The following is a 56,058-nucleotide window of genomic DNA, read 5'->3' as shown; positions in this document are numbered from 1 at the left end:
GCGCATTGATCCTCCGCCATGTCGAATATGAAGGCGCGGCGGGGTATCGCGCGCCGATCGAGGCGGCGGGCTATGCGCTGGAATGGCAGGCGGCGGACAGCGCCGATTTTGCCGGGGGCGTACTCGATTCGGCCGACCTGCTGATCGTGATGGGCGGCCCGATGGGCGTCTACGAGACCGGCAGTCATCCCTGGATCGTGCCGGAAGTGGCGGCGATCGGACGACGGATGGCGGCCGGGCTGCCGACGTTGGGCATCTGCCTGGGCAGCCAGATGATCGCGGCGGCGCTGGGCGCGCGGGTCTATCCGGGGCCGGCGCGGGAAGTCGGCTTTGCGCCCTTGCACCTCACACCGGCCGGGGCGGCGTCGCCGCTCGCCGCGCTGGCGGGGACCGAGGTGCTGCACTGGCATGGCGACACCTTCACCCTGCCCGAAGGCGCCGTGCGGCTCGCCTCGACCGAGGGCTATTGCAACCAGGCCTTCGCCGTCGGCCCACGCGTGCTTGCCCTGCAGTTCCATGCCGAAATGGGCGAGGACCCACGTTTCGACATTTGGCTAGAAGAAGGGCGGGACTATGTCGCCAGCGCCGGGCAGACCGCCGACCGGCTGGTGGAGGATCACCGGCGATTGGGCCCGCCGGCCGTGGCGGCAGGCCGGCGGATGATCGCCGACTGGCTGGGCGGGTTGTAGGATCGGCGTTGGACTTAGCCGTTCCCCGGCCGTCGCCGGGGAACCCGTTCCGTGATCCGGCGAGTCTCAGTCCGCGACCGTGCCGACCACCGCACCCGCCGTGCCGCCAACCGCGGCGCCCTTCTCGACGCTGCCGCCCGTCGCCGCTGCGACGCCCGCGCCGCCGGCGCCGCCGATCGCGGCTCCGCGCAGCGTCGAACAGGCCGACATCGACAGGGCCGCGGCCAACAGGGCGCTACCGACAAACAAGTTCTTCATGAGGCACTCCTTTTCTTCCGGGGGTGCCCGCGTTAATCCCGATCAAACGGCATCGTTCCCGGCGTTCCGCCTGCGAAACTACCGCCAACCCTCCAGCACTTGGTCGGGCGGGCGGTGGCCATCGGCCCAGGCGCGAATGTTCTGGATCACCTTCTCGCCGCTCGCCACCCGGCCCTCATAGGTCGCCGAGCCCATATGCGGCGTCATCACCACGTTGGGGAGGGCGAGCAGGCGTGGGTCGATGCGCGGTTCATGCTCCCAGACGTCCAGGCCCGCGCCGGCGAGCCGGCCCTGCTCCAGCGAGTCGACCAACGCCTCCTCGTCGACGATGCCGCCCCGGCTCGCGTTGATCAGGAAGACGTGGGGGCGCATCAGCTCGATCCGCCGCCGGTCGAGCAGCATATGGCTGTCGGCGTTGAGCGGCGTATGGACGGTCACGATGTCTGCCGTCGCGAGCAGCGCATCCAGATCGGCGTGCCAGGTCGCGCCGAGCTGCGCCTCCAGCACGGCGGGCAGACGATGGCGGTTGTGATAATGGATGGCCAGGCCGAACGCGCGGGCGCGCGCCGCGACCGCCTGGCCGATACGGCCCATGCCGATGATTCCCAGCGCCTTGCCGCCGATCCGGTGGCCGAGCATCCCGCTCGGACTCCACCCGGCCCATTCGCCCGAGCGGACCAGCTTCTCGCCCTCCGCGAGCCGGCGCGGGACGGAGACGATCAGCGCCATGGTCAGGTCGGCGGTATCCTCGGTCAGCACGCCGGGGGTGTTGGTGACCAGGATGCCGCGCGCACGGGCGGCGGCGAGATCGATATGGTTCACCCCCGCGCCGAAATTGGCGATCAGTTTCAGGCGTGGCCCGGCGGCGGCGATCAGGGCGGCGTCGATCGCATCGGTTACGGTGGGCACCAGCACGTCGCACGCGGCGACCGCGTCACGGAGCCGTTCGGCCGACCATTTGCTGTCGTCGTCGCTCGGCACCGTGTCGAACAGTGCCTTCATGCGCGCCTCGACCTGGTCCGGCAGTTCGCGGGTGACGATCACCCGGGGGCGGAGGCATCGTCGCGTGTCGGGGTGCGGATCGGCCATGGCATGGGATTGGCGGAGGCGGCGGGCGGCGTCAACGTCCGCATGGCGCGCGTCGCGCGGTCGAGACGGTTGATCCGGAACGCGCCCCGTGAAAGGAGGGGCCTCGCCTTGAGGAACTTCTGTCATGCGTTTCGCGATCGCCGCGCTGCTCGCCGTCCTGCCTTCCGCGCTCGTCGCCAGCGATCCGGCAGCCGCCGCGCCGGAGAAGCGACGGGTGCCCTATTGGGCGTCGATCGGGCCGGGCCAGGCACGGATGCGGACCGGCCCGGCGCGGACCTATCCGGCGAACTGGCTCTACCAGCGCGCCGGCCTGCCGATCCAGGTCGTGGGCGTGTTCAAGGAATGGCGGCGGGTCCGCGACCAGGATGGCGCCGAGGGCTGGATGCAGGGCAATCTGCTGCGGCTGACCCGAACGGCCGTCGTCACCGGGTCGGACCCGGTGCCGATGCGGCTGCAACCGGCCGAGCGCGCGGCGATCGCCTGGCGGGCCGCGCCCGGCGTGGTCGGGCGGATCGGCGACTGCGGCCATGGCTGGTGCCGCTTCGACGTGAAGGGGCGCGCCGGCTATGTCGAGGTGGGAAGCCTGTGGGGCGTAGAGGCCACCGAAATCCTGCCGTAAGGCCGGACGCGGCGTCCGTACGCTGTGATCAGGACAGGACGGGCGCGGGCGTTGCGCCCAGATAGATCATGCACGCCCAGCCGACGCAGAGCAGGGCGAAGGTGACGGAGGTGCCATAGGCGAGCTGCCCGGCGGTCTGCACCGCGCGCCCCAGCGGCCGCGCCTCGCGACGGCGGCGGCTGGCGGTCGACAGGACGAAGCTGACAATGACGGCATAGGCCATCAGCAACACGTTGAACACCATATACACCCTCGTTAGCCGCGCCGCCGTTCGCCCGCGTCGGGCGGATCGTCAAGCGGCGCTCGGCCCATATGCTCCTTCTATGCGGCGAATGGTTAATGCGGGGCAAAAGGCGGGGATATTTTCAGGGTCAAAGACGTTCCACGGCCACCGCCGTGGCTTCGCCGCCGCCGATGCACAGACTGGCCATGCCGCGCCGACCGCCGGTCGTCTCAAGGGCCGACAACAGGGTGGCCAGCACCCTTGCGCCAGACGCGCCGATCGGATGGCCCAGCGCACAGGCTCCGCCATGGATGTTCAACCGGTCGTGCGACAGGCCCAAGTCGCGCATCGCGATCATCGCGACGACGGCGAAGGCCTCGTTGACCTCGAACAGGTCGACCGACCCGGTCGACCAGCCGGCCTTGTCCAGCGTCTTGCGGATCGCGTCGACCGGGGCGGTGCTGAACCGCGCCGGCGCATGGGCATGGGCGCCCATCGCAACGACGCGAGCGACCGGCGACAGGCCTAACCGGTCGGCGACCGACTGTCGCGTCATCACCAGGGCCGCCGCGCCGTCCGAAATGGAGGAGGAGTTGGCGGCGGTGATTGCGCCGTCCTGGGCGAAGGCGGCCTTCAGCGTCGGGATCTTGGCGACGTCGCCGCGCGCGGGCTGTTCGTCCAGCGCGACGGTCGTGCTGCCCTTGCGGCCGGCGACCTCGACGGGCACGATCTCGCGGTCGAACGCGCCGCTCGCCTGGGCCTGTTGCGCGCGGGTCAGCGAGGCGATGGCGTAATCGTCCATGGCCTGCCGGGTGAACTGGTATTCGCGGGCGATCTCCTCGGCGAAATTGCCCATGGCGCGGCCGGGGTCATAGGCATCCTCCAGCCCGTCGAGCATCATATGGTCGAGGATGCGGTCGTGGCCGATGCGCGCGCCGCCGCGATGCTTGGTCATCAGATAGGGGGCGTTGGTCATGCTCTCCATGCCGCCCGCGACCAGCAGGTCGACCGATCCGGCCGCCAGCGCTTCCGCTCCCATGATCGCGGCCTGCATTCCCGATCCGCACATCTTGTTGACCGTGGTCGCCTCGACATGCGTGCCGAGCCCCGCGCCGATTGCCGCCTGGCGCGCCGGAGCCTGGCCAAGGCCCGCGGGCAGCACACAACCCATATAGATGCGCTCCACCGCCGATGCCGCGACGCCGGCCCGCTCGACCGCGCCGCGTACGGCTGCCGCGCCGAGCTGGGTCGCGCTGGCGCCGGACAGGCTGCCCTGGAACGAGCCCATCGGCGTCCGGGCATAGGACAGGATGACGATCGGGTCGGCGGCCGACAGGGGGGCGGGCGCACTGGCCATGCTACTCTCCATAAAATTCTGTATCGACGCGTTTCGTTGGCAGATCGGGCGACGCGGGCCGGCCATGGCGGCTGGCCTCGCCGACGATGCGGCTTCCCCGCCATAGTCGCTCGCCGTCCCGCCCGCCAGCCCGCTCGCCACCGCCCCGCCACCGCCCCGCCACCGACGGGGGCTAGGGCCGCGACCTTGTCGAAGGTTCATGCGCTGGGTAGGCGGGGACATCACGCCGGTCGGCGTCGCTCTGTTCGGGGTCTATCGCTATCTGGTCCGCAAGGCCGATCACTGATCCACTGCTCTGGTCGCCCGGCCTGGGGGCGACGCTGCTCGGCGGCCTGGGGCTGATCCTGGGCAGCTTCATCGGGGCTCTGGTCGTCCGTTGGCCCCAGGGGCGGTCGGTCGCGAGCGGACGATCGGCTTGCGACGGCTGCGGGCGCACGCTTCGCGCGGTCGAGCTGGTGCCGCTGTTGAGCGCTCTGTGGCAACGTGGCCGCTGCCGGAGCTGCGGCGCGGCGATCGATCCGATTCACTGGCAGATGGAGGCGGCGGCGCTGGCGATCGGCGTTTCGGCCGGCTTGGTCGCGCCGGGCGCGGCGGGGATGGCGGGGGCGGCGTTCGGCTGGCTGCTGCTGGCGCTGGCGGCGCTCGACTGGCGCGCCTTCTGGCTGCCCGACCGGTTGACCGGGCTGCTGGCGGCGATCGGGATACTCGGCGCGATGGCGGACGTCCCGCCGCCGATGGCCGACCGGCTGGTCGGCGGCGCGCTCGGCTTCGGCCTGTTGTGGGCGATCGCGGCGGGCTATCGCCGGTGGCGCGGGCGCGAGGGGATGGGGGGTGGCGACCCCAAGCTGTTCGGCGCGATCGGATTGTGGCTCGGCTGGCGGATGCTGCCGGCGGTGCTGCTGGTCGCGGCGCTGATCGGCCTGGGCGTGGTGGTGGCGCGGCGGCTGGCGGGGCGGCCGATGGCGGCCGACGACGCGCTGCCCTTCGGCACGCTGCTGGCGATGGCGGCTTATCCCGCCTGGCTGATGATGATAGGGGCGCTGGCATGATCGCCGTCCCCCTGCTGGCCGTGCTGATGCAGGCCGCCACCGCCACCGCGCCGATGCCCGGCAAGCTGCCGCCACAGGCGCTGCCTGCCCGGGGTTGCGCCGCCTATCTCTGGAGTCTCCAGGATCGATCGCTGGCGACCATGGTCACCGCCGATCCGGCGAGCGTGCGGCTGGTCATCGACGGCAAGGTGATGGACCTGCCCCAGGAGAGCCGGACCGGCCCCGGCGGCTTCGGCTTGCCGACGCGTGGCGTCTATCGCCAGGGCGGGGTGATGGCCGCGCTCGACCTGAGCTTCGCCACCCGCGCCGACCTGACCGATGGCGGCGGCGTGCCGGAGGCGACGCTGACCGTCCAGCGCGACGGGGCGGATGCCGTGGTGCTGCCGGTCGCCGGCATGATCGGCTGCGCGCCGCAACGGCCGTGAACCATGTCAGCATCCTTTCCGCATCGCGGGATGATTTCGCGACCGTGACGAAACCCTGACCGATCCGGTGCGTTGGGACGAATGTTGGGGGCAGGTCACAACCGATCGTCCCGCAAAGGGGAATGATGATCGCGTGACTGCTTCGACCCGCCGGCACTATTGGCTCGCCGTCGCGCTGACCGCCACGTCTCCCGCCTTTGGTCAATGGTCGCAGCCGGGCACCGCGCCCGCGCGCGGGCCCGACGCGCCCAAGCCGGCCGCGACGCCGTCGGTCGCCGGACAAAGCGTCGCGCCGGACCAGGGCGACCCGCAGGGCAACGCCCCCATCGTGCCCGAGGCCGAGTTCGACGCGGCGCTGCCGCCCCTGTCGGGCGACATCAACGCCCCGCTGGGGCCGATGGATGGCATGGCGGAGCCGGTGACGCCGCCAACGCGGCCCCTTCCCCAGCCGACGACCACGACGCCGCTCGCCACCGGCGACACGTTGCCGCCGGTCGGTCCCGAAGATCCGGCGTTGACCCAGCCGCTGACGCCCTTGGCCAGTTTCGATTCCACGCCGCTCCAGACCGAGGCGGCGGCGACCGGCGCGAAGACGCCGGACATCCGCTACGAGACCGTGGTCCGCGGCCTGGACGCGCTGAACCTGACGGACGAATTCAAGGCGCTCTCGGCCCTGCGCGAGGGCAAGGGCAAGGCAGCGAACGGTGCGCAGGTGTCGGCCCGCGCCCGCGAGGACGAGGGGCTGGCGGTGCGGCTGATGAAGTCGCTCGGCTATTATGATGCCACCGCGATCGCCACCATCGAGCAGCCGACCACCCCCGGCGGTCCGCTCACCGCGATCCTCACCGCCTCGCCCGGCCGGCTCTATACGCTGTCGTCGATCACGATCGATGCGGGGCCGGTGGTGCCACCCGACCTGATCCGCCGCAACCTGCCGCTGAAGATCGGCGACCCGATCGAGGCGGCGCGCATCCAGGGCGCGGAGGCCAATGTCAGTCTGCAACTGCCGCGCAACGGCTATCCGTTCGTCAAGGTCGGCGACCGCGACATCCTGCTCGACGACCAGGGGCCGAAGGCCACCGGCGCCTATACGCTGCCCGTCGATACCGGCCCCCGGTCGAGCTTCGGGCAATTGGTGACGACGGGCGATCCGGTCTTCGGGCTGGATCACCTGAACCTGTTCCCGCGCTTCAAGCCGGGTCAGCTCTACGACGCGCAGAAGACCGACGATCTGCGCGATGCGCTGGTCGCGACCGGGCTCTTCTCCTCGGTGTCGGTTGCGCCGCAAAAGACCGGGCGGCCCGGTCCCGACGGCACCGAGCAGGTCGACCTGCTGATCCGCCAATCCAAGGGCAAATACCGGTCGCTGGCGGCGACCGCGGGCTATTCGACCGGGCAGGGGACCCGGTTGGAAGCCAGCTGGATCAACCGCAACTTCTCGCCCGACGAGGGGGCGCTGATCACGTCCGCGGTCATCGGTACGCAGGAACAGGGGCTGAACGCCACCTTCCGCCGGTCCAATGCCGGGCGGCGGGACCGGACATTTCAGATCCTGGCCAATGCCAGCCACCAGAATTACGACGCCTATCGCGCCTATACCGGGACGCTGGCGATCCGGTGGAGCTACGATTCAACGCCGCTGTGGCAGAAGAAATTTACCTATGCCTACGGCGCGGAGCTGATCGGCACCAACGAGGATGTCTATGACTTCGATCTCGGCCGGCGGCGGCGCGGCACGTTCGGCATCGCCGCGCTGCCCGGGCAGGTGGTCTTCGACCGCTCGGATAGCCTGCTCAACCCCACCAAGGGCTATCGCCTGAAGCTCAACGTCTCGCCAGAGACCTCGGTGCGTGGCGCCGTGCGGCCCTATGTACGGACGCTGGCGGAGGCGACCGGCTATTATCCGGTCAGCGACAGCCTCGTGATCGCCGGCCGCGCGCGCGCCGGATCGATCCAGGGCATCGACCGCGACGACCTCGCCCCTTCGCGGCGCTATTATGGCGGCGGGGGCGGATCGGTGCGCGGCTATGGCTATCAGCGGCTGGGGCCGCTGGATCCCGACGGCAATCCGATCGGCGGCCGGTCGCTCAACGAATTCTCGCTGGAGGCGCGCTACCGGTTCGGCGATTTCGGCATCGTGCCATTCGTCGATGCCGGCAACAGCTATGCCAGCGCGTTGCCGACCTTCACCGACCTGCGCTTCGGCGCCGGCATCGGCGGGCGGTTCTACACCAATTTCGGGCCGCTGCGCGTCGACGTTGCGACGCCGCTCAACCCGCGGCCGGGCGACGGCAAGGTCGCGCTTTACATCTCGATCGGGCAGGCATTCTGATGGCCGACACGCTGGCGCAGGACTCCGCGCCCCCTCCGTCCGCGCCGCCGAAGCGCTCCCTGGCCTTTCGCATCCTGAAGGGGATCGGGCTGGCGCTGCTCGGCCTGGTCGCGTTGGTGCTGGTGGTGCTGTTCGGGATCAACACCGATCCGGGCCGCCGCTTCGTCGCCGACCAGATCGGCGGCTACAGCACCGCGTCCGGCCTCAACATCAAGGTGGGGCGGATCGACGGTTCGCTTTATGGCCGCATGGCGCTGTCCGATCTGCGCGTCAGCGACCAAAAGGGCGTTTTCCTGACCAGTCCGCGGCTGGAGGTCGACTGGCGGCCCTTCGCCTACGCCAAGAACCATATCGACGTGAAGCTCTTGAGCGCCGACCAGATCACGCTGGCGCGCCGCCCCGTTCTGAAGCCGACGCCGCCGACGCCGGACAACCAGCCGCTGCTGCCCGATCTCGATATCGATGTGAACCGGCTGCACATCGGCCGCTTCACGATGCAGAAGGCGGTCAGCGGGCAGACCCATGTCCTGTCGCTCGACGGCACCGTCCATATCGCCGACCGCCGGGCGCAGCTCAGGGCGAACGCCGCCGCGCTGCGCGGACCGGGCGTGGCCGGCGGCGACCGGCTGGCGCTGACGTTGGACGCGGTGCCGTACCGGAATAGGCTCGATCTGGCCGTGAAGCTCCAGGCCCCGACCGGCGGCGTTGTCGCGACGATGGCTGGCCTCAAGGCGCCGCTGACGCTCGACGTCGACGGGCGCGGAAGCTGGGCCAATTGGCGCGGGCGCGCGCTCGCGACGCTGGGCGGCGGGCAGCTCGCGAACCTGAACCTGACCACGCGGAACGGCCATATCGAGGTGCGCGGCACGACCCGGCCCGGCCTGTACCTGGAAGGCCCGGTCGAACGGCTGACCGCGCCGCAGCTCGACGTGGCGATCGACACGACGTTGAACCAGCGGCGCGCGGACACGCGACTGACGCTCAAATCGGACGCGCTGGCGGTGGATGCCGGTGGCCTGATCGACCTGGCGAACAGCCAGTTCGGCAATTTCGCGGTGAACGCCCGATTGCTGACGCCCGGTGCGATCGCCCCTAATCTGCGCGGTCGGGACGTGACCGCGCGCGTGGTGCTGAACGGCGCGTTCGCGACGCCGACGGTCGACTACAAGCTGCGCGCCGCCACGATCGGCTTCGGCACGACCACGGTCGAGGCCATCTATGCCGAGGGTCTGGCGCGGGTGAACAGCGACCGCATCCTGGTGCCGGTCCATGCGCGGGCCCGCCGGGTGACCGGGCTGAACGCGGCGGTCGGCGGGCTGACCAACAACGTCCGGATCGATGGCGACCTCGCCATCTCCATGCCCAACATCCTGTCGGACAATCTGCGCATCCGCTCCGATTCGATCGACGCGACCGCCGTGGTCGTCGCCAACACCGCGACCGGCCGCTACACCGGCGCGCTGAAGGGGCGGGTCAACAACTACCGGCTCGAATCGATCGGCATTCTCAACCTGTCGACGGACGCGAAGCTGGTGCCGGGCGCGAATGGCGGCTTCGGCATCACCGGCCGCGTCGTCGCGCAGACCAAGCAGTTGTTCAATGACGGGGTCCGCAACTTCCTGGGCGGCAATGCCGTGGTCCGTTCGGACATCGGCTACAGCCCCGAGGGCATCGTGACCTTCGCCAATCTGCGCCTGAACGCGCCGCAGTTCCGCATTACGCGCGGGCAGGGACGGTTTGATCCCGCGTCCGGCGCGGTGGCGGTGACGGCCGACGCCTATTCAACCGCCTATGGTCCGCTGTCGGCGCGGGTGACCGGATCGGCGGAGGCGCCGGTGGTGGTGCTGCGCGCGCCGCGACCGGGCGTCGGCGTCGGACTGGTCGACCTGAACGCGCGGGTGGTCGGCCGGGGCGGGGCCTATGCGGTGACCGCCAGCGGCGGCACCAACTATGGTCCGTTCACCGCCGACGTGCTGGTGCGGCCGGGCAACCAGCTGGCGATCGACATTCGCCGCGTCGTCTTCGCCGGCATCGCCGCCAATGGCCGGGTCGTGCAGACGCCGCGCGGCCCATTCGCGGGTGCGCTCGCCTTCAACGGGCAGGGGGTGACCGGCGATGTCCGTCTCTCCGACCAGGGCGGCAACCAGCGCGCCGATGTCGCGGCGCGCGCCTATAACGCCCGCATTCCGGGCCAGGTGGACTTCACCATCGGCCGGGCCATCGCCAATGCCAGCATCGTCCTGATGCCCAAGGCACCTGAACTGGTGGCCGATGTGCAGCTTGCCGACACGCGCTACGGCCCGACCGTGATCCAGGCGGCCCGCGCCAAGGTCCGTTACGTCGGCGGGCGCGGCACCGCCCAGGCGCTGCTGACCGGGTCGAACGGCGTGCCGTTCCGCGTCGCGCTGAACGCCCGGCTGGCTCCCGACGATTATCTGGTCGCGCTGAAGGGCGCGGCGAGCGGCATCGATTTCCGCACGGTCAATCCGGCGCGGATTCGCACCAGCGGCGGCGCCTACCGGCTCGACCCGACCCGGATCGACTTCGCGCCGGCCAATGGGCAGGCGGGCGGCTCGCTGCGGCTGGCCGGATCGTTCGGCGGCGCGACGCAGGTGCAGGCACGGCTCGACCGGCTCAACCTGTCGATCCTGAACGCCTTCGTCGCCAATCTGGGGCTGAGCGGTCAGGCGACCGGCAGCCTCGATTTCCGCCAGGCTTCCAGCACCGCCTTCCCGGATGCGACCGCGCGGATGACGATCAGCCAGTTCCGCCGCACCGGCGTGGCCACCGTCTCCGATCCGGTCGACATCGTGCTCGCCGGCACGCTGGACGCGCAGGGCGGCGATGCGCGCGCGCTGATCCGCAACGGGCAGAGCGTGGTCGGGCGGATGCTCGCGACGCTGCGGCCGCTGCCGCCGGGGGCGGGAAGCTGGACGACGCGGCTGCTGAGCGCGCCGCTGGGTGGCGGCATCCGCTACAACGGGCCGTCCTCGCTGCTCTTCTCCTTCGCGGCGCTGCCCGACCAGCAGCTGACCGGACCGATCGCGGTTGCCGCCGACTTCGGCGGGCGGGTGTCGTCGCCGCGCCTCAATGGCCTGATCCGCGCCGACAACCTGACCTATGACAATGAGCGCTACGGCACCCGGCTGACCGCGATGCAGATCGCCGGCCGCTTCAACAGCGACCGGCTGGAGATCAGCCGCCTCAGTGCCCGGGCCGGTGACGGGACCGTGCAGGCCCAGGGGTCGATCGGCCTGGCCGCCGATGCGGGCTTCCCGATCGACCTGCGCGCGACGCTGAACAATGCACGGCTGGCGAACAGCGATGCGCTGGCCGCGACCACCAGCGGCACGATCCGGCTGACCAACGGCAAGCAGGGCGGGCTGATCCAGGGCGAGCTGACCATCCCCAACGCCCGTTACCAGATCATTCGCCAAGGCGCGGCCGAGGTGCCGGAACTGACCGGCGTGCGCCGCAAGAGCGAGATTCGCGTGGCGCGGTCGACCGACCGGCCGGTTCCGGCCCCGGTGGGGCTGTTCAAGCTCGACCTGCGGGTGCGGGCCGACAACCAGCTGTTCGTGTCAGGCATGGGGCTGGAGTCGGAATGGGAGATGGACCTGCGCATCGGCGGCACCTCCGCCGCGCCGGTCATCACCGGCGGGCTGGACCTGATCCGCGGCACCTACAGCTTTGCGGGCAAGCGGTTCGAAGTGAACCGGGGCCAGATCCGCTTCCAGGGCGGCGCGCTGATCGATCCGGACATCAACATCCAGGCGACGACCTCCACCAACGGCATCACCGCGGTGCTGAACGTCACCGGCACCGGCCAGCGGCCTCAGATCAGCTTCACCTCGACGCCTGCCCTCCCGCAGGACGAGGTGCTGAGCCGGCTGCTGTTCGGCACCAACCCGGAGAATCTGTCGGCGATCGAGGCGATCCAGCTCGCCTCGGCGCTCAACAGCCTGCGCGGATCGGGCGGCGGTGGGCTGAACCCGCTCGGCAAGCTGCGCTCGGCCACAGGCTTCGATCGACTGCGCGTCCTCGGCGCCGACGAAGCGAGCGGGCGGGGCACCAGCCTGGCAGCGGGCAAATACCTGACCAACAATATCTATGTGGAGATCATCACCGACGCGCGTGGCTTCACCGCGACGCAGCTCGACATTTCGCTGACCCGGTCGCTCAGCATCCTGACCGCGGCCGGCTCGTTCGGCGGATCGTCGGCGAGCGTCCGCTACTCCAGGGATTATTGACCCTTGCGCGCGCCCTCGCTTGGTCGGTCGGTACACACGACCGGGCGGGCGGGTGGTCCGTCGAGGGGGTGTCTGCGCCGCAACGAAAAAACGGACCCGACGCCGGTGGGCGTGGGGTCCGTTTTCGTCGTTCGTCGCCTGGACGCGCCGCTGGCGGCTGCGCCCGTCGGGCAACGGGTATGGATTCAGATCGGGCGGATGTGATCGCCGTAGATCAGCGCCAGGATGAACTTCAGCATGGTTTTTCTCCCTCGTGGCCCCTCGTTGGAGGCAGGGATTTATTAACACCGGGTTTACCATTTCGCAACGGAGAAACCCCATTGGCTCGGTAGCTTAACAGTATATTTATCGATTTTCGTTTATCCGGCGGGACGATGGATCAGCATCCGATGACGAACGGCCACCATGCCGGGCGGCCGCGCCCTGACCGAGCGGCATCGTTCCCCCTCCCCAATCGGGGGGCATGGCGATTCGTGGTCCTGGCGTCCGTGGCGAATTTTGGTCTGTTGCGCCGCCATCTGGGCCTGTCGCTGGCCGATTCGCTCGCCGACCGGTTGGTCGGGCACATGGCCAAGCTGGTGCCGGAGGCGCTGGTCACCGCTACCGGGCGCGACCTGATCGAACTGATCTTCTTCGGCGACGAGCGGGCGGCGCTGGACGATCGGATCGCCGCAATCGAAGCGTTCTTCGCCCGCCCCTTGCCCCTCGATCATGGCGTGATCGCCATTGACCTCCATATCGGCGCGTCGGCGGCCAGTGTCGGCGAGGCCGACGATGTCCGGCTGATCGAGGAAGCGGAAACCGCGCTGATCGAGGCGCGGTCCGAACGGCGTGCCGTGATCTGCGACGTCGCATGCGGCGGCGTCGCGCATGACCGCATGGCGCTGGCGCATGAACTGCCGGTCGCGATCCGGCGCGGCGAGATGGCGCTGCATTATCAGCCCAAGCTGCACGTCCGCCAGCAGCGCATCTCCAGCGTCGAGGCGCTGGTCCGCTGGAATCATCCGACCCGTGGCCAGGTCTCGCCCGGCGACTTCATCCCCCTGGCCGAACAGTCGCGCGACATCGTCGACCTGACCTTGTGGACGATCCGCCAGGTGATCGAGGATCAGAGGCTGATGGCGTCGTGCGGCGTCGACTGCCCGATCTTCATCAACATCGCCGGCGTGCTGCTGACCGACACCGCCTTCGTGCGCGAGGCTTGCGACCTGATCGCGGACAGCGGAGCGCGGCTGGGGTTCGAGGTGACCGAGACTTCGGTGATCCGCGACCCGCAATGCGCGATCGCGCACCTCCAGATCTTCGCCGGCATCGGCATTACCATCGCGATCGACGATTATGGCGCGGGCCTGTCCTCGCTGGCCTATCTGAAGCAGCTCCCGGCGCGCGAGCTGAAGATCGACAAGCTGTTCGTGACGCAGCTCACCAGTTCGAACCGCGACCCGCTGATCGTCCGCTCAACGATCGATCTCGCCCATGCGCTGGAGATGGAAGTGGTGGCGGAGGGCGTCGAGACCCATGCCGCGCTGGCGCTGCTGTCGGTGATGGGCTGCGACATGGTGCAGGGCTTCCTGATCAGCCGGCCGGTGCCGCTCGACGCGCTGCTCGCCTATCTCGAGCAGCAGCGGGGCGGCTTCGACCTGCCGGTGCCGGCGAGCGTGCAGAGCCTGCGGAACGCCTGGTCGCGCCGATGATCCGTAGGGCGGCGATGGCCGCCGCGCTGGTCCTGTCCGTCGGCGGCTGGTCCGATCCCGGTCGGGCGGCACCGCAGGCCGACCCCGAGTTCGAACGGTCGGTGGCGGAGGCCCGCGGCGCGATGGTCGACGATCCGCCGGTCGCGCTCGCGGCGGCCCGCCGGGCCGAGGATCATGCCGAGGCGCGCGAGGATGCGCGGCAGCGCGATCTCGAACTGGCCCAGGCATGGCGGCTGCAAGGCGACGCCTGTCTGCGGCTGAACCGGCTGGGCGATGCGGCGGCGCTGCTGTCGCGCGCAGAAACGGCGGCACGGCGCTACGATCCCCGCTCGCAAGTGATGGGCGAGGTGCTGCTGACCAACGCCGCCTATCAGGGCGTGCAGGGCAGGGCGGCGGCGGCGCTGCGGGCGTTCCAGCAGGCCTTTCGCATCTTCCAGGGAACCGGCGACGCGCGCAGCCAGGCCATAGCCCTGATGGGCATCGCATCGCTCTACAACGACGCGCGCGACAACGAGTCGGCCCTGCGGTATTTCAGCCAGGCGGAGGAGCTGTATCGCGGCGATCCCCGGCTGTCGCTCGCGGTCTTCAACAACCGAGGCACGGTCTATCAGGATCTCGGGCGGTTCGCGGCGGCCGAGGCCGATTTCCAACACGCCTATGGCCTCGCCCGCCGCCGCAACAGTCCGCTGCTTCAGGCGCAGGTGCTGGGCAATCTGGCGCGCAACCGCCTTAAGGCCGGGCGGGTCTTCGAAGCGGGACAGGCGCTGTCCCGCGCCCTGGCCCTGACCCGGACGGGAGAAGCGCAACATTGGCGGCCGCAGGTCCAGGCGATCGCCGCCCAAGCCGCGCTGCAGCGGCGCCAGCCCGGCGAGGCCGGGCGGCTGATCGAGGCGAGTTTCGCCGGCGTCGATCCGGACGCCACGACCTTGCCCTATCGCGAGGCGCATCAGACCGCCTATCGCACCTTCGCGATGCTGGGCGCGCCGGACAAGGCGCTGCCGCACCTGATCGCCTTGAAGCGGCTGGACGACGAGGCGACCAAATTGGCCACCCAGACCAACACGGCGCTGATGGCGGCGCGATTCGACTTCGCCAACCAGGAACTGCGCATCGCCAAGCTGAAGGCGGAGGAGCTGCGCCGCAGCGTCGCCTTCGAACAGGCACGGGCGCGGACCGAACGGCTGGTGTTCCTGGGCGCGGCGGCCGCGACGGCGATCGTCATCCTCGTGCTGGCAGTCAGCCTATTCACCGTCCGCCGCAGCCGCAACCAGGTCCGCGCCGCCAACGAAGACCTGGCGGTCACCAACGAGGCGCTGGGCAAGGCGCTGGCGGCCAAGACTGAGTTCCTGGCGACCACCAGCCACGAGATCCGCACGCCGCTCAACGGCATATTGGGCATGACCCAGGTGATGCTCGCCGATGCTTCGCTCGACGCCGGCATCCGCGACCGGCTGTCCGTGGTGCACGGCGCGGGCGTGACGATGAAGGCGCTGGTGGACGATATCCTGGACGTGGCGAAGATCGAGACGGGGCATCTGACCATCGAAGAGGCGCCGTTTGACCTGGCCGCGACGATCCGCGACGCCGCGATCATGTGGCGGACCCAGGCGGAGGCGCGGGGCCTGCGCTTTGAAACCGCGCTTGGCGAATGCCCCGACCGCGTCGTCGGCGACGCCGCGCGAGTCCGCCAGATCGTGTTCAACCTGGTCGCCAACGCCTTGAAGTTCACCAGCGCCGGGCAGGTGTCGCTGTCGGTCACGCGCGCCGGCGACGGCCGGAGCTACGCAATCGCGGTGCGCGACACCGGCATCGGCATCGCGCCCGACCAGCGCGAGGCGATCTTCGAGGCGTTCCGCCAGGCGGATGCCAGCACGACGCGCCGCTTCGGCGGCACCGGGCTCGGCCTGTCGATCTGCCGCAACCTGGCACGGGCGATGGGCGGCGACGTCACGGTCGACAGCGTCGCGGGGCAGGGCTCGACCTTCACCGTCACCCTGCCGCTGGTGGTGCCGGCTGAGACGAAGGGCGGGGCGGCGCGCGATGCCGAGGTGCTGGGCGCGGGCCTGCTGGTGATCGATCGCAACCCGATCGCCCGCAGCATGTGGCGGACGCTGTTCGCGCCGCATGAGGAACGGCTAGTCTTCGTGGGGAGTTTCGAGGAAGCGACCCAGTCGCTGGGAGAGGGGCCATGTCGACGCGTGCTGGTGGACGAAGCGCCACTGCGGAGCGAAGCCGATCCGGAGGCGGCGCTGGCGCGGCTGATCGCGGCGGCCGACCGGTGCGGGGCGGCGGTGACGCTGCTATGGCCGGCTGCGGATGCGGCGGGCGCGGCGCGACTGGCCGGGAGCGGCGTGGGACGGGTCGTGACCAAGCCGGTGACGGGCGCGGCGCTCGTCCATTCTCTGTTCATCGCATTGCCGGACGATGTGCTTGTGCCGCAGACGGTATGACGCGTAGACGCGGGCGCATGATCATGCGCTGCCAGGGGCACAGGATGGGATCGGCTTAGCGATGGACGTGCTCTTCATCGAGGACGATCGCATGAACCGCCGCGTCGTGCGCGACATGCTGGACGTGGCCGGCGCCACCATGAGCGAGGCCGAGGATGCCGAGCAGGGGCTGATCGAAATCGACCGCCACGATTTCACCATCGTGCTGATCGACCTGCGCATGCCGGGCATGGATGGCATCACCGCGATCCGCCACATCCGCGCGCGCGGCGACGCCAAGGCGGCCGTGCCGATCATCGTGGTGACCGCCGACGCTGCCGTCGACCTGCGCGAGCGCTGCCTGGCGGCGGGGGCCGACGACGTCATCTTCAAGCCGGTGGCGATGGATGCCCTGTTCGAATCGATGGGCCGCGTGCTGGCCCAGCGCGACGGGGGCGGCGTGATCGCCTGACTTGAACCGGGTTCGCCCGGACCCTTTCGCGCCGCCAATGCATTCCCATGGGTGGACGCAAAGGGAGGCGGCATGGCGGAAGAGGTGATCGTACCCCAGGGGGCCAAGCGGGCCCTGCTGCATCGGCTGACCTTGCCGTGGTGGACCTTGGTCTTCCCGCTGCTGGGCGTGGCGGCGATCGTGACGTCGCTCGCGACGCTCGGCACGGCGGGCACGCTGATCGCGATCGTCATCCTGATCGGCAGCGTGCTGGCTGCGGTCCATCATGCCGAGGTGGTCGCACACCGGGTCGGCGAGCCGTTCGGCACCCTGGTGCTGGCGATCGCGGTGACGGTGATCGAGGTGTCGCTGATCGTCAGCCTGATGCTGTCGGACGCGGGCGACGCGTCGTCGCTGGCGCGCGACACGGTGTTCGCGGCGATCATGATCATCCTCAACTTCATCGTCGGCCTTTGCCTGCTGGCCGGCGGCATCCGCCACGGCGAGCAGCGCTTCACCCTGCGCGGGGTGAGCGCGGCGCTCTGCGTGCTGGCGGCGATGGCAGTGCTGTCGCTGATCCTGCCCAACTACACCGCCTCCACCGCCGGCCCGACCTATGCGCCATCGCAACTGCTGTTCGTGGCGGTGGTGTCGCTGATCCTCTATGCCGTGTTCGTGATGGTGCAGACGGTGCGGCACCGCGATTATTTCCTGCCGTCGGGCGAAAGCCTGCCTCATGACGCCCATGCCGCGCCGCCGACCGACGCCGGCGCCTGGAGCGCGTTCGGCGTGCTGCTGGTCGCGCTGGTCGTGGTCGTGCTGCTGGCCAAGGCGCTGTCTCCGACCGTCGAGGCGGCGATCCTGGGCGCGGGGCTGCCGCTGGCGCTGGTCGGCGTCATCATCGCCGCGCTGGTGCTCGCGCCCGAAAGCCTCGCCGCCTACCGCGCCGCGAAGCGCAACCGCCTGCAGACCAGCCTGAACCTGGCGCTGGGATCGGCCCTGGCGACGATCGGGCTGACCATGCCGGCGGTGGCGATCGTGTCGCTGGTCCTGGGACTACCCCTGGCGCTGGGGATCAGCGCGAAGAGCATGACGCTGCTGGCGCTATCGCTGTTCGTCGCCACCCTGTCGCTGGGCAACGGCAAGACCACGGTGTTGCAGGGCGTCGTCCACCTGGTGATCTTCGCGGCCTATTTGTTCGTTACCATCGTGCCATGATTCAAAAAAAAGCCGTGAGAGCAGGGGCGTACATGGGAACCAACTGCTGATTGCAATTTGCGCAATCACGATCATCCAACAAGCAATTGCTTAACCACGTGTTGCGATGCACAAGAGTCGTGCCTTTCAGGCATCCTCTCCTAAAAACTTTCCAGCCGGGCTTGTCCCGGCTTTTTTTTGCCTGCGGCTCGTGTACAAGCGCGTCACCAGCCACCGCGTCGTCAATTACAAGACGAGATATGGAGTGGAGCCGCCGGTCAAACCGGCAACGGCCGGTGTTGGTCGGGAGATGAGCGCTGTAATGGCAGCTCTCTCCCGTCAGTTCTCGCTCAAATGCTTATCGCGAACTCGGTTTTTTCTCGACGGGATCGGACCGATGTACTTGCGGCACCGTCCATCGACGGTGCCGAAGTGGTTTCAACCGCAACCAGGCTCATCCTTGCGAGTGCAGACGGTCGGGACGCTTCAGCCGACTCGCGAGCGCTATTCCCGCCCCCAGTTGCATCACGCCATAGAGACGCCGGGCACCGACTCGTCCGGCAAAGGGCCGGACTAGCGAATCGAGTGCGGCCATATCCGATCGCCATAGCGCAACATGGCGGCGGGGCTGCAGGAGGCCGAGAAGCCCGTCGCCGATCATGAAGATCGCCGCCATTTCCGCGACGCGGGCGGCGGCGAGTGCCGTTCCGCTCATTTCGTCTTGCCGTTTCGCCATGCCTGCAATTCCTCGACCGCCGTCGAACGCCTCAACACGCGAGCGAAGGGATCGATCACCACATGCGCGTCGTCGGGCACCGCCAGCATGCCCCGGCCGCCGGTCATTGGCACGGTCACGATCCGGTCGCCCACCTGCACCTCGACGGGGAGCGGGAAGGGACCGTCGCCCGGCACCTTCCAACGCAGCGTCATGTGGCCGCCGGCCCGCTCGGTCACCAGGTCGGGCAATGCGGCCTGGCGCAGATACACGTCGAAGAACCAGCCATAGTCGCGGCCGGTCACCTGACGGACGAAACGCTCATATTCCGCGGTCGAGCCGAAGCGCGGCTGGAAGTTGCCGGGCCTGGGATCGGTTCGGCCATAGACCGCCAGGCGGGTCACGTCCCAGAACGCCGCGTCGCCGATCAGGCCGCGCAGCGTGTGGAGCATCCACGAGCCCTTGTTGTAGATGTCGAGGCCGGGGCCGCCGTCCTTGGCCTCGTACACCTCCTCCTCGGTGATGACGCGGCCGCGCACGATCGGCACCTGGTTGGCGATGGCGCCGCGCTGCCCCTGCATCATCGCGGCATAGCGCGCCTCGCCCTCGCGCCACCGACCATAGGCGGGCTGCATATAGCTGCCATAGCCCTCGTGCAGCCAGTAATCGTCCCAATTGGCGGCGGTCAGCTGGTTGCCGAACCATTCGTGGCTGAACTCGTGCTGGAAGAGCCAGTCGAACCCCTCGATCGCCTTGGCATAGTCGTTGCCGTAAGCGTTGATCGTCTGGTGCTCCATGCCCTTGTACGGGGTCTCCACCACGCCGACCTTCTCGTCGCCAAACGGATAGGGACCGATCAGCGTCTCGAAAAAGTCGAGCGTCGGCGCGAATTCGGCGAAGAGCCGCTCGGCCTGCGCCTTCTCGCCCGGCAGGTACCAGTAGGCCATCGGGATGCTGTTGCCGAACCGGCTCTTGTACGTGCCGCTGATCTGCTCGTACGGCCCGACATTGAGGGCGATGCCATAGGTGTTGGGATGCGCGATCCGCCAGTTCCAGCGGCTGCGGCCGTCGGGCAGCGTATCGACGCCCAGCAGTACGCCGTTGGACGGGGCCTTCAACCCCTTCGGAACGATGATGTGCAGCGTCACCTGCGCCGGCTCGCCCTTCGGGAAATCGAGGCAGGGCCAGAACAGGTCGCACCCATAGCCCTCCGCCGTGGTGGCGAACCAGGTGCGGCCGTCCCGGGTCTTCGACCAGACGACGCCGTCGTCCCAGGGAGCGCGCACCGCGACATGCGGCGTCCCGCCATAGGTGATGCGTGCGCTGACCGACTGTCCGTTGGCGAGTGGCCGGGGCAGGCGGACGACCAGTTGTCCCTCCGGGTTCGACCAGGCGGCGGGCGGCAGGTCAACGCCGTCGATCGCGATCGCGCGAACCGGCAGGTTGCGGTCGAGGTCGATCACCAGCCGCTCGAGCGGTGCGGTGGCGGTGAAGCCCAGGGTCGCCACGCCCTCCAGTCGGTAACGGTCGGGCAATAGCTCGAATGCTAGATCGGCGGTGTCGAAGCGCATCGCCAGCTGTTCGGGCGGGCGTACGCCGCCCGATCGCTGCGTCTGCGCGGTGACGGGCGGCGTGCCCTTGGCCGGCGGCGCGGTGTCGGATGGAGCGGCGGTGGCCAGGACGGCGAGGGGGGCGAGCAGGGATGCGAACATGGACGGGACCGGACAAGAGGGACGGGCGACCGCCCGAGCCCCTGCACGGCTATAGGATGAAGAGGGCTTTGCCTATGCCGGGAGGCTTGCGCGATCCCGACGTCGCACCGGTCGCCGTGCAGGTGATTGATGGATGGGGCATCACCGCCCATATAGGACAAAAGCGCCGATCGAACGGCGCGCGGAGTAGCTTGTGAATCATACCCTGCCGGTACTTCCCCTGCGCGACATCGTCGTCTTCCCGGCCATGATCGTGCCGTTGTTCGTGGGTCGCGAGAAATCGGTCGCGGCGCTGGAGACGGCGATGGCCGGCGACAAGGAGATCTTCCTCGTCGCCCAGCTCGACCCCGCCGAGGACGATCCCTCGCGCGAGGATCTGTACGAGATCGGCGTCACCGCCACCGTGTTGCAACTGTTGAAGCTGCCCGACGGCACCGTGCGCGTGCTGGTCGAGGGCAAGCAGCGCGCCCGGCTGGGCGAGCTGGCCCCGGCCGCCGATCATCTCGCCGCCAGCGTCGATCTGGTCGAGGACGAAGCAGGCGAGGGCGTCGAGATCGAGGCGCTGATGCGCTCGGTCGTGTCGCAGTTCGAGAACTATTCCAAGCTCAACAAGAAGCTGCCGGCGGAAACCGCGGTGCAGCTCGGCGAGCTGGAGGATGCCGCGCGGCTGGCCGACGCGGTGGCCGCCAACATCCAGGTCAAGGTCGCCGACAAGCAGGCGCTGCTGGTCGAGACCGATCCGGCCAAGCGGCTGGAAATGGCCTTCGCGCTGATGGAGGGCGAGCTCGGCGTCCTCCAGGTCGAGAAGAAGATCAAGACCCGCGTCAAGCGCCAGATGGAAAAGTCGCAGCGCGAATATTACCTCAACGAGCAGCTCAAGGCGATCCAGCGCGAGCTGGGCAATGGCGACGAGGAAGGCGAGGGCGACGAACTTGCCGAGCTGACCCAGAAGATCGCGACGCTCAAGCTGTCGAAGGAGGCCCGCACCAAGGCGACGGCCGAGCTGAAGAAGCTGAAGACCATGGCGCCGATGAGCGCCGAGGCGACGGTGGTGCGCAACTATCTCGACGTGCTGCTCGGCCTGCCTTGGGGCAAGAGGTCGAAGATCAAGAAGGACATCCCCGCAGCCGAGGCGATCCTGAACGAGGATCATTACGCGCTGGAGAAGGTCAAGGACCGGATCGTCGAATATCTGGGCGTCCAGGCGCGCACCAACAAGCTGAAAGGTCCGATCCTGTGTCTGGTCGGCCCGCCGGGCGTCGGCAAGACGTCGCTGGGCAAGTCGATCGCGAAGGCGACCGGCCGCGAGTTCATCCGCCAGTCGCTGGGCGGCGTGCGCGACGAGGCCGAGATCCGTGGCCATCGCCGGACCTATATCGGCTCGATGCCGGGCAAGATCGTGACCAACCTGAAAAAGGCCGGCACGTCCAACCCGCTGTTCCTGCTCGACGAGATCGACAAGCTGGGCCAGGATTTCCGCGGCGACCCGGCCTCGGCGCTGCTCGAGGTGCTGGACCCAGAGCAGAATGGCAAGTTCAACGACCATTATCTGGAGATCGACATCGATCTGTCGGACGTGATGTTCGTCTGCACGGCCAACACGCTCAACCTGCCCCAGCCGCTGCTTGACCGGATGGAGATCATCCGGCTGGAGGGCTATACCGAGGACGAGAAGGTCGAGATCGCCGAACGCCATCTGGTCGCCAAGCAGGTCGAGGCGCACGGCCTGAAGGACGGCGAGTTCACGCTGACCCAGGCGGGCCTGCGCGCGCTGATCCAGCGCTACACGCGCGAGGCGGGCGTGCGTACGCTGGAGCGCGAGATCGCCAAGCTGTGCCGCAAGGCGCTGCGCCAGATTTTGGAAGGCAAGGCGGAAAGCGTGACGATCACGCCCGACAATTTGTCCGATTTCGCCGGCGTGCAGAAGTATCGCCATGGCCTGGGCGAGACCGAGCATCAGATCGGCGCGGTGACCGGGCTGGCCTGGACCGAGGTGGGCGGCGAGTTGCTGACCATCGAATCGGTGACGGTGCCGGGCAAGGGCCAGGTGAAGACCACCGGCAAGCTGGGCGACGTGATGAAGGAGTCGGTGCAGGCCGCCTTCAGCTTCGTCCAGGCGCGTTCGCCATCCTATGGCATCAAGCCCAGCCTGTTCCACCGCAAGGACATCCATATCCACCTGCCCGAGGGCGCGGTGCCCAAGGACGGACCGTCGGCGGGCATCGGCATCGTCACCTCGATCGTGTCGACGCTGACCGGCGTGCCGGTGCGCCGCGAGGTGGCGATGACCGGCGAGGTGACGCTGCGCGGCCGGGTGCTGCCGATCGGCGGGCTGAAGGAGAAGCTGCTCGCCGCGCTGCGCGGCGGGATCACCACGGTGCTGATCCCGCACGAGAACGAGAAGGATCTCGCCGATGTGCCCGCCAGCATCAAGGACGGCCTGACGATCGTGCCGGTCCAGCATGTCGACGAAGTCCTGCGCCTGGCGCTGACCGAGCCGCTGGAGGCGATCGACTGGACCGAAACCGATGAATTGGCGGCACTTCCGCCCGCGCCGATCGCGTCGGCCGGGGGCGAGCTACACCACTGAACCCGGAACCGCTGCGCGTCGCCTCGTCGCGCGGCGGTTGACTCGGGCTAAATGCTCGCTCTTATTGGGACTTCTGCCGCGCGGATTGATTCCGGCGCGCGTGACGACGCTTTATCTTTTGGGGGTTAATCGATGAACAAGCAGGAGCTGATCGCGACGGTCGCGGACACGTCGGGGCTCGGCAAGGTGGATGCGACCAAGGCGGTGGAGGCGGTGTTCGACGCCATCTCCGCCAGCCTGCGCAAGGGTGACGAGGTCCGTCTGGTCGGCTTCGGCACCTTTTCCGTGTCCAAGCGCAAGGCATCGACCGGCCGCAACCCGCGCACCGGCGAGCCGATGACGATCAAGGCCTCCAGCCAGCCCAAGTTCAAGGCCGGCAAGATCCTGAAGGACTCGGTGAACTGATTTTTTTGCGGAAGGTGGCTGGACAGGCGGAAAACCACCGCCTAAAGGGCTGCCTCCCGGACGATGGGCGCGTAGCTCAGCGGTAGAGCACACCCTTCACACGGGTGGGGTCACAGGTTCAATCCCTGTCGCGCCCACCATCGTCCCGGTCTTCCAAATGCCCGCCTCCCGACCCGCCAGCGCGGTTCGGCGGCGGGCGTTTTGCGTTTTGGAGCGGAGCGAGGTTTTTCACCCACTTGTTCCCGGCGGAGGCCGGGGCCCGTTGGGAAGGCTTCAATAATGGAGCGTCGCACTTCGTTCACAATAACGGAGTCCAGCGTTTCCATCAGCAGCGTCCCCCGACTGGGCCCCGGCTTTCGCTGGGGAGCGGGGCGGGAGATTCCAGTACCCCCTTAGTGCGGCTTGCGCTTCACCTTGTGCAGGATCGCGACGATCAGCCCGCCAGCGACCAGCCCGACGATCGCCGAGCCGATGGCGGTGACGATCCAGGCCAGCACGCCGTGCAGCGCCGGCACCGCACCCGCCACCGTTTCGGCGGCATGATGCACGACATGTTCTGGCGCCGCGAAACCCAGCCCGGCCATGCCATGGACCAGGATGCCGCCGCCCACCCAGATCATCGCCGCGGTGCCGATCGCCGCAAGCGTGGACATGATCACCGGCATCGCCTTCACCATGCCGCGCCCTATTGCCTGGACCGCCGCGGAATCCTTGCCGGCGAGGTGCAGGCCGATATCGTCCAGCTTCACGATCAGGCCGACCAGGCCATAGACGCCGACCGTAATCGCCACCGCGACGATCGCCAGCGCCACCGCCTGTGCGAAGATGCCGCTGCCCGACACCTCGGCCAGCGCAATCGCCATGATCTCGGCCGACAGGATGAAGTCGGTGCGCACGGCGCCGCTGACCTTCTGCTGCTCCAGCGCCTCCGGCGTGGTCGCGCCTTCCGCCGCCTCTTCGGTCGCGTGATGGCCGCCAAAGGCCTCGACCAGCTTCTCCACGCCCTCGAAGCAGAGATAGGCGCCGCCGATCATCAGCAGCGGCGTCAGCGCCCAGGGGGCGAAGGCGCTCAGCACCAGCGCCAGCGGCAACAGGATCAGCAGCTTGTTGCGCAGCGACCCCAGCGCGATCTTGCCGATGATCGGCAGTTCGCGCGCGGGCGACAGCCCGGTGACGTACCGCGGGGTGACGGCGGTATCGTCGATCACCACGCCCACCGCCTTGGTGCCGGCGCGGCTGGCGGCGGCCCCGACATCGTCGAGCGAGGCGGCGGCGAGGCGGGTGATCCCCGCGACATCGTCCAGCAAGGCGGCCAGTCCACTCGGCATGTCGTCACTCTCCGTCCGCGCACAACTTCCCGTCCATCGCGCGGGCGGCGCGCTCGATGAACGATCCGTCATGATGCTGCGCCGCCATGGTGTAAAGCCGTCGCAGGACGGCCGGGGGTGGCTGACCTGGGGCAGGTGGCGGGAGAGTTTGGCGGAATCGGTCGTTGAGGCGGCAAAGCCAAGGAGTTGACGATGAAGGCAATGATCGTTCGCGCGCCCGCCGGGCTGGACCGGCTGACGATGGAGGAACGGCCCGACCCCGGCCAGCCCGGTGCGGGCGAGATCCGGGTGGCCCTGCATGGCAGCTCGCTCAACTATCATGACCTGGGCGTGGTCACCGGCCGGATGGGCGCACCCGATCCGGAGCGCGGCCGGGTGCCGCTCGCCGACGGGGCCGGCGTCGTGGAGAGCGTCGGCGCGGGGGTGAGCGAGTTCGCGACCGGCGATGCGGTCGTCTCTTGCTTCTTCCCGCAATGGCAGGACGGCACGGCGCGAGTCGGCGATTTCGCCGGCACGCCCGGCGACGGGATCGATGGGTTCGCGCAGGAGGCCGTGGTTCTGCCCGCCACCGCCTTCACCCATGCCCCCAAGAACCTGGACGCGGTGGAGGCGGCGACGATCACCACCGCCGGGTTGACCGCCTGGCGCGCGCTGGTCTGCGATGGCGGGTTGAAGGCGGGCGACACGGTGCTGCTGCTCGGCACCGGCGGCGTGTCGATCTGGGCGCTCCAGATCGCCAAGGCGATGGGCGCGACGGTGGCGATCACCTCGTCCTCCGGCGAGAAGCTGGAGCGCGCGCGCGCGCTGGGCGCGGACTTCACGCTCAACTATCGCGAGATGCCGCAATGGGGGCGCGCCATCGCCGACTGGACCGGTGGGCTGGGCGTCGACCATGTCGTCGAGGTCGGCGGGCCGGGGACGCTCGCCCAGTCGATCGACGCGGTGCGGGTCGGCGGCCATATCTCGCTGATCGGCGTGCTGACCGGAGCGAGCGGCGACGTGCCGACCGCCGCCCTGATGGGCAAACAGGCGCGCTTACAGGGCCTGATCGTCGGCAGCCGGCGGATGCAGCAGGATTTCGTCCGCGCGATCGAGGCGAACGCCATTCGCCCGGTGATCGACCGCCGCTTCCCGCTGGAGCGGCTGGCCGACGCCTTCGCCTATGAGGAAAGCGCCGGCCATTTCGGCAAGATCGGCGTGGAATGGTAAACGTCGTCCTCCGCTAAAAAAGGGCGGGGGTGCCAAGATCTCGAAACCGCCCCTGCAAAGGCCGGGACCCGGTTGGGAAGGCGGACGTAACGGGGTGCAAACTTTCCCGATGAACGTCCCCCGACTGGATCCCGGTCCTCGCCGGGGTGGTGCGTAAATTCCGGAGCTATGTCGGACTTGCGCATGATCCCGGCACGGGATGCGGATGTGTCGAATCCTATGGCTGCCCCGTCCCGCCAGCGGCGCCATAGACCTGACCGGTCGAGAAGGTGGCGTCATTGGCGGCGAGCTGGACGAAGATCGACCCCAGCTCGACCGGCTGGCCCGGTCGGCCCAGCGACGTGTCGCCGCCGAACTCGCGCAATTTCTCCGCCGTCGCGCCGCCTGCGACCTGGAGCGGCGTCCAGATCGGCCCCGGCGCCACGCCGTTGACGCGGATGCCCTTGGGCCCGAGCTGCTTGGCCAGCGACTTGGTGAAGTTCATCATCGCCGCCTTCGTCATGGCATAGTCGACCAGATTGGCGGACGGGTCGTAAGCCTGTTCGGAGGTCGTCTGGATGATCGACGCCCCGGCCGGCAGATGCGGCAGCGCTGCCTTGGTGATCCAGAACATCGCATAGAGGTTGGTCTTCATCGTCGCGTCGAAATCCTCCGACGACAGGTCGGCGAGCGCTTGCCGCTGCTGCTGGCGGCCGGCATTGTTGACCAGCAGGTCGAGGCCGCCCAGCTCGCGCACGGTCTGCGCGACCATGCGGTTGCACCAGCGCTCGTCGCGGATGTCGCCGGGCAGCCCCAGCGCCGTGCGCCCGGCCTGGCGGATCAGGGCGATCACCTCGCGCGCGTCGGCTTCCTCCGCCGGCAGGTAGCTGATCGCCACATCCGCACCCTCGCGCGCGAAGGCGATGGCGGCGGCGCGGCCGATGCCCGAATCGCCGCCCGTCACCAGCGCTCGCCGGCCGGTGAGCCGGCCCGAGCCGACATAGCTGGTTTCGCCATGATCGGGGCGCGGCGTCATCTTGCCGGCAAGGCCGGGGAAGGGCTGCATCGCCGTGTCGAAGGGCGGGCGCGGATAGCGGGTGCGTGGGTCGGGCAGCGCTGCCCCTGCCGCCGACTTGGCGCGCTGCGCCGCCGCCGGTGCGGCGATGCCGGCGACGGCCAGCCCCGCCGCGGTACCCGCCATCATGTCACGCCGCGAAAAATCCCGATCCGTCATTATGCCGTCTCCTGTTGTCGAGGCGGCAACGGGCAGGCGTGTCGCGGGTTCAGTAACTTAGAGCAGCGCAGTCAGAAAATCGGGTCCTCGCCGGGCGTTACCGCCTGGTGGATGCCGCATTCCACCTTATCCCAGCCGCGCCAGCGCCCCGCGCGCGGGTCTTCGCCCGGCTGCACACGCGACGTGCAGGGCGCGCAGCCGATCGACAGATAGCCCTGCGCCTCCAACGGATGGCGCGGCAGTTCATGCGCCACGAAATAGGCTTCGAGATCGGCCTTCGGCCAGTCGGCGAGCGGATTGATCTTCAGCCGCCCGTCCTCGACCTCGAAGCGGGGCAGCGCCTGGCGCGTGCCGGCCTGGAAGCCCTTGCGCCCCGAGATCCAGGCGGAGAAGGGGGCCAGCGCGCGGCGCAGCGGCTCGACCTTGCGGATTTCGCAGCAGCCATCCGGGTCATAGGACCAGCGCAACCCCTTGTCGTCCTTCAGCCGGAGGAGACGGGGGTCCGGACGGAAAACACGCAGGTCGGTCAGGCCCAGCCGCTCGGACAGTTCGTCGCGATATGCCAGCGTCTCGCCGAACATCTTCTGCGTGTTGGTGAAGATCACCGGCACGTCCGCATCGATGCTTGCCACCATGTGCAGCAGCACCGCCGACTCCGCACCGAAGGACGAGACGGAGGCGATTCGCCCCGACAGTTCGCCCGTGATCAATTCGCGCAGCATGTCAGGGGCGGGCACGCCGGCGAAGCGCGCCTGCATCGCCGCCGCGTCCGCTGCGGTGAAGGCAGGGCGGACATCGATCAGGTCGAGATCGCGCGCGGCCTCACCCATGGCGCTTCCTCCAGACCGGCACCACCGGGTCGGCGGCCGCCTGGTAGTGGTCGCCATAGCGGTCCAGGCTGGCGCGCAGCGTCGCGGCGTCGATCTCCGTTTCCGGCGCGAAGCTGTCGAAGCCGCAACGCCGCATCAACGGCAACTGGTCGACCAGTACGTCGCCCGCCGCGCGGAGTTCGCCGGCATAGCCCGCCTCGCGCAGGATGCGACCGGCCGAATAGCCGCGCCCGTCGCGGAAGGTGGGGAAGCTCACCTCGATCAGCGCCAGCCGGTCGAGGTGCGGCAGCAGCGCACGGGCATCCTCGCCCGCCTCGAGCCGGACGGCCGTGGCGTTGGTCTGTTCGGCCAGAAAGGAATCGAGCGTCACCGCCGGCTCGTCATGCGGCTCGTCGTCGCGGAAGCGGAGCAGCGGCTCGCCGCCGATCGACGCGCGGTCGAGATCACCCATAGATCGCCTCCTTGAACGGCTGCATCCCCACGCGGCGATAGGTGTCGAGGAAGCGCTCGCCCGCCTGCCGCAATTCGACATAGGTGCAAGTGGCGCGGTCGACCGCGTCGACCACCCCGTCCTCGTCAAAGCCGGGGCCGGTGATCTTGCCGAGCGACACATCCTCCGCCCCCGAACCTCCGAAGGAGAGCTGGTAGTTCTCCACACCCTTCTTATCCACGCCAAGGATGCCGATATGGCCGGCATGGTGATGGCCGCAGGCGTTGATGCAGCCGGAGATCTTCACCTTCAGCTCGCCCAGGTCGTGCTGGCGCGGCGCGAGCCGCACCGCCAGCTTCTGCGCCAGCGGGATCGAGCGGGCATTGGCCAGGCTGCAATAGTCCAGGCCGGGGCAGGCGATGATGTCCGTCACCAGATCGAGATTGGCCTCCGCCAGCCCCGCCTCGCGCAAGCGCGTCCAGATGGCGGGCAGGTCGGCCTTGCGGACATGCGGCAGGACCAGGTTCTGCGCGTGCGTGACGCGCAGCTCGTCGAAGCTGTAGCGCTCGGCCAAGTCGGCGACCAGGTCCATCTGATCGGCCGAGGCGTCGCCGGGGATGCCGCCGATCGACTTCAGGCTGATCGTGACGATCGCATGGCCTGGCTGCTTGTGCGCGGCGACATTCTGATCGAGCCAGACCGCAAAATCCGGATCGCTGCGATCGATCGCCTCGGGGGCGTCGGCCGAGAAGGCGGGGGCGGCGAACATCGCCTGGATGCGCTCCAGCTCGGCGCGCGGCGGGTCTATCCCGAGCTGCTTGACCGCGACGAACTCCTCCTCGACCTGGCGGCGATACTCGTCCGCGCCGATCTCATGGACCAGGATCTTGATCCGCGCCTTGTAGATGTTGTCGCGCCGGCCGTAGCGATTGTAGACACGCAGCGCCGCTTCCAGATAGCTCATCAGGTCGTCGACAGGGACGAAGTCGCGGATCAGCGGCGCGATCATCGGCGTGCGGCCCATGCCGCCGCCGGCATAGATGCGCGCGCCGACCGCGCCATCCTGCTCGACCAGCTGGATGCCGATATCGTGCAGCCGCATCGCCGCGCGATCCTCGTTCGCCGCGATCACCGCGATCTTGAACTTGCGCGGCAGGTAGCTGAATTCGGGATGGAAGGTCGACCATTGCCGCAGCAGCTCCGCCCAGGGGCGGGGATCGGTCACCTCGTCCGCCGCCGCGCCGGCGAACTGATCGGACGAAATGTTGCGGATGCAATTGCCGCTGGTCTGGATGGCGTGCATCTCGACCTTGGCCAGCCGCTCCAGGATCGTCGGCGTATCCTCCAGCTTGATCCAGTTGAACTGGAGGTTCTGGCGCGTGGTGAAGTGGCCATAGCCCCGGTCGAACTCGCGCGCGATCCCCGCCAGCGTGCGCAACTGGCGCGAGTCGAGCGTGCCATAGGGGATGGCGACGCGCAGCATATAGGCGTGGAGCTGGAGATAGAGGCCGTTCATCAGCCTGAGCGGCTTGAACTGATCCTCGGTCAACTGCCCCGCCAACCGGCGTCGGACCTGGTCGCGGAACTCGTCGACGCGCGCATCGACGATCGCCTGGTCATATTGGTCGTAACGATACATGTCAGATCACCCAATGGCCGGCCTGGGGGTCGGCGGGCTTGAGGGTCAGGTCGGGGCGAACGGTGGGGCCGAGCGCGCGGATCCGGTCCTTGATATGCGCGGGACGTGGGCCGTCCGCGGTGGCGGTCGCATCGATGACGTAGGGCACGTTGACGCGGCGAGCGCCTTCCTCGGCACGGGCGATCGCTTCGCCCTCCGCGCCGACATCGACCGCCTCCTCGATATGGCGCGACCAGCCGCTGCCGGTCCACCAGGTCACGTCGCCGCTGGCGAGGTCGTTGCCGGTCAGCAACTTCATGCCGCGCTCTCCTCGGCGATTCGCGCCCAACGGGCCAGCTTGTCCTCGGCATCCGACAGCAGCACGACCTCGCCGACGACGATGATCGCCGGGCTGCCGACGCGCTCGCGTTCCACCATCGCGCCGAGATCGGCGAGCAGGGTGCGGATCGCGCGGTGGCCCGGCTGGGTACCGCGCTCCAGCACCGCGACCGGCATGTCGGGGGCGACCCCGTCCGCCATCAGCTTGTCGGCGATCGCCGCCGCTGTCGCGACGCCCATATAGATGACCAGGGTGCGGCCTTGCCCGGCCAAACCCGACCAGTCCTGTTCCGACAGGCCCTTGCACTGGCCGGCGACAAAACTGACCGCCGAGCTGTGGTCGCGGTGGGTCAGCGGCAACATCGCCTCGGCCGCGCAGCCGAGCGCGGCCGACACGCCGGGGATCACCTCGACCGGCAGGCCGGCGGCGCGCACCGCCTCCACTTCCTCGCCGCCGCGCCCGAAGATAAAGGGATCGCCGCCCTTCAGGCGCACGACCAGGCTGCCGGTGCGGACATGCGCGACGATCAGGGCATTGATCGCCTCCTGCGGCAGCGTGTGTTGCGCGCGCCGCTTCGCGACCGAAATACGCTGCGCGGTGGTGGGGGCGATGTCGAGCACGCGCGGGTCGATCAACCCGTCATGCACGACGACATCCGCCGCCTTCAGCGCTTCGACGGCGCGGATTGTGAGCAGGCCCGGGTCGCCGGGACCCGCGCCGACCAGGATCACGCGGCCGCGATTATGGGGATCGAGCAGAGTTGCCATGCATCCCAGATGGCGGTTCGGCGGGGCCGCGACAATCGAGCGATGCTTTGCGCAGGGGTAGGGCAGCTATCGCCGCCCCAGCCGCTCATCCCTCGATCACGGTCGCGCCGGGATGGTGGCGATCGAGATGGCGACGGATGATCCGCAGGTTGCGCGTGTTGGAGCGGAAGAAGAAGTCCGCCGCGTCGCCGACGAACGGGATCAGACCCAGCGCCGCGTCGAAACCGACATTGCCCATCATCCGCGCCAGCTGCCATTTCGACAGGCCCAGATTGCGCGCTTCCCAGACGATATAGCTGCCCATCAGGGCGGTGATCGCATCGCCCACCACCGGCACCAGGCCGACGATGAAATCGAGGCCGACGGGCCGGTTGGTGCCGGGAAGGGTGAAGCTGCGCTCCAGCAGCCTCTCCATCGCCTCGATCCGGCGACGCACCGAAACGGGGTCGCGGCCGAGCGGCAGGGCATCGAAGATCGTGGGGTCGATCCGTGTGGTGGTCATGATCCCTAATTGGGATCGGCGCGCAGCCGATTCAACGGATGCCACGCTCGGGCATTGGCCTGCCACGCCGCCAACCGGGTGGCGACCAGCGACCAGCGTAAGGGGCGGGCCAGCGGGATGAAGGCGGTGTCGCGGTTGAGCGCGGCGTCCGCCTCGGCGATGCGCTGCGACCGCAGGCGGAGCGTCGGGGCGTCGCGACCGGACTCCAGCAGGGCGGAGGCGTCGTCGCTGCACGGCGCGCAGGCGTTGGCGAGATACCAGCGGGCGCTGTCATAGGGCGCGACCCGGTCGATCAGCCGCAGGTCGGCGGGCGAATCGGGGCCGACACGGCGGGACTCGATGCCGATGGCGCGCAGCGCGGCGGCGAGCTGCCCGAACAACAGGGTGCCGCCGGGGCCGGCGGGCAGGGCGAGGGACAGCGAGACAGGGCCACCGCTCCAGGCCGCGACGCGACCGCGGGCCAGCTCGCGGCGCTGGTCGATGGTCAGCAGCGACCAGTCGGGGATTTGCGGCGGCGCGGCGGAGTCGAGCGTGTCCGGCAACAGCCGGTCGGTCGCTTCCCAGCCCGGCGCGATCGCCGCGACCAGGGCGCCGCGATCGATCGCCGCCGACAAGGCCGCGCGATTGGCGGGATCGGCCAGGAAGCCGGTGCGAGTGGCGATGGCCAGGCCGAAGAGGCCCGCCGCCGGATCAAGACGCAGCGCCCCGCGCGGCAGTTCCGCCAGCGCCAGCAACGGCCAGTCGGCGATGGTGCCACCACTGACCAAATCGGACTTGCCGCGCGCGAAGCGCAGGATCGCAGCGGAGGCGCGCTCGCCGATCAGCCGTACGTTTTCCTCCGGCTCGCGCTCGCGCTGGTCGTCGGGATCGGCGATGCCGGGATCGAAGGCGGGGCGCAGCAGCGGCGACACGCTGCGTTCGGCGATGCGGAACGGCCCGCTGCCGGCGGGTGGATCGAGGCGCAGCAACGCCATTTCCGGCTGGGCGAACAGCTTGAGCAGGTCGGGACGCGGGCGCTTCAGCCGGACCTCGATGACTTGCGGCGTCATCACCACGATCTCGTCGATCGCGGTCAGGAAGGGGGCGAGCGGGTTCCGCGCTCGTGGGCTCAGCCGACGTTCGAGCAGGCGCACCACCTGCTCGGCGGTGACGGGCGCGCCATCCGCCCAGCGGGCGTCGCGGAGGCGGAAGATATAGCTGCCGCCATTGTCGATGACCGTCCAACGCTCGGCCAGTCCCGGCTCGATCTGCCCGGCGGCGTCGAAGCGAACCAGCCCCTGTGCGGTCGAATCGAGCAGCAGCCGCGACGGCAGGTCGGCACGGGGCGAGAAGCCGGTCGCATAGCGCGGCGGTCCGCCGATGGCGCTGACCACCACAGGCCCGCGATCGGGCCGCCGCTGGCAGCCGGCGGGCAGCAGCAGCGCCGGGAGCAAGGTGAGAAGGGCGGTGGTGCGGACGGCGGGACTCGAACCCGCACTCCGAAGGAAGCCGATTTTAAGTCGGCTGCGTCTACCGATTTCGCCACGTCCGCCCACGTCGCGCGTGAAGCCTGAAGCCGGCGCCGGCGTCAAGTCCGGTGACTGGACCGGTTCGATCAAGTCCGGAATGGCCAGGCCGGACACGCCGCGGGGCCGGCCGCCGTTCAGACGTTGAGCTTGGCGCGCATTTCCTTGCCGGGCTTGAAATAGGGGACTCGCTTGGCCTCGACATCCACCGTCTCGCCGGTGCGCGGGTTGCGGCCGGTGCGGGCGTCGCGGGCGCGGGTGGAGAAGGCGCCGAAGCCGCGGATCTCGACGCGGCCGCCGGCCGCGAGGCGCTCGGTGATCTCGCCGAAGAAGGTCGCCACGATGGCTTCGACTTCCTTGGGGCTGAGCGTGGGGTTTTCGTCTGCGACCTTCTGAACCAGTTCGGACCTAATCATTCTATCCCCCGAAGATGACGGTCCGTTCCTAATACAGGTTAATTCTGCGGAGAGAAGCCCAATTTGGCGGCAAGGCGCGAAGAAATTGGGAGAAATGACACGGACTTGTACCAAAAAGGGCCGGAGCGTCGCTCCGGCCCTTTCCTGTTGGCTTACTTCTTTTCGCTCTGGGCCTTCAGCGCGGCGCCCAGGATGTCACCGAGCGAAGCGCCCGAGTCGGACGAGCCGTACTGCGCCACGGCCTGCTTCTCCTCGGCGATCTGCATCGCCTTGACCGAGAAGGTCGGCTTCTTCGAACGATCGAAGCCGGTGACCATCGCGTCGAGCTTCTGGCCGACCTGGAACCGCTCCGGACGCTGCTCGTCACGGTCGCGGCCGAGATCGGTGCGCTTGATGAAGCCGGTCACGCCGTCGTCACCCTGCTGCACTTCAAGGCCCGCGTCGCGCACTTCGAGCACGGTGACGGTGACGACCTGGTTCTTGCCCAGGTTGCTGCCGCCGGTGGCCGCGCCGACCGACGGGCCGCCACGCTCGAGCTGCTTCATGCCGAGGCTGATGCGCTCCTTCTCCGCGTCGATGTCGAGCACGATCGCCTGGACGGTCTCGCCCTTGCGATGCAGCGCCAGCGCATCCTCGCCCGACACGCCCCAGGCGATGTCCGACATGTGGACCATGCCGTCGACATCGTTGTCCAAGCCGATGAACAGGCCGAACTCGGTCGCGTTCTTGACTTCGCCCTCGACGGTCGAGCCGATCGGGTGCGCGGCGGCGAACGCCTCCCACGGATTGGCCTGCGCCTGCTTCAGGCCCAGCGAGATGCGACGCTTGTCGCTGTCGACCTCGAGCACCACCACATCGACCTCCTGCGAGGTCGAGACGATCTTGCCCGGATGGACGTTCTTCTTGGTCCAGGACATTTCCGAAACGTGGACCAGGCCTTCGATGCCCGGCTCCAGCTCGACGAACGCACCATATTCGGTGATGTTCGTGACGCGGCCCGACAGCTTGGCGCCGACCGGATACTTGGCGCTCGCGCCATCCCACGGATCGCTCTCGAGCTGCTTCATGCCGAGGCTGATGCGCTGCGTGTCCTTGTTGATGCGGATGATCTGGACGCGCACGGTGTCGCCGATCGCGATCATCTCCGAGGGATGGTTGACGCGCTTGTACGACAGGTCGGTGACGTGCAGCAGGCCGTCGATGCCGCCCAGGTCGACGAACGCACCGTAATCGGTGATGTTCTTGACGACGCCGTCGATCACCTGGCCCTCGGCCAGGCTCTGGATCAGGCCCGAGCGCTGCTCGGCGCGAGTCTCTTCGAGCACGGCGCGACGCGACACGACGATGTTGCCGCGCTTGCGGTCCATCTTCAGGATCTGGAACGGCTGCGGGATGTCCATCAGCGGCGTGACGTCGCGCACCGGACGGATATCGACCTGCGAACCCGGCAGGAACGCCACCGCGCCCGACAGGTCGACGGTGAAGCCGCCCTTGACGCGGCCGAAGATCGTGCCTTCGACGCGGGCCGACTTGGAGAATTCGAGCTCGAGCTTGTCCCAGGCGGCTTCGCGGCGCGCGCGGTCGCGCGACAGCATCGCTTCGCCGTGCATGTTCTCGACCCGGTCGACATAGACTTCGACTTCATCGCCGACCTTCAGCTCGGCCTTCTGGCCGGGGGCGGGGGCGAATTCGCGGAGCGGCACGCGGCCTTCCGACTTCAGGCCGACGTCGATGACGGCCATGTCGTTTTCGATCGCGGTGACGGTGCCGTGCACCACGCGACCCTCGAAGCTGTCGGCGCCGCCGAACATGTCATCGAGCATCGCCGCGAAATCATCGCGGCTGGGCTGAATCTGGGTTGCCATTAGAAAATGTCTTCCTCGGGGTTCGTTTCCGGCCAAGCGGTTGGGTCCGCTGGTCTTGGCCAAAACGCCGCGACGGCCCCATGCCGGCACGGCATCCGTCGGACCGATGATGCGAAAAGGGCGCGAGAGGCCATGGCCCGTCGCGCCGATCTTCGCGGGCACCTGCCCGTCGAACCTGTTCTCTATAGGAGAGGGGCGACAAAAAAGCAATCGCCGCTCGCCGGGCCCATCCGGTCCCGCGCGCCAAAGGGAAGCGCGCGCGGGACCGGCCGGGATCAGGCATAGACCGCGGTGGTGCTGCGACGGCGATAGCGGGCGGCGGCGCCGATCATCGCGAAGCCGACCAGCATCATCGCCCAGGTCGCGGGCTCCGGCACCGCCGCGACGCTGCTGACATTGACGCCGGCGAGCTTGAAGGCGTCGAAGATCTTCGGCGCGTCGGGCGACATCGTGCTGATCATCCAGATATTGCCGATCGCGGTGCTGCCGAGCGCCAGCGAGCGGCTGCCGTCCATGCCGTTGCCATAGGAGATGGCGCTGCCGGTGAACGCCTTGGACAGGCTGTCGACCGACATGGTGCCGTTCCACGCCGTGGCGGTGTTGCCCCAGCGGATCAACGCGTTGTTGTCGGGCGCCGAGCCGTACAGGTCGAAGGTGTTGAACACCGCCGAGGTCAGCTTCACCGCCTGGTCGAACTGGAGGATGAAGAAGTCGGTGCCAAAATAGCTGTCCGCCTGGTGCGAGCCGTAGGCGCCGCTCTCGATCGCGTTGGTGATGCCGAGGCCATCGGTGCCATAGCTGCCGACCGCGCTGCGGCCGACGCCGAAGCCGAAATCGGTCCAGCCGGTGACCTTGACGTTCAGCGTCTGGCCGTTGCTCGTGGCATTATAGGTGCGGGCGTCGGTGTTGCTGCCCGCCGTGCCGCCATTGGTCATCGCGACCGAAAAGTTCGTGGCATAGGCCGGGGCGGCGGCGAAGATGGCGGCGGCGGCGGTGGTGATGAAGATGTTGCGCATGTTGTTGCTCTCACTCGATATTCTGTGAAAGCACTTTCGCTAAGTGGCTGATTTCCTTCAACCGATGCTTATGGTTAACAAAATCCTGCTTTGATACGCGCCGTGGTTAACGGCCATCCACCATCCAGGCGGGACGTCCATCAGGCGGCGACGCGCGCCTCCACCAGCGCGATCGCGCGGCGGACCGACTCGTCGATCGTCAGAAAGCTGGTGTCGAGCAGCGCCGAATCGGGAGCCTGAACCAGCGGCGCGGCGGCGCGGCCGCTGTCGCGTGCATCGCGGGCACGGATGTCCGCCAGCACCTTGTCATAGCTGATCGTTGCGCCGTGTGCGTGAAGCTCGCTGTGGCGGCGACGCGCGCGAATCTGCGGCGTCGCCTTGACGAACAGCTTGGCGTCCGCCTCCGGCGCGATCACCGTGCCGATGTCGCGGCCGTCGAGCACCGCGCCGCCGGGCTGGTGGGCGAAACGCTTCTGCCGCTGGAACAGCGAGGCACGGACCAGGGGATGCGCTGACACGACCGAGGCGAGTTGACCCACCGCGTCGCTGCGCAGGCCGGGATCGGCGAGCAGCGAATCGTCGAAGTCGCAGGCGGCGACCGCATCCGCTTCCTTCGTCGCGTCCAGTTCCAGCCGCTGCACCGTCATCGCGACGGCACGGTAGAGCAGGCCGGTGTCGAGATGCGGCAGGCCGTAGTGGCGGGCGAGCGCGCGGGCGATCGTGCCCTTGCCGCTGGCGGCGGGGCCATCGACCGCGATGATCATGCCGCCTGCTCCGCCGTGTCGGCCGCCAGACGGTCGAGGGAGGCGTAGAAGCCGGGATAGCTGGTCGCGACCGGCGCGGCGTCGTCGATCGTGATCGGTCGCCGGGCATGGAGCGCGGCGACCGACAGGCTCATCGCAATGCGGTGGTCGAGCAGCGAGGCGATGGTCGCGCCGCCGGCGATCGGCGCGCCGCCGGTGCCGGTGATCGCCAAGCCGTCCTCAAACTCCTCGCACACTACGCCGCACAGTTCCAGCGCGGCCCGCATCGCGGCGATCCGGTCGCTTTCCTTGACGCGCAGTTCGTGCGCGCCGCGGGCCACGGTGCGACCTTCCGCGAAGGCGGCGGCGACGAACAGCACCGGATATTCGTCGATCATGCTCGGCGTCAGCTCGGTCGGCACCTCGATCGCGCGCAGGGTCGCGTGGCGCACGCGCAGGTCGGCGACCGGCTCGCCACCGACGACGCGCGCATTTTCTTCGGTAATGTCCGCCCCCATCAGGCGCAGCGCCGCGATCACGCCGGTGCGCGTCGGGTTGAGACCGACATTCGCCACAAGGATGTCGGAATCCGGCACCACCGAGGCGGCGACCAGCCAGAAAGCGGCGGAGGAGGGGTCGCCGGGCACGACGATCTGTTGCGGGCGAAGCTCGGCTTCGCCCCGAATCTGTATGATCCGGCCCTCCGGACCCTGCTCGACGCTGAGGTCAGCACCGAAGCCGGCGAGCATCCGCTCCGAATGGTCACGCGTCGCCACCGGCTCGATCACGGTGGTGATGCCGGGCGTGTTGAGGCCCGCCAGCAGGATCGCCGACTTCACCTGCGCGGAGGCGACCGGCAGCGTGTAGGTGATCGGCACCGCCGGGCACAGACCGCGCAGCATCAGCGGCAGTCGGCCGCCGAGCGAGGCGGTGATCGCCGCGCCCATCGCCGACAACGGCTCGATCACCCGCCCCATCGGCCGGCCCGACAGGCTGGCATCGCCGGTGAAGGTGGCGGTGATCGCGTGGGAGGCGACCAGGCCCATCAGCAGCCGGGTCGACGTGCCCGAATTGCCCATCTCCAGCGCCGTGTCCGGCTGGCGCAGGCCGCCGACCCCGACGCCGTGAATGCGCCAGATGCCGTCCGCGCCGCGCTGGATCTCGGCGCCCATGGCCCGCATCGCGGCGGCGGTGGCGAGGACGTCCTCACCCTCCAGCAGCCCCTCCACCCGACTCTCGCCCACGGCGAGCGCGGACAGCATCAGCGAGCGGTGGCTGATCGACTTGTCGCCCGGGACGGTGATCGTGCCGCGCAGCGGGCCGCAGGGGCCAAGCGTCTTGGTTTGGGGCGGAAGGTGGCTCATGGGGCAGGCGCTTTGACAGCCGTCTTGCGCTATGGCAAGGCGCGGGCCATCTCGCTGGGATAGCATCCCTGGGGTATTCCCAATTCCGAAAGGCTAAGGACACGGCATGATCAAGCCGGAATGGGGCACGAAGCGTACGTGCCCGAAATGCGCGACGCGTTTCTACGACCTCGAAAAGGACGATCCCGTCACCTGCATCACCTGCGGGTATGCTTGGGAGCCGGAGCCGATCCTGAAGTCGAAGCAGCCGCTGCCCTTCGAGGCGCAGAAGTCCGACACGCAGAAGCCCGACGCCGACCTGGAAGGCGATGACGAGGATCTGGAGGACATCACCGGCGAGGACGAAGAGCCTTCGGCGGACGATGAAGTGGACCTCGGCGGCGACGACGACCTGGGCGTCGAGACGTCGAGCGACGAGGACGAACATTGATGTGAGAAATTTGGCAGGCGGTGGAAACACCGCTTGCCAAGCTTCGGCGAGGCGGCTAGTGGGCTGCCTCCCGGACGGAATGGGGCCGTAGCTCAGCTGGGAGAGCGTCGCAATGGCATTGCGAAGGTCAGGGGTTCGATCCCCCTCGGCTCCACCATATCCGTCCCGACCGCCGCGTGCGCTGGTCTGACCCTAAATCCCATCTACTTCGGTCCGGTGCAGAGGCAGCAGTCTTTTGCGCCGTTTTCGCGCGTCTGGCGGTGCGGCCGGTGGATCGTCGGGATTCCACGACAGAGGCGCGGCGGCGTGCGGGGGCGAGGGTGCCGGCTGAAATTCAGCGGCGGCCAGCGTTCTTCTACTTGCCATCCTCGGGACGCCCGGTTAAGGGGCTGCCTCCCGAACGGAATGGGGCCGTAGCTCAGCTGGGAGAGCGTCGCAATGGCATTGCGAAGGTCAGGGGTTCGATCCCCCTCGGCTCCACCATATCCGTCCCGAAGTCGCTGCCACGGGCGACGCCCCGCCACGCGCTGACAACCACGACCGCCCTGGCGGGGATAAGCAGCGGGGCGTGACCTCCCACGCAGTCCCGCGGTCTCCCACCACTACGCATCGCACCGGTGCTGCTATGCCGTGTGCCGGTCTGTCATGGGCGCAACGGGGGCGTGCCGCACGCCCGCGACATGGCGAACAGGCCGGCGGATCGCTCCACCGGCCCCGTCGGCATCAAGCTTGGCCCGGCCGCGCGTCGCTCAGGCGAGGCGGGCGGTGAGGCTGCGGCGGCGATAGCGCGCTGCGCCCGCCACCATCCCCAGGCCGACCAGCATCATCGCCCATGTCGTAGGTTCGGGCACCGCCGCGATCGTCGGCGCAGGCGCGGCCGATGTCGTGGCCAGCGTCGCGCTGCCCGAAAAGGCGGAGTTGCCGGTTGCGTTGAAGGTGATGGTCAGCGTCGACGCGGTGGCGTCCTGGGCGCGCAGCGGATTGCTGGTGAACCCGTACAGGACCAGCGAGCCGCTGGTCGAGACGTCGCTGCGATCAGCGAACGCCGTGGTGATCGCCCGAAAGGCCGAGAAATCGAACTGACCGCCATGCCCGTCGCCGAACTGGAACAGGTTGGTCAGCGTCTGGTCGATCGCGGTGCCGACCGTCTTGCTGAACCGGACCGCGCCGTCCATCGTCCCGGTCAGCCCGGCCGCCGCCGCGAAGGCGCCGGTGGACACGACCTGGAACGTGCTGCCCTTCGCTACGGAGAAGGCCGATTCCGCATCGCTCAGCGCGATCGTCGGAGCGAACAGAAAGGCGGAGCTGACCGTGCCATCGGTGATGGTGGCGGCTCCCGCCGGCGCGGCCGCGATCGCGGCGGCTGCGGCAAGCGCCAGAAAGATCGTTTGCATACATATCCCCCATGTCTGCCGGTCAGGACGACCGTTCGAGCAAATGGAGGTATAAACCTGGGATAATGATGCAAGCTATGCCGATTTGCGGCCGTCATGCGCCACGGTGGCACAGGCGGGACTGGCCGGCGCTTCATCCGAAGCGCCGGCCAGGCATCGGTCAGGCGTTCGCCATCTTCGCTTCGAGATTGACGCGAACCTGCTCGAAGAACTGCTCGGTCGTCATCCATGGCTGGTCCGGGCCGATCAGGATCGCGAGATCCTTGGTCATGTGACCGTTCTCGACCGTCTCGATGCAGACGCGCTCCAGCGTCTCGGCGAACTGGGTCACCTCGGGGGTGTTGTCGAACTTGCCGCGATACTTGAGGCCGCCGGTCCAGGCGAAGATCGACGCGATCGGGTTGGTCGAGGTCGCCTTGCCCTGCTGGTGCTGGCGGTAGTGGCGGGTGACGGTGCCGTGCGCCGCTTCGGCTTCCACGGTCTTGCCGTCCGGGGTCAGCAGCACCGAGGTCATCAGGCCAAGCGAGCCGAACCCTTGCGCCACCTGGTCCGACTGCACGTCGCCGTCATAGTTCTTGCAGGCCCAGACGAATTCGCCATTCCACTTGAGCGCCGAGGCGACCATGTCGTCAATCAGGCGATGCTCGTAGACGATGCCGGCTTCCTGGAACTTGTCCTTGAACTCGGTCTCGAACACCTCCGCGAACAGGTCCTTGAAGCGGCCGTCATAGGCCTTCAGGATCGTGTTCTTGGTCGACAGGTACACCGGCCACTTCAGGTTCAGGCCATAGTGCATCGAGGCGCGCGCGAAGTCGCGGATCGACTCGTCAAGATTGTACATGCCCATCGCGACGCCCGACGAGGGGAAGTCGAACACCTCATGCTCGATCTCCTGGCCGTCCTCGCCCGTCCACTTCATGGTCAGCTTGCCCTTGCCGGGCACCTTGAAGTCGGTGGCCTTGTACTGGTCGCCGAAGGCGTGGCGGCCGACGACGATTGGGTGGGTCCAGCCCGGGATCAGGCGGGGCACGTTCTTGATCACGATCGGCTCGCGGAACACCACGCCGCCCAGGATGTTGCGGATCGTGCCATTCGGCGACTTCCACATCTTCTTCAGGCCGAACTCCTCGACGCGGGCCTCGTCGGGGGTGATCGTCGCGCACTTGACGGCGACGCCGTACTTCTTGGTCGCTTCGGCCGCGTCGATCGTCACCTGGTCGTTGGTGGCGTCGCGGTTATCGACGCTCAGGTCGTAATAGGCCAGCTCGATGTCGAGATAGGGCTTGATCAGCCGCTCGCGGATCCATTCCCAGATGATCCGGGTCATCTCGTCGCCGTCGATCTCCACGATCGGCGTGTTCACCTTGATTTTGGCCATTATCGCTTCCTTGGGAAAGTGGATGGGCAGGCGTCTAGGATGTGTGCCGGGCGACCGCAATGCCCGTCCGACCGACCGCGCCGCGCCTCCAGTGCGCCGGGCGGGGCGTTCGTGATTGTCACATGGATGCCACAGCGGTAGGAGAAGCCGATGCCATCCCTCGAAAAACCGCCGGTCGTGACGACCACCGTCAAGTGGCGCTTCCCGGCCGTCCATCCCGAAGGGCGGAAATACACCGCCATCGCGCTCGGCATCACCCTGCTGTTGACGATCATCAGCAAGGTGCTGTTCTGGCCGATGCTGGGCGTCACCGCCTGGGTCGCCACCTTCTTCCGCGATCCGATCCGCACTACGCCCCAAGGCGAGGGGCTGATCGTCGCGCCGGCCGACGGGCTGGTGACGATGATCCAGCGCGTGCCCGTCCCGCGCGAACTGGTCGCGGAGCTGGGAGATGCGCCGATGGTGCGCGTGTCGATCTTCATGTCGGTGTTCGACGTGCACATCAACCGCACCCCGATCGCCGGCACGATCCGCCAGGTCGTTTATATCTCCGGCAAATTCTTCAACGCCGACCTCGACAAGGCGTCGGACGAGAACGAGCGCCAGCATTTCGTCGTGGAAGGGCGCGATGGCCGCCGGATCGGCTTCACCCAGATCGCCGGGCTGGTGGCGCGCCGCATCGTCGCCTTCGCCAAGCCCGGCGACATGGTCGCGGCGGGGCAGCGGATCGGCCTGATCCGCTTCGGCAGCCGCGTCGACGTGTTCCTGCCCGATGATTGCGCTCCGCAGGTCGCGCTGGGTCAGCGGTCGGTCGCGGGCGAGACGATCATCGGCCGCGTTGGCGGCGTTGCCGTGCAGGGCATTGCGCAATGAGCCGCCGCCGGTGACCGACCCGTCCTATGATCCCGGCGACCAGCCGATGCCGTCGCGCCGCAGTGGCGGTTTCCGTCGCCCACGTGGTGGCATTCCGCTCCGTGCGGTCGCGCCCAACGCTGTCACCGCGCTGGCGCTGTGCTCGGGCCTGTCGGGCGTGCGGTTCGCGATCGGCCATGATTTCGAACGCGCCGTGGCGATGATCATGGTCGCGGGCGTGCTCGACGGCATCGACGGTCGCATCGCGCGGTTGCTACACGGTGAGAGTCGGTTTGGCGCGGAATTGGACTCGCTGTCCGACGCGATCAGCTTCGGCGTGGCGCCGGCGCTGATCCTCTATCTCTGGTCGTTGTCCGCCTTCCCGCGCTTCGGCTGGATGGCGGCGCTGGTGCTGGCGGTCTTCTGCGCATTGCGGCTCGCTCGGTTCAACGCGCTGATCGACGAGAAGGAACAGCCGCACAAATCCGCCGGATTCCTGACCGGCGTGCCCGCGCCGGCCGGGGCGGGGTTGGCGCTGCTGCCGCTGATGCTGTCCCTGTGGGTCGACGCGCCATTCCTGTCGTCGCCCTATTTCGTCGCGCCCTGGGCGATCTTCATCGCCCTGCTGATGGTGTCGAGCATCGCCACCTTTTCGTGGAAGTCGCTGCGGCTACGCCGGAATATCCGGTTCGAGGCGTTGGCGCTGGTGGTGCTGCTGGGAGCAGCCCTCATCACCTTGCCCTGGCCGACGCTCAGCCTGGTCGCGTCGCTTTACCTGCTGCTCATCCCGTTCAGCATCGTCAGCTATGAACGAGTCAAGCGGCTTCGTGCAGCCGGCGCAGGGCCGCGGGAGCCGGGGCCGACGCCCAGCGTCTGACAGCGATGCGTCGCTCCGCCAGCGCCAGTTGGTGCAGCGGCGCATAGGTGCTCTCGCCATGTCCCATCGCCAGACGGACGATTCGCCGCCACTGCGGGCCGATCGCCATTGCGATCACCGACACGGACAGGGCCAATGCGCCCGCGAACACCAACATGCTCATTATTGCCACCATGTCCGCCTCCCGTATCGCATCAGTCGACCGTCGACGGATGCTAACCTACAAACCAGAGTGGGGGTTCCTGGGTGCGTGTACACCTAGGTTGTCGCGATCCGATAAACCGGGCCGCTGGTGCGGCGTGGCGAATCCCGTTCCCCTGATGAAGCGGTTATGTTCCATCTTCGTTCCATGTGTCAAGCACCTGGAACAAAGCCGGATCATCGGGCTGCCGGACCGGTGAGGACCGAGGCGGTTGCGTTTCGGGCGATGTTCGACTAAGCGGCCCGCCTCAACCCCGCATGGGAAGCATCACACACCGGTGCGCCTGGCTTCGAGCCGCCGCGTCATCCGCTTCCCAGAGGAACAACCGGAAGGAAATCACTATGGCGGCTCCTGTCGTCACCATGCAGCAGCTCATCGAGACCGGCGCGCACTTCGGCCACCAGACCCACCGCTGGAATCCGAAGATGAAGCCCTACATCTTCGGCGACCGCAACGGCGTCCACATCCTCGATCTGTCGCAGACCGTGCCGCTCTTCGCGCGCGCGCTGGAATTCGTGTCGCAGACCGTGGCGCAGGGCGGCAAGGTGCTGTTCGTCGGCACCAAGCGCCAGGCCCAGGAGCCCGTCGCCGATGCCGCGCGTCGCGCCGGCCAGCATTTCGTCAACCACCGCTGGCTGGGCGGCATGCTCACCAACTGGAAGACGATCTCCAACTCGATCAAGCGCATGAAGGCGCTGGAAGAGCAGCTGTCGGGTAACACTGCCGGCCTCACCAAGAAGGAAGTGCTGCAGCTCACCCGCGAGCGTGACAAGCTCGAACTGTCGCTGGGCGGCATCCGCGACATGGGCGGCATCCCGGACGTGATGTTCGTGATCGACGCCAACAAGGAAGAGCTGGCGATCAAGGAAGCCAACACGCTGGGCATCCCGGTCGTCGCGATCCTCGATTCGAACGTGTCGCCGGACGGCATCGCCTTCCCGGTGCCGGCGAACGACGACGCCAGCCGCGCCATCCGCCTGTACTGCGAGGCGATCGCGATCGCCGCGACCCGTGGCGGCCAGGAGCAGCAGCAGCGCCGCGGCGTCGACATGGGCGCGATGGCTGAGCCGCCGTCGGAAGCGGCGCTGAGCACCGACCCGATCGTCGGCGACGCCAATGCGGACCAGGCGGTCGAGGCCGAGCGCCAGATCGACGCATAATCGTCACAGACGGCTTCTAGCGGGCGGGGCAGGGCGGAACGCTCCGCCCCGCCCGCACTCACATTCGGACAAGAGGATCAGTAACATGGCCGATATCACGGCAGCGATGGTCAAGGATCTGCGCGAGAAGAGCGGCGCGGGCATGATGGACTGCAAGAAGGCGCTGAACGAGACCGCCGGCGACATGGACGCGGCGATGGACTGGCTGCGCACCAAGGGCCTGGCGGCCGCCGCCAAGAAGTCGAGCCGCACCGCGGCCGAGGGCCTGGTCGGCGTCGCGACCTCGGGCACCCGTGGCGCCGCGGTCGAGGTGAACTCGGAGACGGACTTCGTCGCCAAGAACGACCAATTCCAGCAGTTCGTCCGCGAAGTGACCGAGATCGCGCTCGCCAGCGGCGACGATATCGAGGCGCTGAAGGGCCAAGCGATGCCGTCGGGCAAGACCGTCGAGGAGACGCTGACGAACAACGTCGCGACGATCGGCGAGAACCAGTCGCTGCGCCGCTCGAAGCGTCTGGAAGTGAGCAAGGGCGCGGTCGTGTCCTATGTCCACAACGCGCAGGCGCCCGGCATGGGCAAGATCGGCGTGCTCGTCGCGCTCGAGTCCGAGGCGTCGGACGAGGTGCTGCAGTCGCTCGGCAAGCAGCTGGCGATGCACATCGCCGCCGCGTTCCCCAAGGCGCTGAACGAGGCGGACCTGGACGAGGCCGAGATCGAGCGCGAGCGCGCGATCGCGACCGAGAAGGCCGCCGAGTCGGGCAAGCCTGCCGACATCATCGCCAAGATGGTCGAGGGCGGCATCGCCAAGTACCGCAAGGAGCATGCGCTGGTCAGCCAGCTGTTCGTGATGGACGGCAAGACCAAGATCAGCGACGTCGTCGCCAAGGCGGGCAAGGATGCCGGCGCCACCATCGTGCTGAAGGACTATGTCCGTTTCCAGCTCGGCGAGGGCATCGAGAAGGAAGCCTCCGACTTCGCCGCCGAGGTCGCGGCGGCTTCCGGCGTGCCGCAGGCCAAGCCGGCGGCGTAACGCTTTCGCTCCGCCCTTCACGGGTGGAGCCGAGGGTTCAAGGGCGGGGGTGGCTTGGCGGCCGCCTCCGCCCTTTTCTCTTTTGAGGCGTGCCTCAGGCGGAGATGCGGAGGCTCGAACAAGGGGAGCGGATTTTCTTTTCCTTCTTGTTCCCCGGCGAAGGCCGGGGCCTAGTTGGAAAGGTGATTGATACGGAGCGATGCCCTGCATCACCATCGTCCCCCAACCGGGTCCCGGCCTTCGCCCGGGAACAGGAGGAGAGAGGAGGTCCATCTTCTGCACCGATCCTCCACGCCATCTCCCGCACCTGACCATCGCGAAGCGGTTGCCCCGCCAGCGGCGCGCGCCTAAGGTCCGCGCCGCTTCCACCCCCGACAAATCGAGCCGCATGACCGCACCGCGCTACAAACGAATCCTGCTGAAACTCTCGGGCGAGGTCCTGATGGGCGAAGGTGGCCTGGCCATCGATCCCGTTATCACCGCCCGCGTCGCCCAGGAGATCGCCGACGTCCGCGCCCAGGGCTATGAACTGTGCGTCGTCGTCGGCGGCGGCAATATCTTTCGTGGCCTGTCCGCCGCCGCCAAGGGTATCGAGCGGGCGACCGCCGACTATATGGGCATGCTCGCGACCGTGATGAACGCGCTCGCCGTGCAGAACGCGCTGGAGCAGATCGGCGTCGACACGCGCGTCCAGTCGGCCATCCCGATGGCCAGCGTCTGCGAGCCGTTCATCCGCCGCCGGGCCGAGCGCCACCTGGAAAAGGGACGCGTGGTGATCTTCGCCGCCGGCGTCGGTTCGCCCTTCTTCACCACCGATTCGGGCGCGGCGCTGCGCGCCGCCGAGATGAAGTGCGACGCGCTGTTCAAGGGCACCAGCGTCGACGGCGTCTACGACGCCGATCCCAAGAAGGTGCCGGGCGCGACCCGCTACGACACCGTCAGCTTCAACCGGGTGCTGTCCGACGACCTGAAGGTCATGGACGCGTCCGCCGTGGCGTTGTGCCGCGATAACAACATCCCCATCGTCGTCTTCAACATCCGCGAACATGGCAATTTCGCTGCCGTGCTGTCGGGGAATGGCATTTCGACGACCGTACAGACCCAGGAGAACAAGTGATGGCTGCCTATGACAAGGCCGATATCCAGCGCCGCATGACCGGCGCGGTCGAATCGCTGCGCCACGATCTGGGCGGCCTGCGCACCGGCCGCGCCTCGACCACCCTGCTCGATCCGGTGACGGTCGAGGTCTATGGCAGCCATATGCCGCTCTGCCAGGTCGCCACCGTTTCCGCGCCCGAGCCGCGGATGCTGTCGGTGCAGGTCTGGGACAAGTCGAATGTCGGCCCGGTCGAAAAGGCGATCCGCTCGGCGGGCCTGGGCCTCAACCCGATCAACGACGGCCAGACGCTGCGTCTGCCGATCCCCGACCTGACCGAGGAGCGCCGCAAGGAACTGGCCAAGCTGGCCAGCCAATATGCGGAGAAGGCCCGGATCGCCGCGCGCAACGTGCGCCGCGACGGCATGGACAGCCTGAAGGCCGACGAGAAGAAGAACGTCTTTGGCGAGGACGAGCGCAAGCGCCACGAAACCGAGCTGCAGAAGATCACCGACGCGACGATCGCGGACATCGATTCGGTGTCCTCGTCGAAGGAAAAGGAAATCCTGGGCAAGTGATCGCGGCAGCGCGTCTCTACGGGCGTCGTCCCGGCCGCGGCCCGGTCGCGGCGGGGGCGGCAGCATGAGCTCCGCGCCCGCGTTCGCCGTCGTGCCGCAGGGCGGGGCGGTGCCGCGCCATGTCGCCATCATCATGGACGGCAATGGCCGCTGGGCCAAGCAGCGCCACCTGCCACGTCTGGCCGGGCACAAGGCGGGCGTGGAGGCGGTGCGCCGCGTCACGCGCGCCGCCCGCACGATGGGGATCGAGGCGCTGACGCTCTACGCCTTCTCCTCCGAGAACTGGCGGCGGCCGGCCCAGGAGGTGGGCGACCTGATGGGGCTGCTGCGCCTCTTCATCCGGTCCGACCTGGCCGAGCTCGCGCGTGAGAACGTCCGGTTGCGCGTGATCGGGGACTATCGCGCCTTTACGCCCGATCTGGTCAAGCTGGTCGACGACGCGATCGCGCGCACGGCGGGCAATACCGGTCCGTTGCTGGCGATCGCGCTGAACTACGGGGCGCAGGCCGAATTGGCGGCGGCGGCCCGGCGCGCGGCGGCGAAACTACAGCCTGAGCAGATCGACGAGGCGGCGATCGCGGCCGAGCTGGAGACGGTGGACCTGCCGCCGCTCGACCTGATCATCCGGACCTCCGGCGAGCAGCGCCTGTCCAATTTCCTATTGTGGCAAGCGGCTTATGCGGAACTCCTGTTCGTCGATACGCTCTGGCCGGATTTCGATGGCGAGGCGCTGGCGGAGGCGGTAGCGGTGTTCGGCCGACGCCAACGCCGCTTTGGAGGCTTGTGACCCCGATCCCCGATCTGCCGCCCGGCCTGCTGCCCGACACGCCCGACTCGAAGCTGCGGACCCCCTCCAACCTGCGGCTGCGCATGATCGCCAGCGTCGCGATGATCGCGGCGGCGATGCTTGCGCTGGTGCTGGGCGGAGTCGCCTTCTGGTTGCTGACCGTAGTGGTAGCGTTGTTCATGATGGCGGAATGGGCGGACCTGAGCGGCGTCGATGCCCGCGCCAAGCGGATGGGGCAATTTGCGCTCAGTGTACCGCTGGCGGTGATGGCCCCGGCTTCGCTGGTGCTGGAGGTGCACGACTTCTTCTCGCTCGGCTTGCTGTTCGGCGCGGCTTTCTTCCTAGTGATCGTCACCAACAAGCGGCGGCTGGCGCTCGGCATCCTCTATTGCGGATTGCCGGTGCTGGCGCTGGTCGCGCTGCGGCGGCAGGAGGACGGGCTGGTCTATGCGCTCTGGGCGATGGCGCTGGTCTGGGCAAGCGATATCGGCGCCTTCTTCGCCGGGCGGACGATCGGCGGCCCCAAGCTGGCGCCCCGGATCAGCCCGGCGAAGACGTGGTCTGGTCTGGTTGGCGGCGTCGCGCTGGCGACCCTGTTCGCCGCCGCCATGCACGGTGCCTATGACCTGCCGTGGCGGCTGGTCGCGGCGACGCCGGTGCTGGCGGTGCTGGCACAACTGGGCGACCTGTATGAAAGCGCGCTCAAGCGGCGGGCCGGCGTCAAGGATTCGGGCCATATCCTGCCCGGCCATGGCGGGGTGATGGACCGGCTGGACGGCGTGGTGCCGACCGCGCCCGTCGCCGCGCTGCTCGTGATCCTGCCGCAGCTCCTGTCATGAAGACCGTCTCCATCCTGGGTGCGACCGGCTCGATCGGGACTTCGACGCTCGACCTCGTCGAGCGCGAGCCCGACCGATTCCGGGTCCGCGCGCTCACCGCCAATCGCGATGTGGCCAAGCTTGCCGCCGCCGCCAAGCGCACCCGTGCCGAAGTGGCGGTGGTCGCGGACGAGTCCTGCCTGCCCGCCCTGCGTGACGCTCTGGCCGGGTCTGATATTGCGGTGGCGGGCGGCCGCGCGGCGGTGATCGAAGCGGCGGCGCGGCCGGTCGATTGGACCATGGCCGCGATCGTCGGCTGTGCGGGGCTGGAGCCGGTGATGGCCTCGGTCGCGCAAGGCACGACGGTGGTGCTCGCCAACAAGGAGCCGCTGGTGTCGGCGGGCGAGGTGATCCTGGCCCATGCCGAGACGCATGGTGCGACGCTGCTGCCCTGCGACAGCGAGCATAACGCGATTTTCCAGTGCCTGGCTGGGCAGGACATGGCCGATGTCCGCCGCATCATCCTGACCGCGAGCGGCGGACCGTTCCGCACCGCGACGCTCGACGCGATGCGCAGGGTGACGCCGGCGCAGGCGGTGGCGCACCCCAATTGGTCGATGGGCGCGAAAATCTCCGTCGACAGCGCGACGATGATGAACAAGGGGCTGGAGCTGATCGAGGCGGCGCGCCTGTTCCCGATCGACCCCGACCGGATCGAGATCGTCGTCCATCCCCAGTCGGTGATCCACAGCCTGGTCGAATATCGCGACGGGTCGACATTGGCGCAGCTCGGCCCGTCCGACATGCGCGTCCCGATCGCGCATTGCCTGGCCTGGCCCCGGCGGATGGCGACGCCGATGGCGCCGCTCGACCTCATCGCGATCGGCCGCCTGGAATTCGAGGCGCCCGATCCGATCCGCTTCCCGGCGCTGGCCCTGGCGCGCGCGGCGCTGGATGCGGGCGGCGCGCGGCCGGCGATCCTGAACGCGGCGAACGAGGTCGCGGTGGCGGCGTTCCTGGCCGGGCGGATCGGCTTCCTCGAAATTGCCGCAATCGTATCGGATACGCTGGAACGCTACGACCCGCCCGCGCCGGCGACGCTCGACGCGGTGCTCGCGATCGATGCCGAGGCGAGAAGGCAGGCGACGGCAGGCCTGAAGGATGCTGCAGCTTGATCGATGCCCCTGGTATCCCCCTGACGTTGATCGCCTTCGTGGCGGTGATCGGCCCGCTCGTGTTCATCCACGAAATGGGCCATTATCTCGCCGGCCGCTGGTTCGGGATCAAGGCGGACGCGTTCTCGATCGGCTTCGGCCGTGAGGTGGCGGGCTGGACCGACCGGCGCGGCACGCGCTGGAAACTCGGCTGGCTGCCGCTCGGCGGTTATGTGAAATTCGCCGGCGACATGAACCCGGCCAGCCAGCCCAGCGCCGAGTGGCTGTCGCTGCCGCCCGAGGAGCGTGGCCGCACCTTCCAAGCCAAGCCGGTATGGCAGCGCGCGATCGTCGTCGCGGCGGGGCCGCTGGTCAATTTCCTGGCCGCGATCCTGATCCTGGCGGGTTTCGCCTATCTCTACGGGGTGCGCACCGCGCCGCCGGTGGTCGGCGCGGTGGTGCAGGGCAGCCCGGCCGCGGCCGCGGGCCTCGCGCCCGGCGATCGCATCCTGTCGATCGACGGCCGGCAGATGGATGATTTCGGCGATCTGGCGCAATATGCGATCCTGCGCCCCGGCGCGACCGTCACCGCCATGGTGGTGCGCGGCGACAGCGAGGAGGCGGCCCGGCCGCTGACCCTGACGATCGGCGAGATGCGGCAGAGCGATCGGTTCGGCAACCAGTTCCGCATCGGCCGGCTCGGCATCGCCAGCCCGCCTGCGCGCTACGAACCGGTGTCGCTGCTGCGCGCGCCCGTGGAGGGCGCGGCGCAGGTGGTGGCGATCGTCCGCTCGACCATCGACACGCTCGGTCAGATCATCACCGGACGGCGCTCGGTCGACGAACTGGGCGGCCCGCTCCAGATCGCCAAGGTGTCCGGCGAGCAGATGACGCTCGGCTGGCCCGCTTTCGTGTGGCTGATCGCGATGGTGTCGATCAATCTCGGGTTCATCAACCTTCTGCCAGTGCCGATGCTGGATGGCGGGCACCTGTTCTTCTATGCGATCGAGGCGGTGCGGCGACGTCCGGTCGGCCCGGCGGCGCAGGAATGGGCGTTTCGCGGCGGTCTGGCGGCGCTATTGGCCTTGATGATCCTCGTGACCTTCAACGATCTGGGCAAGTTCGGCCTGTGGCGTGGTCTCGCCGGCTTGATCGGGTGACCGGACTCGGGCAGGGGCCGGATCGGCTGGGGGTCGCTTTTCTGTTTTCTCGGGGTGGGTGCGTGACGAATAACGGTTCCAAGGTCGCGGCGATCGGCGCGACGCTGCTGGCGACGACCATGCTGGCCGGCGCGCCGGTGCTGGCGCAACGTGCCCCGGCCCAGCCGCGCGGCGGCGCGGCGGCGCGCGAGGCGCAGGGTCCGCGCGTCTCCATCCCCCAGGGCACGCCCGCTGCCCCGCAGGGAGTCGCGCCCGACGCTGCCGGCGTGATCAAGTCGCTTCGCGTCGAGGGATCGCAGCGCATCGAGCCGGAAACGGTGCTGTCCTATACCAAGCTGCGCGTCGGCATACCCTATACGGCGGAAACGCTCGACCAGGCGCTGAAGGATCTGCAGGCGTCCGAACTGTTCGCCGACTTCTCGATCTCGGGGGTCGAAACCGGCAATATCGTGCTCCGCATTCGCGAGAATCCGATCATCAACCGGGTGATCCTGGAGGGCAACAAGGCGATCAAGAGCGACAAGATCCAGAAGGAGATCAAGCTCGCGCCACGCCAGATCTTCACGCGGACGGCAGTGCGCGCCGATGTGTCGCGCATCATCGAGCTCTATCGTCGCCAGGGCCGCTTCGCTGCCGTGGTCGAGCCGAAGATGGTCAGCCTGGACCAGAACCGCGTCGACATCGTGTTCGAGATCACCGAGGGCGCGAAGTCCAAGGTCCGTCAGATCAACATCCTGGGCAACGAGCAGTTCAGCGACGACGAGCTGCGCGGCCAGATGGCGACCAAACAGTCGCGCTGGTTCCGCCTGTTGTCGTCCAACACCAGCTACGACCAGGACAGGCTGAACTACGACCAGCAGAAGCTGCGCCAATTCTACCTGACCCAGGGCTACGCCGATTTCCGCGTGACGTCGGCAGTGGCGGAGCTGACGCCTGACAAGCGGGACTTCATCATCACCTATGTGGTCGAGGAGGGCAAGCGTTACAAGTTCGGCGACGTGACCGTCGACAGCGAGATTCGCGACTTCGACAACAAGGCGCTCGCGGCCGGCCTGCCGATGAAGAAGGGCGACTGGTACAATGCCAAGATGGTCGAGGATTCGGTCGACAAGCTGAGCCAGACCGCCGGCCTGTTTGGCTATGCCTTCACCGACGTGGAGCCGGAGTTCCAGCGCGATCCCGAGACGCTGACGATGGGGATCAACTTCCATATCGGCCAGGCGCAGCGCACCTATGTCGAGCGGATCGACATCAACGGCAACACGCAGACGCAGGACAAGGTGATCCGCCGCGAGATGCGGCTGGCCGAAGGCGACGCGTTCAACGATTTCCAGATCAAGCGGTCTCAGGACCGCATCAACTCGCTCGGCTTCTTCCAGGACAAGTTCGAGATCAAGCGCAGCCCCGGCTCCGCGCCCGACCGCATCCTGCTCGAAGCGCCGGTTGAGGAGAAGCCGACCGGGCAGCTCCAGCTTTCGGCCGGCTATTCCAGCCTCGAGCGGTTCATCATCCAGGCCAACATCTCGCAGCAGAATTTCCGCGGCAAGGGCCAGGAACTGCGCCTGGGCGTCAATTACTCGGCCTATTCCAAGTCGGTCGAGGCCGGCTTCACCGAACCCTATCTGTTCGACAAGAACATCGCGGTCGGCGTCGACGTGTTCCGGCGCGATTACAACGCCTTCAACTATAATCTGAACGGCGACCGCAACACCACCTACAACCAGGTGTCGACCGGCTTCCAGGTCCGCTCCGGCGTGCCGCTGACTGAATATTGGTCGCTGTCGGGCCGCTATGGCCTGTCCTATGACGAGGTCGGGCTGGATGCCAGCCTGCTCAACAACGGGCAGTGCGATCCGGCGCAGGTCGGCCGCTATCTCTGCGAAGCGCTGGGCAATCGCTGGACCTCGTCGATCGGCACGTCGCTCCTCTACAACAGCCTGAATTCGGGCCTGCGGCCGACCGCCGGTCACAGTCTGTCGTTCAGCGTCGACTTCGCGGGCCTGGGCGGCGACGTCAAATATATCCGTGGCCAGTTCAAGGGCGCCAAATATTGGGGCCTGGGCAAGGGCTTCGTCTTCTCGACGCTGGGCGAGGGCGGCTATATCCACGCGCTCCAGAAGAGTCCCGGGCCGGGTGTCGATCCGGTGCGGATCATCGACCGCTTCTACCTGGGCGAGCCCAACTTCCGCGGCTTTGACATCCGCGGCGTCGGTCCGCGCATCGTCCGCACCAGCCTGACCGGCGATCCGGTGGCGGGCACGCAGCTGCTGACCACCGATCGCAACAGCATCTTCGACGACGCGCTGGGCGGCCGCGCCTACTATCTCGCGCGCGCCGAGCTGGAGATCCCCTTGGGCTCGGGCGCGCGCGAACTCGGCCTGCGGCCGTCCATCTATGCGCAGGTCGGCAGCCTGTTCGGCATCACCCGGCCATTGCCGACGCAGCAGTTCGAGCAATATATCGATCCCAAGACGGGCAAGCCGGGCGTCAATGCCGATGGCTCGCCGACCTTGCTGGGCCAGATCGTCAACTACACCAACAGCTATACCGACGCGAACGGCGCCGCCGCGACGCGGATCACCAGCTGCCCGGTCGGCTATGCGGATCCGACCGTCGCCGGCTCGACCTGCGTCGGGACGACGGTCAACACGGCGAACCGGTCCACCCCGTTCGTCGAGGACTTCCTCGGCAATTCCGCCAAGCCGCGCCTGACGGTCGGCTTCGGCGTCAACTGGACTTCGCCCTTCGGCCCCTTGCGCATCGATATCGCCAAGGCGCTGATCAAGCAGAAGGGCGACGACAACAAGCTTATCACCTTCAACGTAGGGACGCAGTTCTGATGACCCGTTTCAAGACGCTTCTTCTCGCGGCCGCGCTGGTCGCTCCCGTTGCGGCCCCGGTGGCGGCGCAGGCGCAGACCGTGGCGGTCGCCAACCCCGAGCAGGCGATCGGCGCGTCGCGGGCCTGGGCCACCGCCCGCACGCAGATCGAGACGACCTACAAGGCGCAGCTCGACCAGGCCGAGGCGCGTCGCCAGGCGGTGGGCAAGGAACTGCAGCCGCTGGTGACCGCGTTCAACACCGCGCGCGCCGCACCCAATGCCAACCAGGCGTCGCTGCAGCAGCAGGCCGCGACGATCCAGGGTCGCGAGCAGGCGGCGCAGGCCGAAATCCAGCGCATCACCCTGCCGGCGCAGCGCGCCCAGGCCTATGCGATCGAGCAGATCTCGGCGAAGCTGCCCGACGCGGTGCAGGCGGTGGTGCGCGCGCGCAACGTGTCGATGCTGGTCCGTCCCGACGCGGTGCTGTTCGCCGCGCCGACCGCCGACGTGACCAGCGCGATCACCACCGAGCTGGACCGCCTGGTCCCGACCGTCAGCGTCACGCCGCCCGCCAACTGGCAGCCCGGTCAGCAGGGCGGTGCCGCCGCTGCTGCCCCCGCCGCCGCTCCCGCCGCGCGTCCGGCGCAACCCGCCGGCCGATGAGCGAGACGGAGACGGCCGCCGTGCTCGGCCCGCTGGACGTCACGCGGGTCATGGCGGCGATCCCGCATCGCTATCCGATGCTGTTGGTCGATCGTGTAGAGGAACTGGTCCTCGACACGTCGATCCGCGCGGTCAAGGCGGTGACGATCAACGAGGGCTTCTTCCAGGGCCATTATCCCGGCCGCCCGATCATGCCGGGCGTGCTGATCGTCGAGGCGCTGGCGCAGGCCGCCGGAGTCCTGGCGGTGGAGAGCCTGGGCCTCGCCAATTCGGGCAAGCTCGTCTATTTCATGACGATCGACGGCGTGAAGTTCCGCAAGCCCGTGGAACCGGGCGTGCTCCTGCATCTGGAGGTCGCATTCGTCCAGAAGCGAACCCGCGCCTGCAAGTTCGCCGGCGTCGCCAAGATCGATGGCGTGGTGGTGGCGGAGGCGAACTTCACCGCGATGATCGCCGATCCGCCCGCCGCCTGACGGGCGGGGGAGTTCACCCGCCTGATCGGCAGGCGATCGATCATTGCCATTTCGGGCGCGTCCGTGTAGGGCGCGCCCTTCTCTTTCAGGCTGGTCGGAACCAGCCATGCCAGGAGCATCACCATGAAGGCCGATACCCACCCCGATTATCACATGATCAAGGTCCAGATGACCGACGGCACCGTGTACGAGACCCGCTCTACCTGGGGCAAGGAAGGCGACACGATGACGCTCGAGATCGATCCGCTGGCGCATCCGGCCTGGACCGGTGGTCGCGGCCAGATGCTCGACGCGGGCGGCCAGGTCGCGCGCTTCAACAAGCGTTTCGGCGGCGGTCTCACGCTGCGCAAGTAAGCGCGCGGGCGGTCCGCTGCGGCGGATCGACGTCAACCGAACGGCAAACGGCCGGCGTCCCCGCGACGCCGGCCGTTTTCGTTCATGTGGGTCCGCCTCGACTGTTTAGAGCGTTTTCCGATCAGTCTGCATCGTATCCGGCTTTGGCGAAGTAGTTGGCACACTCCTGTGGCGAGTACAGGTCGAGGATGTGGCCGATGG

Annotated in this window: 51 protein-coding genes and 4 tRNA genes (1 of these 55 only partly in view); 31 read left to right on the top strand and 24 right to left on the bottom strand. The window is 68.3% G+C overall.

Annotated features, from left to right (window positions below; genetic code table 11):
- A protein-coding gene (locus tag GGQ96_RS18260; protein ID WP_343059120.1) for a glutamine amidotransferase crosses the window boundary here: on the top strand, positions 1–689 show its 3' portion. The gene continues 10 nt to the left of window position 1, outside the view; the window shows 689 of its 699 coding nt (coding positions 11–699); the start codon falls outside the window, past its left edge; it ends in the stop codon at positions 687–689.
- 66 nt (positions 690–755) lie between these two features.
- Here GGQ96_RS18260 and GGQ96_RS18255 read toward each other — a convergent pair whose 3' ends face one another.
- Positions 756–947 (bottom strand): hypothetical protein, encoded by a 192-nt coding sequence (locus tag GGQ96_RS18255; protein WP_184116809.1) that lies wholly within the window; start codon positions 945–947, stop codon positions 756–758.
- Between the two features lie 78 nt (positions 948–1,025).
- Complete coding sequence (locus tag GGQ96_RS18250; RefSeq protein ID WP_184116808.1) at positions 1,026–2,036, bottom strand: 2-hydroxyacid dehydrogenase; 1,011 nt, start codon at positions 2,034–2,036, stop codon at positions 1,026–1,028.
- Between the two features lie 124 nt (positions 2,037–2,160).
- Between GGQ96_RS18250 and GGQ96_RS18245 the strand changes: the two genes are divergently transcribed.
- A complete protein-coding gene (locus GGQ96_RS18245; protein ID WP_184116807.1) occupies positions 2,161–2,655 on the top strand; it encodes an SH3 domain-containing protein in 495 nt (164 codons plus the stop codon).
- Positions 2,656–2,683: 28 nt separating this feature from the next.
- Here the strand turns inward: GGQ96_RS18245 and GGQ96_RS18240 are convergent, their stop codons facing one another.
- Positions 2,684–2,899, bottom strand: a complete 216-nt coding sequence (locus tag GGQ96_RS18240) for a hypothetical protein (protein WP_184116806.1) — start codon at positions 2,897–2,899, stop codon at positions 2,684–2,686.
- Positions 2,900–3,026: 127 nt separating this feature from the next.
- Positions 3,027–4,235 (bottom strand): acetyl-CoA C-acyltransferase, encoded by a 1,209-nt coding sequence (locus GGQ96_RS18235; protein WP_184116805.1) that lies wholly within the window; start codon positions 4,233–4,235, stop codon positions 3,027–3,029.
- 278 nt (positions 4,236–4,513) lie between these two features.
- Between GGQ96_RS18235 and GGQ96_RS18230 the strand changes: the two genes are divergently transcribed.
- From GGQ96_RS18230 to GGQ96_RS18195, 8 genes are all read left to right on the top strand, one after another.
- Positions 4,514–5,284: a prepilin peptidase gene (locus tag GGQ96_RS18230; protein WP_425506714.1), complete on the top strand. Its 771-nt coding sequence runs from the start codon at positions 4,514–4,516 to the stop codon at positions 5,282–5,284.
- Complete coding sequence (locus GGQ96_RS18225; RefSeq protein WP_184116804.1) at positions 5,281–5,709, top strand: hypothetical protein; 429 nt, start codon at positions 5,281–5,283, stop codon at positions 5,707–5,709. Before GGQ96_RS18230 ends, GGQ96_RS18225 begins: the two co-directional genes overlap by 4 nt.
- A gap of 133 nt (positions 5,710–5,842) precedes the next feature.
- Positions 5,843–8,041, top strand: coding sequence for a BamA/TamA family outer membrane protein (locus GGQ96_RS18220; RefSeq protein WP_184116803.1), 2,199 nt, complete (start codon positions 5,843–5,845; stop codon positions 8,039–8,041).
- Positions 8,041–12,291, top strand: a complete 4,251-nt coding sequence (locus GGQ96_RS18215; protein WP_184116802.1) for a translocation/assembly module TamB domain-containing protein — start codon at positions 8,041–8,043, stop codon at positions 12,289–12,291. The genes GGQ96_RS18220 and GGQ96_RS18215 overlap by 1 nt, the downstream gene beginning before the upstream one ends.
- Positions 12,292–12,764: 473 nt before the next feature.
- Positions 12,765–13,985: an EAL domain-containing protein gene (locus tag GGQ96_RS18210; protein ID WP_343059119.1), complete on the top strand. Its 1,221-nt coding sequence runs from the start codon at positions 12,765–12,767 to the stop codon at positions 13,983–13,985.
- Entirely contained in the window at positions 13,982–16,435 is a 2,454-nt protein-coding gene (locus tag GGQ96_RS18205) for an ATP-binding protein (RefSeq protein ID WP_246360713.1), read from the top strand. The genes GGQ96_RS18210 and GGQ96_RS18205 overlap by 4 nt, the downstream gene beginning before the upstream one ends.
- A 61-nt stretch (positions 16,436–16,496) precedes the next feature.
- The gene (locus GGQ96_RS18200) at positions 16,497–16,886 is read left to right on the top strand and encodes a response regulator (protein ID WP_184116801.1); all 390 of its coding nucleotides are present in this window, start codon (positions 16,497–16,499) and stop codon (positions 16,884–16,886) included.
- A 72-nt stretch (positions 16,887–16,958) separates the two neighbouring features.
- The gene (locus GGQ96_RS18195; RefSeq protein WP_184116800.1) at positions 16,959–18,083 is read left to right on the top strand and encodes a calcium:cation antiporter; all 1,125 of its coding nucleotides are present in this window, start codon (positions 16,959–16,961) and stop codon (positions 18,081–18,083) included.
- Positions 18,084–18,516: 433 nt separating this feature from the next.
- On the opposite strand, the gene GGQ96_RS18190 is transcribed toward GGQ96_RS18195, so the two are convergent.
- Entirely contained in the window at positions 18,517–18,798 is a 282-nt protein-coding gene (locus GGQ96_RS18190; protein WP_246360712.1) for a hypothetical protein, read from the bottom strand.
- Positions 18,774–20,489 carry a M1 family metallopeptidase gene (locus GGQ96_RS18185; RefSeq protein WP_184116799.1) on the bottom strand — a complete coding sequence of 572 codons (1,716 nt, stop codon included), beginning with the start codon at positions 20,487–20,489 and terminating at the stop codon, positions 18,774–18,776. Before GGQ96_RS18185 ends, GGQ96_RS18190 begins: the two co-directional genes overlap by 25 nt.
- 247 nt (positions 20,490–20,736) lie before the next feature.
- Here GGQ96_RS18185 and lon point away from each other — a divergent pair, with 247 nt between their 5' ends.
- From lon to GGQ96_RS18170, 3 genes are all read left to right on the top strand, one after another.
- The gene (gene lon, locus GGQ96_RS18180; protein ID WP_221240054.1) at positions 20,737–23,079 is read left to right on the top strand and encodes an endopeptidase La; all 2,343 of its coding nucleotides are present in this window, start codon (positions 20,737–20,739) and stop codon (positions 23,077–23,079) included.
- A gap of 132 nt (positions 23,080–23,211) precedes the next feature.
- Positions 23,212–23,484, top strand: coding sequence for an HU family DNA-binding protein (locus GGQ96_RS18175; protein ID WP_125993169.1), 273 nt, complete (start codon positions 23,212–23,214; stop codon positions 23,482–23,484).
- A gap of 65 nt (positions 23,485–23,549) precedes the next feature.
- Positions 23,550–23,624, top strand: a tRNA-Val gene (locus GGQ96_RS18170).
- Positions 23,625–23,876: 252 nt separating this feature from the next.
- Here GGQ96_RS18170 and GGQ96_RS18165 read toward each other — a convergent pair.
- Entirely contained in the window at positions 23,877–24,812 is a 936-nt protein-coding gene (locus GGQ96_RS18165) for a DUF808 domain-containing protein (protein WP_184116797.1), read from the bottom strand.
- 192 nt (positions 24,813–25,004) lie between these two features.
- On the opposite strand from GGQ96_RS18165, the gene GGQ96_RS18160 reads away from it, so the two are divergent.
- Positions 25,005–26,021, top strand: a complete 1,017-nt coding sequence (locus tag GGQ96_RS18160) for a zinc-dependent alcohol dehydrogenase family protein (protein WP_184116796.1) — start codon at positions 25,005–25,007, stop codon at positions 26,019–26,021.
- A 217-nt stretch (positions 26,022–26,238) separates the two neighbouring features.
- Here the strand turns inward: GGQ96_RS18160 and GGQ96_RS18155 are convergent, their stop codons facing one another.
- The 14 genes from GGQ96_RS18155 to aroA all read right to left on the bottom strand — a co-directional run bounded on the left by GGQ96_RS18155 (position 26,239) and on the right by aroA (position 38,630).
- Positions 26,239–27,234: an SDR family oxidoreductase gene (locus tag GGQ96_RS18155; RefSeq protein WP_184116795.1), complete on the bottom strand. Its 996-nt coding sequence runs from the start codon at positions 27,232–27,234 to the stop codon at positions 26,239–26,241.
- Between the two features lie 71 nt (positions 27,235–27,305).
- The gene (locus tag GGQ96_RS18150; RefSeq protein ID WP_184116794.1) at positions 27,306–28,064 is read right to left on the bottom strand and encodes a phosphoadenylyl-sulfate reductase; all 759 of its coding nucleotides are present in this window, start codon (positions 28,062–28,064) and stop codon (positions 27,306–27,308) included.
- Positions 28,057–28,515: a DUF934 domain-containing protein gene (locus GGQ96_RS18145; RefSeq protein ID WP_184116793.1), complete on the bottom strand. Its 459-nt coding sequence runs from the start codon at positions 28,513–28,515 to the stop codon at positions 28,057–28,059. Before GGQ96_RS18145 ends, GGQ96_RS18150 begins: the two co-directional genes overlap by 8 nt.
- On the bottom strand, positions 28,508–30,133 hold the full coding sequence (locus GGQ96_RS18140) for a nitrite/sulfite reductase (RefSeq protein ID WP_184116792.1): 1,626 nt from the start codon (positions 30,131–30,133) through the stop codon (positions 28,508–28,510). The genes GGQ96_RS18145 and GGQ96_RS18140 overlap by 8 nt, the downstream gene beginning before the upstream one ends.
- A gap of 1 nt (position 30,134) precedes the next feature.
- Positions 30,135–30,431: a DUF2849 domain-containing protein gene (locus GGQ96_RS18135; RefSeq protein WP_184116791.1), complete on the bottom strand. Its 297-nt coding sequence runs from the start codon at positions 30,429–30,431 to the stop codon at positions 30,135–30,137.
- Positions 30,428–31,219, bottom strand: a complete 792-nt coding sequence (gene cobA / locus GGQ96_RS18130; protein ID WP_184116790.1) for a uroporphyrinogen-III C-methyltransferase — start codon at positions 31,217–31,219, stop codon at positions 30,428–30,430. Before cobA ends, GGQ96_RS18135 begins: the two co-directional genes overlap by 4 nt.
- Positions 31,220–31,304: 85 nt before the next feature.
- Complete coding sequence (locus GGQ96_RS18125; RefSeq protein WP_184116789.1) at positions 31,305–31,721, bottom strand: DUF4112 domain-containing protein; 417 nt, start codon at positions 31,719–31,721, stop codon at positions 31,305–31,307.
- A 5-nt stretch (positions 31,722–31,726) separates the two neighbouring features.
- Positions 31,727–33,154 carry an ABC transporter substrate-binding protein gene (locus GGQ96_RS18120; protein ID WP_246360711.1) on the bottom strand — a complete coding sequence of 476 codons (1,428 nt, stop codon included), beginning with the start codon at positions 33,152–33,154 and terminating at the stop codon, positions 31,727–31,729.
- Positions 33,155–33,168: 14 nt separating this feature from the next.
- Positions 33,169–33,252 (bottom strand) — tRNA-Leu (locus tag GGQ96_RS18115).
- Between the two features lie 111 nt (positions 33,253–33,363).
- The gene (gene ihfB / locus GGQ96_RS18110) at positions 33,364–33,642 is read right to left on the bottom strand and encodes an integration host factor subunit beta (RefSeq protein WP_184116788.1); all 279 of its coding nucleotides are present in this window, start codon (positions 33,640–33,642) and stop codon (positions 33,364–33,366) included.
- 152 nt (positions 33,643–33,794) lie between these two features.
- A complete protein-coding gene (gene rpsA, locus GGQ96_RS18105) occupies positions 33,795–35,507 on the bottom strand; it encodes a 30S ribosomal protein S1 (RefSeq protein WP_184116787.1) in 1,713 nt (570 codons plus the stop codon).
- A gap of 275 nt (positions 35,508–35,782) precedes the next feature.
- Positions 35,783–36,523 (bottom strand): PEPxxWA-CTERM sorting domain-containing protein, encoded by a 741-nt coding sequence (locus GGQ96_RS21540; protein WP_246360710.1) that lies wholly within the window; start codon positions 36,521–36,523, stop codon positions 35,783–35,785.
- 140 nt (positions 36,524–36,663) lie between these two features.
- Entirely contained in the window at positions 36,664–37,287 is a 624-nt protein-coding gene (cmk, locus tag GGQ96_RS18095) for a (d)CMP kinase (RefSeq protein ID WP_184116786.1), read from the bottom strand.
- Positions 37,284–38,630, bottom strand: a complete 1,347-nt coding sequence (aroA, locus tag GGQ96_RS18090; RefSeq protein WP_184116785.1) for a 3-phosphoshikimate 1-carboxyvinyltransferase — start codon at positions 38,628–38,630, stop codon at positions 37,284–37,286. Before aroA ends, cmk begins: the two co-directional genes overlap by 4 nt.
- 106 nt (positions 38,631–38,736) lie before the next feature.
- Here aroA and GGQ96_RS18085 point away from each other — a divergent pair, with 106 nt between their 5' ends.
- From GGQ96_RS18085 to GGQ96_RS18075, 3 genes are all read left to right on the top strand, one after another.
- Positions 38,737–39,060: a TIGR02300 family protein gene (locus tag GGQ96_RS18085; RefSeq protein WP_184116784.1), complete on the top strand. Its 324-nt coding sequence runs from the start codon at positions 38,737–38,739 to the stop codon at positions 39,058–39,060.
- A gap of 81 nt (positions 39,061–39,141) precedes the next feature.
- Positions 39,142–39,217: transfer RNA gene (locus tag GGQ96_RS18080), tRNA-Ala, on the top strand.
- A 250-nt stretch (positions 39,218–39,467) separates the two neighbouring features.
- Positions 39,468–39,543 (top strand) — tRNA-Ala (locus GGQ96_RS18075).
- Positions 39,544–39,809: 266 nt separating this feature from the next.
- Here the strand turns inward: GGQ96_RS18075 and GGQ96_RS18070 are convergent.
- Positions 39,810–40,454 (bottom strand): PEPxxWA-CTERM sorting domain-containing protein, encoded by a 645-nt coding sequence (locus GGQ96_RS18070; RefSeq protein WP_184116783.1) that lies wholly within the window; start codon positions 40,452–40,454, stop codon positions 39,810–39,812.
- 160 nt (positions 40,455–40,614) lie between these two features.
- Entirely contained in the window at positions 40,615–41,832 is a 1,218-nt protein-coding gene (locus GGQ96_RS18065) for an NADP-dependent isocitrate dehydrogenase (RefSeq protein ID WP_184116782.1), read from the bottom strand.
- A 150-nt stretch (positions 41,833–41,982) separates the two neighbouring features.
- On the opposite strand from GGQ96_RS18065, the gene GGQ96_RS18060 reads away from it, so the two are divergent.
- Complete coding sequence (locus tag GGQ96_RS18060; RefSeq protein ID WP_184116781.1) at positions 41,983–42,705, top strand: phosphatidylserine decarboxylase; 723 nt, start codon at positions 41,983–41,985, stop codon at positions 42,703–42,705.
- A 46-nt stretch (positions 42,706–42,751) separates the two neighbouring features.
- A complete protein-coding gene (gene pssA / locus GGQ96_RS18055; protein WP_184116837.1) occupies positions 42,752–43,561 on the top strand; it encodes a CDP-diacylglycerol--serine O-phosphatidyltransferase in 810 nt (269 codons plus the stop codon).
- Here the strand turns inward: pssA and GGQ96_RS18050 are convergent.
- Positions 43,500–43,724, bottom strand: a complete 225-nt coding sequence (locus tag GGQ96_RS18050) for a hypothetical protein (protein WP_246360709.1) — start codon at positions 43,722–43,724, stop codon at positions 43,500–43,502. The two genes, pssA and GGQ96_RS18050, sit on opposite strands and share 62 nt — an antisense overlap.
- A gap of 380 nt (positions 43,725–44,104) precedes the next feature.
- Here GGQ96_RS18050 and rpsB point away from each other — a divergent pair, with 380 nt between their 5' ends.
- The 12 genes from rpsB (at position 44,105) to rpmE (ending at position 55,857) form a co-directional block, all read left to right on the top strand.
- A complete protein-coding gene (rpsB, locus tag GGQ96_RS18045) occupies positions 44,105–44,923 on the top strand; it encodes a 30S ribosomal protein S2 (protein WP_125993150.1) in 819 nt (272 codons plus the stop codon).
- Positions 44,924–45,008: 85 nt separating this feature from the next.
- Positions 45,009–45,953, top strand: coding sequence for a translation elongation factor Ts (gene tsf, locus GGQ96_RS18040; protein ID WP_184116780.1), 945 nt, complete (start codon positions 45,009–45,011; stop codon positions 45,951–45,953).
- Between the two features lie 388 nt (positions 45,954–46,341).
- Positions 46,342–47,070, top strand: a complete 729-nt coding sequence (gene pyrH, locus GGQ96_RS18035; RefSeq protein ID WP_184116779.1) for a UMP kinase — start codon at positions 46,342–46,344, stop codon at positions 47,068–47,070.
- Positions 47,070–47,627, top strand: a complete 558-nt coding sequence (gene frr / locus GGQ96_RS18030) for a ribosome recycling factor (RefSeq protein WP_184116778.1) — start codon at positions 47,070–47,072, stop codon at positions 47,625–47,627. Before pyrH ends, frr begins: the two co-directional genes overlap by 1 nt.
- 64 nt (positions 47,628–47,691) lie before the next feature.
- Positions 47,692–48,414, top strand: coding sequence for an isoprenyl transferase (locus GGQ96_RS18025; RefSeq protein ID WP_184116777.1), 723 nt, complete (start codon positions 47,692–47,694; stop codon positions 48,412–48,414).
- Positions 48,415–48,497: 83 nt separating this feature from the next.
- Entirely contained in the window at positions 48,498–49,253 is a 756-nt protein-coding gene (locus GGQ96_RS18020) for a phosphatidate cytidylyltransferase (RefSeq protein WP_184116836.1), read from the top strand.
- On the top strand, positions 49,250–50,407 hold the full coding sequence (locus GGQ96_RS18015; protein ID WP_184116776.1) for a 1-deoxy-D-xylulose-5-phosphate reductoisomerase: 1,158 nt from the start codon (positions 49,250–49,252) through the stop codon (positions 50,405–50,407). The genes GGQ96_RS18020 and GGQ96_RS18015 overlap by 4 nt, the downstream gene beginning before the upstream one ends.
- The gene (locus tag GGQ96_RS18010; RefSeq protein WP_184116775.1) at positions 50,404–51,546 is read left to right on the top strand and encodes a M50 family metallopeptidase; all 1,143 of its coding nucleotides are present in this window, start codon (positions 50,404–50,406) and stop codon (positions 51,544–51,546) included. Before GGQ96_RS18015 ends, GGQ96_RS18010 begins: the two co-directional genes overlap by 4 nt.
- Positions 51,547–51,665: 119 nt before the next feature.
- The gene (gene bamA / locus GGQ96_RS18005) at positions 51,666–54,386 is read left to right on the top strand and encodes an outer membrane protein assembly factor BamA (protein ID WP_184116835.1); all 2,721 of its coding nucleotides are present in this window, start codon (positions 51,666–51,668) and stop codon (positions 54,384–54,386) included.
- The gene (locus GGQ96_RS18000) at positions 54,386–55,030 is read left to right on the top strand and encodes an OmpH family outer membrane protein (RefSeq protein WP_184116774.1); all 645 of its coding nucleotides are present in this window, start codon (positions 54,386–54,388) and stop codon (positions 55,028–55,030) included. Before bamA ends, GGQ96_RS18000 begins: the two co-directional genes overlap by 1 nt.
- Complete coding sequence (fabZ, locus tag GGQ96_RS17995; RefSeq protein WP_184116773.1) at positions 55,027–55,503, top strand: 3-hydroxyacyl-ACP dehydratase FabZ; 477 nt, start codon at positions 55,027–55,029, stop codon at positions 55,501–55,503. Before GGQ96_RS18000 ends, fabZ begins: the two co-directional genes overlap by 4 nt.
- A 123-nt stretch (positions 55,504–55,626) precedes the next feature.
- Entirely contained in the window at positions 55,627–55,857 is a 231-nt protein-coding gene (gene rpmE, locus GGQ96_RS17990) for a 50S ribosomal protein L31 (RefSeq protein WP_125993141.1), read from the top strand.
- The last annotated feature ends 201 nt before the right edge of the window (positions 55,858–56,058 follow it).

The organism is Sphingomonas abaci (assembly GCF_014199625.1).
GTDB lineage: Bacteria > Pseudomonadota > Alphaproteobacteria > Sphingomonadales > Sphingomonadaceae > Sphingomonas > Sphingomonas abaci.
The sequence above is the reverse complement of the archived record's forward strand: the minus strand, read 5'-3'. Positions and strand labels throughout refer to the sequence as shown.

What these genes read in the sequence shown, in the direction of transcription:
- GGQ96_RS18255 (WP_184116809.1), bottom strand. Translation starts at nt 947, where the DNA reads ATGAAGAACTTGTTTGTCGGTAGCGCCCTGTTGGCCGCGGCCCTGTCG.
- GGQ96_RS18250 (WP_184116808.1), bottom strand. Translation starts at nt 2,036, where the DNA reads ATGGCCGATCCGCACCCCGACACGCGACGATGCCTCCGCCCCCGGGTG.
- GGQ96_RS18245 (WP_184116807.1), top strand. Translation starts at nt 2,161, where the DNA reads ATGCGTTTCGCGATCGCCGCGCTGCTCGCCGTCCTGCCTTCCGCGCTC.
- GGQ96_RS18240 (WP_184116806.1), bottom strand. Translation starts at nt 2,899, where the DNA reads ATGGTGTTCAACGTGTTGCTGATGGCCTATGCCGTCATTGTCAGCTTC.
- GGQ96_RS18235 (WP_184116805.1), bottom strand. Translation starts at nt 4,235, where the DNA reads ATGGCCAGTGCGCCCGCCCCCCTGTCGGCCGCCGACCCGATCGTCATC.
- GGQ96_RS18225 (WP_184116804.1), top strand. Translation starts at nt 5,281, where the DNA reads ATGATCGCCGTCCCCCTGCTGGCCGTGCTGATGCAGGCCGCCACCGCC.
- GGQ96_RS18215 (WP_184116802.1), top strand. Translation starts at nt 8,041, where the DNA reads ATGGCCGACACGCTGGCGCAGGACTCCGCGCCCCCTCCGTCCGCGCCG.
- GGQ96_RS18205 (WP_246360713.1), top strand. Translation starts at nt 13,982, where the DNA reads ATGATCCGTAGGGCGGCGATGGCCGCCGCGCTGGTCCTGTCCGTCGGC.
- GGQ96_RS18200 (WP_184116801.1), top strand. Translation starts at nt 16,497, where the DNA reads ATGGACGTGCTCTTCATCGAGGACGATCGCATGAACCGCCGCGTCGTG.
- GGQ96_RS18195 (WP_184116800.1), top strand. Translation starts at nt 16,959, where the DNA reads ATGGCGGAAGAGGTGATCGTACCCCAGGGGGCCAAGCGGGCCCTGCTG.
- GGQ96_RS18190 (WP_246360712.1), bottom strand. Translation starts at nt 18,798, where the DNA reads ATGGCGAAACGGCAAGACGAAATGAGCGGAACGGCACTCGCCGCCGCC.
- GGQ96_RS18185 (WP_184116799.1), bottom strand. Translation starts at nt 20,489, where the DNA reads ATGTTCGCATCCCTGCTCGCCCCCCTCGCCGTCCTGGCCACCGCCGCT.
- lon (WP_221240054.1), top strand. Translation starts at nt 20,737, where the DNA reads ATGATCGTGCCGTTGTTCGTGGGTCGCGAGAAATCGGTCGCGGCGCTG.
- GGQ96_RS18175 (WP_125993169.1), top strand. Translation starts at nt 23,212, where the DNA reads ATGAACAAGCAGGAGCTGATCGCGACGGTCGCGGACACGTCGGGGCTC.
- GGQ96_RS18165 (WP_184116797.1), bottom strand. Translation starts at nt 24,812, where the DNA reads ATGCCGAGTGGACTGGCCGCCTTGCTGGACGATGTCGCGGGGATCACC.
- GGQ96_RS18160 (WP_184116796.1), top strand. Translation starts at nt 25,005, where the DNA reads ATGAAGGCAATGATCGTTCGCGCGCCCGCCGGGCTGGACCGGCTGACG.
- GGQ96_RS18155 (WP_184116795.1), bottom strand. Translation starts at nt 27,234, where the DNA reads ATGACGGATCGGGATTTTTCGCGGCGTGACATGATGGCGGGTACCGCG.
- GGQ96_RS18150 (WP_184116794.1), bottom strand. Translation starts at nt 28,064, where the DNA reads ATGGGTGAGGCCGCGCGCGATCTCGACCTGATCGATGTCCGCCCTGCC.
- GGQ96_RS18145 (WP_184116793.1), bottom strand. Translation starts at nt 28,515, where the DNA reads ATGGGTGATCTCGACCGCGCGTCGATCGGCGGCGAGCCGCTGCTCCGC.
- GGQ96_RS18140 (WP_184116792.1), bottom strand. Translation starts at nt 30,133, where the DNA reads ATGTATCGTTACGACCAATATGACCAGGCGATCGTCGATGCGCGCGTC.
- GGQ96_RS18135 (WP_184116791.1), bottom strand. Translation starts at nt 30,431, where the DNA reads ATGAAGTTGCTGACCGGCAACGACCTCGCCAGCGGCGACGTGACCTGG.
- cobA (WP_184116790.1), bottom strand. Translation starts at nt 31,219, where the DNA reads ATGGCAACTCTGCTCGATCCCCATAATCGCGGCCGCGTGATCCTGGTC.
- GGQ96_RS18125 (WP_184116789.1), bottom strand. Translation starts at nt 31,721, where the DNA reads ATGACCACCACACGGATCGACCCCACGATCTTCGATGCCCTGCCGCTC.
- ihfB (WP_184116788.1), bottom strand. Translation starts at nt 33,642, where the DNA reads ATGATTAGGTCCGAACTGGTTCAGAAGGTCGCAGACGAAAACCCCACG.
- rpsA (WP_184116787.1), bottom strand. Translation starts at nt 35,507, where the DNA reads ATGGCAACCCAGATTCAGCCCAGCCGCGATGATTTCGCGGCGATGCTC.
- GGQ96_RS21540 (WP_246360710.1), bottom strand. Translation starts at nt 36,523, where the DNA reads ATGCGCAACATCTTCATCACCACCGCCGCCGCCGCCATCTTCGCCGCC.
- cmk (WP_184116786.1), bottom strand. Translation starts at nt 37,287, where the DNA reads ATGATCATCGCGGTCGATGGCCCCGCCGCCAGCGGCAAGGGCACGATC.
- aroA (WP_184116785.1), bottom strand. Translation starts at nt 38,630, where the DNA reads ATGAGCCACCTTCCGCCCCAAACCAAGACGCTTGGCCCCTGCGGCCCG.
- GGQ96_RS18085 (WP_184116784.1), top strand. Translation starts at nt 38,737, where the DNA reads ATGATCAAGCCGGAATGGGGCACGAAGCGTACGTGCCCGAAATGCGCG.
- GGQ96_RS18070 (WP_184116783.1), bottom strand. Translation starts at nt 40,454, where the DNA reads ATGCAAACGATCTTTCTGGCGCTTGCCGCAGCCGCCGCGATCGCGGCC.
- GGQ96_RS18065 (WP_184116782.1), bottom strand. Translation starts at nt 41,832, where the DNA reads ATGGCCAAAATCAAGGTGAACACGCCGATCGTGGAGATCGACGGCGAC.
- GGQ96_RS18060 (WP_184116781.1), top strand. Translation starts at nt 41,983, where the DNA reads ATGCCATCCCTCGAAAAACCGCCGGTCGTGACGACCACCGTCAAGTGG.
- pssA (WP_184116837.1), top strand. Translation starts at nt 42,752, where the DNA reads ATGCCGTCGCGCCGCAGTGGCGGTTTCCGTCGCCCACGTGGTGGCATT.
- GGQ96_RS18050 (WP_246360709.1), bottom strand. Translation starts at nt 43,724, where the DNA reads ATGAGCATGTTGGTGTTCGCGGGCGCATTGGCCCTGTCCGTGTCGGTG.
- rpsB (WP_125993150.1), top strand. Translation starts at nt 44,105, where the DNA reads ATGGCGGCTCCTGTCGTCACCATGCAGCAGCTCATCGAGACCGGCGCG.
- tsf (WP_184116780.1), top strand. Translation starts at nt 45,009, where the DNA reads ATGGCCGATATCACGGCAGCGATGGTCAAGGATCTGCGCGAGAAGAGC.
- pyrH (WP_184116779.1), top strand. Translation starts at nt 46,342, where the DNA reads ATGACCGCACCGCGCTACAAACGAATCCTGCTGAAACTCTCGGGCGAG.
- frr (WP_184116778.1), top strand. Translation starts at nt 47,070, where the DNA reads ATGGCTGCCTATGACAAGGCCGATATCCAGCGCCGCATGACCGGCGCG.
- GGQ96_RS18025 (WP_184116777.1), top strand. Translation starts at nt 47,692, where the DNA reads ATGAGCTCCGCGCCCGCGTTCGCCGTCGTGCCGCAGGGCGGGGCGGTG.
- GGQ96_RS18020 (WP_184116836.1), top strand. Translation starts at nt 48,498, where the DNA reads ATGATCGCCAGCGTCGCGATGATCGCGGCGGCGATGCTTGCGCTGGTG.
- GGQ96_RS18015 (WP_184116776.1), top strand. Translation starts at nt 49,250, where the DNA reads ATGAAGACCGTCTCCATCCTGGGTGCGACCGGCTCGATCGGGACTTCG.
- bamA (WP_184116835.1), top strand. Translation starts at nt 51,666, where the DNA reads ATGCTGGCCGGCGCGCCGGTGCTGGCGCAACGTGCCCCGGCCCAGCCG.
- GGQ96_RS18000 (WP_184116774.1), top strand. Translation starts at nt 54,386, where the DNA reads ATGACCCGTTTCAAGACGCTTCTTCTCGCGGCCGCGCTGGTCGCTCCC.
- fabZ (WP_184116773.1), top strand. Translation starts at nt 55,027, where the DNA reads ATGAGCGAGACGGAGACGGCCGCCGTGCTCGGCCCGCTGGACGTCACG.
- rpmE (WP_125993141.1), top strand. Translation starts at nt 55,627, where the DNA reads ATGAAGGCCGATACCCACCCCGATTATCACATGATCAAGGTCCAGATG.